Annotated in this window: 52 protein-coding genes and 2 pseudogenes; 19 read left to right on the forward strand and 35 right to left on the reverse strand. The window is 71.0% G+C overall.

Annotated elements, in window-relative coordinates:
- Together ACZ4WH_RS15145 and ACZ4WH_RS15150 are read right to left on the reverse strand one after the other, a co-directional pair.
- Positions 1-759 (reverse strand): annotated as a pseudogene (locus tag ACZ4WH_RS15145) (stealth family protein); the annotation flags it as partial.
- 12 nt (positions 760-771) lie between these two features.
- Positions 772-2,466, reverse strand: a complete 1,695-nt coding sequence (locus tag ACZ4WH_RS15150) for a stealth family protein (protein WP_468180388.1) — start codon at positions 2,464-2,466, stop codon at positions 772-774.
- A 192-nt stretch (positions 2,467-2,658) separates the two neighbouring features.
- Here ACZ4WH_RS15150 and ACZ4WH_RS15155 point away from each other — a divergent pair, with 192 nt between their 5' ends.
- A complete protein-coding gene (locus tag ACZ4WH_RS15155; protein WP_468180390.1) occupies positions 2,659-3,420 on the forward strand; it encodes a phosphoglyceromutase in 762 nt (253 codons plus the stop codon).
- 103 nt (positions 3,421-3,523) lie between these two features.
- Here the strand turns inward: ACZ4WH_RS15155 and ACZ4WH_RS15160 are convergent, their stop codons facing one another.
- The 3 genes from ACZ4WH_RS15160 to ACZ4WH_RS15170 form a co-directional block, all read right to left on the reverse strand.
- Complete coding sequence (locus tag ACZ4WH_RS15160; protein ID WP_468180392.1) at positions 3,524-3,799, reverse strand: ribosomal protein L7/L12; 276 nt, start codon at positions 3,797-3,799, stop codon at positions 3,524-3,526.
- A gap of 405 nt (positions 3,800-4,204) precedes the next feature.
- Positions 4,205-4,963: a DUF6928 family protein gene (locus tag ACZ4WH_RS15165; protein WP_468180394.1), complete on the reverse strand. Its 759-nt coding sequence runs from the start codon at positions 4,961-4,963 to the stop codon at positions 4,205-4,207.
- Between the two features lie 404 nt (positions 4,964-5,367).
- Positions 5,368-5,568, reverse strand: coding sequence for a hypothetical protein (locus ACZ4WH_RS15170; RefSeq protein WP_468180396.1), 201 nt, complete (start codon positions 5,566-5,568; stop codon positions 5,368-5,370).
- 255 nt (positions 5,569-5,823) lie between these two features.
- On the opposite strand from ACZ4WH_RS15170, the gene ACZ4WH_RS15175 reads away from it, so the two are divergent.
- Both ACZ4WH_RS15175 and ACZ4WH_RS15180 read left to right on the forward strand, forming a co-directional pair.
- Complete coding sequence (locus tag ACZ4WH_RS15175; protein WP_468180398.1) at positions 5,824-6,144, forward strand: GYD domain-containing protein; 321 nt, start codon at positions 5,824-5,826, stop codon at positions 6,142-6,144.
- A 503-nt stretch (positions 6,145-6,647) separates the two neighbouring features.
- Positions 6,648-6,860 (forward strand): GIY-YIG nuclease family protein, encoded by a 213-nt coding sequence (locus tag ACZ4WH_RS15180; protein ID WP_468180400.1) that lies wholly within the window; start codon positions 6,648-6,650, stop codon positions 6,858-6,860.
- A 42-nt stretch (positions 6,861-6,902) separates the two neighbouring features.
- Here the strand turns inward: ACZ4WH_RS15180 and ACZ4WH_RS15185 are convergent, their stop codons facing one another.
- A complete protein-coding gene (locus ACZ4WH_RS15185) occupies positions 6,903-7,259 on the reverse strand; it encodes a hypothetical protein (RefSeq protein WP_468180401.1) in 357 nt (118 codons plus the stop codon).
- 355 nt (positions 7,260-7,614) lie between these two features.
- Positions 7,615-7,806: a hypothetical protein gene (locus ACZ4WH_RS15190; protein ID WP_468180403.1), complete on the reverse strand. Its 192-nt coding sequence runs from the start codon at positions 7,804-7,806 to the stop codon at positions 7,615-7,617.
- 306 nt (positions 7,807-8,112) lie between these two features.
- On the opposite strand from ACZ4WH_RS15190, the gene ACZ4WH_RS15195 reads away from it, so the two are divergent.
- Together ACZ4WH_RS15195 and ACZ4WH_RS15200 are read left to right on the forward strand one after the other, a co-directional pair.
- Positions 8,113-8,991 (forward strand): SCO4651 family lipoprotein, encoded by an 879-nt coding sequence (locus tag ACZ4WH_RS15195; RefSeq protein WP_468180405.1) that lies wholly within the window; start codon positions 8,113-8,115, stop codon positions 8,989-8,991.
- A gap of 62 nt (positions 8,992-9,053) precedes the next feature.
- Complete coding sequence (locus tag ACZ4WH_RS15200; RefSeq protein WP_468180407.1) at positions 9,054-9,518, forward strand: hypothetical protein; 465 nt, start codon at positions 9,054-9,056, stop codon at positions 9,516-9,518.
- 87 nt (positions 9,519-9,605) lie between these two features.
- Here the strand turns inward: ACZ4WH_RS15200 and ACZ4WH_RS15205 are convergent, their stop codons facing one another.
- The 4 genes from ACZ4WH_RS15205 to ACZ4WH_RS15220 form a co-directional block, all read right to left on the reverse strand.
- Complete coding sequence (locus tag ACZ4WH_RS15205; protein WP_468180409.1) at positions 9,606-10,295, reverse strand: YdcF family protein; 690 nt, start codon at positions 10,293-10,295, stop codon at positions 9,606-9,608.
- Positions 10,292-11,335: a helix-turn-helix domain-containing protein gene (locus ACZ4WH_RS15210; protein ID WP_468180411.1), complete on the reverse strand. Its 1,044-nt coding sequence runs from the start codon at positions 11,333-11,335 to the stop codon at positions 10,292-10,294. Before ACZ4WH_RS15210 ends, ACZ4WH_RS15205 begins: the two co-directional genes overlap by 4 nt.
- Before the next feature lie 219 nt (positions 11,336-11,554).
- The gene (locus ACZ4WH_RS15215; RefSeq protein WP_468180413.1) at positions 11,555-11,965 is read right to left on the reverse strand and encodes a hypothetical protein; all 411 of its coding nucleotides are present in this window, start codon (positions 11,963-11,965) and stop codon (positions 11,555-11,557) included.
- An 83-nt stretch (positions 11,966-12,048) separates the two neighbouring features.
- On the reverse strand, positions 12,049-12,432 hold the full coding sequence (locus tag ACZ4WH_RS15220; protein ID WP_468180414.1) for a hypothetical protein: 384 nt from the start codon (positions 12,430-12,432) through the stop codon (positions 12,049-12,051).
- 252 nt (positions 12,433-12,684) lie between these two features.
- On the opposite strand from ACZ4WH_RS15220, the gene ACZ4WH_RS15225 reads away from it, so the two are divergent.
- Complete coding sequence (locus tag ACZ4WH_RS15225) at positions 12,685-13,158, forward strand: carboxymuconolactone decarboxylase family protein (protein ID WP_468180416.1); 474 nt, start codon at positions 12,685-12,687, stop codon at positions 13,156-13,158.
- Positions 13,159-13,217: 59 nt separating this feature from the next.
- On the opposite strand, the gene ACZ4WH_RS15230 is transcribed toward ACZ4WH_RS15225, so the two are convergent.
- On the reverse strand, positions 13,218-13,694 hold the full coding sequence (locus tag ACZ4WH_RS15230; protein WP_468180418.1) for a DUF2000 family protein: 477 nt from the start codon (positions 13,692-13,694) through the stop codon (positions 13,218-13,220).
- On the opposite strand from ACZ4WH_RS15230, the gene ACZ4WH_RS15235 reads away from it, so the two are divergent.
- Entirely contained in the window at positions 13,693-14,490 is a 798-nt protein-coding gene (locus tag ACZ4WH_RS15235; protein WP_468180419.1) for a helix-turn-helix domain-containing protein, read from the forward strand. The genes ACZ4WH_RS15230 and ACZ4WH_RS15235 overlap by 2 nt on opposite strands.
- Here the strand turns inward: ACZ4WH_RS15235 and ACZ4WH_RS15240 are convergent.
- From ACZ4WH_RS15240 to mshA, 3 genes are all read right to left on the reverse strand, one after another.
- Complete coding sequence (locus ACZ4WH_RS15240; RefSeq protein ID WP_468180422.1) at positions 14,469-16,154, reverse strand: glycosyl hydrolase family 28-related protein; 1,686 nt, start codon at positions 16,152-16,154, stop codon at positions 14,469-14,471. The two genes, ACZ4WH_RS15235 and ACZ4WH_RS15240, sit on opposite strands and share 22 nt — an antisense overlap.
- Positions 16,155-16,277: 123 nt before the next feature.
- Complete coding sequence (locus ACZ4WH_RS15245) at positions 16,278-16,778, reverse strand: type III secretion system chaperone family protein (RefSeq protein ID WP_468180424.1); 501 nt, start codon at positions 16,776-16,778, stop codon at positions 16,278-16,280.
- Positions 16,771-18,153: a D-inositol-3-phosphate glycosyltransferase gene (gene mshA, locus ACZ4WH_RS15250; RefSeq protein WP_468180425.1), complete on the reverse strand. Its 1,383-nt coding sequence runs from the start codon at positions 18,151-18,153 to the stop codon at positions 16,771-16,773. The genes ACZ4WH_RS15245 and mshA overlap by 8 nt, the downstream gene beginning before the upstream one ends.
- 209 nt (positions 18,154-18,362) lie before the next feature.
- Between mshA and ACZ4WH_RS15255 the strand changes: the two genes are divergently transcribed.
- The 3 genes from ACZ4WH_RS15255 (at position 18,363) to ACZ4WH_RS15265 (ending at position 22,068) form a co-directional block, all read left to right on the forward strand.
- A complete protein-coding gene (locus ACZ4WH_RS15255) occupies positions 18,363-19,175 on the forward strand; it encodes a class I SAM-dependent methyltransferase (protein ID WP_468180427.1) in 813 nt (270 codons plus the stop codon).
- 212 nt (positions 19,176-19,387) lie between these two features.
- On the forward strand, positions 19,388-20,473 hold the full coding sequence (locus ACZ4WH_RS15260; RefSeq protein ID WP_468180428.1) for a C40 family peptidase: 1,086 nt from the start codon (positions 19,388-19,390) through the stop codon (positions 20,471-20,473).
- Between the two features lie 293 nt (positions 20,474-20,766).
- Positions 20,767-22,068: a PP2C family protein-serine/threonine phosphatase gene (locus ACZ4WH_RS15265; protein WP_468180430.1), complete on the forward strand. Its 1,302-nt coding sequence runs from the start codon at positions 20,767-20,769 to the stop codon at positions 22,066-22,068.
- A 21-nt stretch (positions 22,069-22,089) separates the two neighbouring features.
- Here the strand turns inward: ACZ4WH_RS15265 and ACZ4WH_RS15270 are convergent, their stop codons facing one another.
- The 3 genes from ACZ4WH_RS15270 to ACZ4WH_RS15280 form a co-directional block, all read right to left on the reverse strand.
- A complete protein-coding gene (locus ACZ4WH_RS15270; protein ID WP_468180432.1) occupies positions 22,090-22,437 on the reverse strand; it encodes a DUF2516 family protein in 348 nt (115 codons plus the stop codon).
- A 112-nt stretch (positions 22,438-22,549) separates the two neighbouring features.
- The gene (locus ACZ4WH_RS15275) at positions 22,550-23,149 is read right to left on the reverse strand and encodes a hypothetical protein (RefSeq protein WP_468180434.1); all 600 of its coding nucleotides are present in this window, start codon (positions 23,147-23,149) and stop codon (positions 22,550-22,552) included.
- Between the two features lie 81 nt (positions 23,150-23,230).
- Entirely contained in the window at positions 23,231-23,719 is a 489-nt protein-coding gene (locus tag ACZ4WH_RS15280) for a helix-turn-helix domain-containing protein (protein ID WP_468180435.1), read from the reverse strand.
- A 132-nt stretch (positions 23,720-23,851) separates the two neighbouring features.
- Between ACZ4WH_RS15280 and ACZ4WH_RS15285 the strand changes: the two genes are divergently transcribed.
- Positions 23,852-26,221 carry an ATP-binding cassette domain-containing protein gene (locus ACZ4WH_RS15285; protein WP_468180437.1) on the forward strand — a complete coding sequence of 790 codons (2,370 nt, stop codon included), beginning with the start codon at positions 23,852-23,854 and terminating at the stop codon, positions 26,219-26,221.
- 15 nt (positions 26,222-26,236) lie between these two features.
- Here the strand turns inward: ACZ4WH_RS15285 and ACZ4WH_RS15290 are convergent, their stop codons facing one another.
- From ACZ4WH_RS15290 to ACZ4WH_RS15315, 6 genes are all read right to left on the reverse strand, one after another.
- Positions 26,237-26,710 carry an HAD domain-containing protein gene (locus ACZ4WH_RS15290; protein ID WP_468180439.1) on the reverse strand — a complete coding sequence of 158 codons (474 nt, stop codon included), beginning with the start codon at positions 26,708-26,710 and terminating at the stop codon, positions 26,237-26,239.
- Positions 26,711-26,762: 52 nt separating this feature from the next.
- A complete protein-coding gene (locus ACZ4WH_RS15295; protein ID WP_468180441.1) occupies positions 26,763-28,793 on the reverse strand; it encodes a HelD family protein in 2,031 nt (676 codons plus the stop codon).
- A gap of 50 nt (positions 28,794-28,843) precedes the next feature.
- Positions 28,844-29,458, reverse strand: coding sequence for a TetR family transcriptional regulator (locus tag ACZ4WH_RS15300; protein WP_468180443.1), 615 nt, complete (start codon positions 29,456-29,458; stop codon positions 28,844-28,846).
- A gap of 24 nt (positions 29,459-29,482) precedes the next feature.
- The gene (locus ACZ4WH_RS15305; RefSeq protein WP_468180445.1) at positions 29,483-31,660 is read right to left on the reverse strand and encodes a phosphotransferase; all 2,178 of its coding nucleotides are present in this window, start codon (positions 31,658-31,660) and stop codon (positions 29,483-29,485) included.
- A 193-nt stretch (positions 31,661-31,853) separates the two neighbouring features.
- Entirely contained in the window at positions 31,854-32,579 is a 726-nt protein-coding gene (locus tag ACZ4WH_RS15310) for an HAD family hydrolase (RefSeq protein WP_468180447.1), read from the reverse strand.
- A complete protein-coding gene (locus tag ACZ4WH_RS15315; protein WP_468180448.1) occupies positions 32,579-33,457 on the reverse strand; it encodes a winged helix-turn-helix domain-containing protein in 879 nt (292 codons plus the stop codon). The genes ACZ4WH_RS15310 and ACZ4WH_RS15315 overlap by 1 nt, the downstream gene beginning before the upstream one ends.
- Positions 33,458-33,587: 130 nt before the next feature.
- On the opposite strand from ACZ4WH_RS15315, the gene ACZ4WH_RS15320 reads away from it, so the two are divergent.
- Positions 33,588-33,776 carry a hypothetical protein gene (locus ACZ4WH_RS15320; RefSeq protein WP_468180449.1) on the forward strand — a complete coding sequence of 63 codons (189 nt, stop codon included), beginning with the start codon at positions 33,588-33,590 and terminating at the stop codon, positions 33,774-33,776.
- Positions 33,777-33,800: 24 nt separating this feature from the next.
- Here ACZ4WH_RS15320 and ACZ4WH_RS15325 read toward each other — a convergent pair whose 3' ends face one another.
- Together ACZ4WH_RS15325 and ACZ4WH_RS15330 are read right to left on the reverse strand one after the other, a co-directional pair.
- A complete protein-coding gene (locus ACZ4WH_RS15325; RefSeq protein WP_468180451.1) occupies positions 33,801-34,715 on the reverse strand; it encodes a winged helix-turn-helix domain-containing protein in 915 nt (304 codons plus the stop codon).
- A 369-nt stretch (positions 34,716-35,084) separates the two neighbouring features.
- Positions 35,085-35,687, reverse strand: coding sequence for an RsiG family protein (locus tag ACZ4WH_RS15330; protein WP_468180453.1), 603 nt, complete (start codon positions 35,685-35,687; stop codon positions 35,085-35,087).
- A gap of 160 nt (positions 35,688-35,847) precedes the next feature.
- Between ACZ4WH_RS15330 and dtd the strand changes: the two genes are divergently transcribed.
- Entirely contained in the window at positions 35,848-36,273 is a 426-nt protein-coding gene (gene dtd, locus ACZ4WH_RS15335) for a D-aminoacyl-tRNA deacylase (RefSeq protein WP_468180455.1), read from the forward strand.
- Here the strand turns inward: dtd and ACZ4WH_RS15340 are convergent.
- From ACZ4WH_RS15340 to ACZ4WH_RS15350, 3 genes are read right to left on the reverse strand one after another with little or no spacing between them, the layout of a single operon-like run.
- Positions 36,270-36,473: a DUF397 domain-containing protein gene (locus ACZ4WH_RS15340; RefSeq protein ID WP_468180457.1), complete on the reverse strand. Its 204-nt coding sequence runs from the start codon at positions 36,471-36,473 to the stop codon at positions 36,270-36,272. The two genes, dtd and ACZ4WH_RS15340, sit on opposite strands and share 4 nt — an antisense overlap.
- Positions 36,474-36,489: 16 nt before the next feature.
- Complete coding sequence (locus tag ACZ4WH_RS15345; RefSeq protein ID WP_468180459.1) at positions 36,490-36,693, reverse strand: DUF397 domain-containing protein; 204 nt, start codon at positions 36,691-36,693, stop codon at positions 36,490-36,492.
- The gene (locus ACZ4WH_RS15350; protein ID WP_468180484.1) at positions 36,675-37,517 is read right to left on the reverse strand and encodes a helix-turn-helix domain-containing protein; all 843 of its coding nucleotides are present in this window, start codon (positions 37,515-37,517) and stop codon (positions 36,675-36,677) included. Before ACZ4WH_RS15350 ends, ACZ4WH_RS15345 begins: the two co-directional genes overlap by 19 nt.
- Positions 37,518-37,685: 168 nt before the next feature.
- On the opposite strand from ACZ4WH_RS15350, the gene ACZ4WH_RS15355 reads away from it, so the two are divergent.
- Together ACZ4WH_RS15355 and ACZ4WH_RS15360 are read left to right on the forward strand one after the other, a co-directional pair.
- Positions 37,686-38,087, forward strand: coding sequence for a hypothetical protein (locus ACZ4WH_RS15355; RefSeq protein ID WP_468180461.1), 402 nt, complete (start codon positions 37,686-37,688; stop codon positions 38,085-38,087).
- Entirely contained in the window at positions 38,084-38,398 is a 315-nt protein-coding gene (locus ACZ4WH_RS15360) for a hypothetical protein (protein WP_468180463.1), read from the forward strand. Before ACZ4WH_RS15355 ends, ACZ4WH_RS15360 begins: the two co-directional genes overlap by 4 nt.
- Before the next feature lie 119 nt (positions 38,399-38,517).
- Here ACZ4WH_RS15360 and ACZ4WH_RS15365 read toward each other — a convergent pair whose 3' ends face one another.
- From ACZ4WH_RS15365 to ACZ4WH_RS15380, 4 genes are all read right to left on the reverse strand, one after another.
- On the reverse strand, positions 38,518-38,805 hold the full coding sequence (locus ACZ4WH_RS15365) for a DUF1416 domain-containing protein (protein ID WP_468180465.1): 288 nt from the start codon (positions 38,803-38,805) through the stop codon (positions 38,518-38,520).
- A gap of 46 nt (positions 38,806-38,851) precedes the next feature.
- Complete coding sequence (locus ACZ4WH_RS15370; protein WP_468180467.1) at positions 38,852-39,697, reverse strand: sulfurtransferase; 846 nt, start codon at positions 39,695-39,697, stop codon at positions 38,852-38,854.
- A gap of 123 nt (positions 39,698-39,820) precedes the next feature.
- A complete protein-coding gene (locus tag ACZ4WH_RS15375) occupies positions 39,821-39,901 on the reverse strand; it encodes an Ms5788A family Cys-rich leader peptide (protein WP_350751515.1) in 81 nt (26 codons plus the stop codon).
- Positions 39,902-40,124: 223 nt separating this feature from the next.
- A complete protein-coding gene (locus tag ACZ4WH_RS15380) occupies positions 40,125-40,862 on the reverse strand; it encodes an LmeA family phospholipid-binding protein (protein WP_468180468.1) in 738 nt (245 codons plus the stop codon).
- A gap of 131 nt (positions 40,863-40,993) precedes the next feature.
- Here ACZ4WH_RS15380 and ACZ4WH_RS15385 point away from each other — a divergent pair, with 131 nt between their 5' ends.
- Positions 40,994-41,257, forward strand: coding sequence for a DUF3099 domain-containing protein (locus tag ACZ4WH_RS15385; protein WP_468180470.1), 264 nt, complete (start codon positions 40,994-40,996; stop codon positions 41,255-41,257).
- A 37-nt stretch (positions 41,258-41,294) separates the two neighbouring features.
- Here the strand turns inward: ACZ4WH_RS15385 and ACZ4WH_RS15390 are convergent, their stop codons facing one another.
- The gene (locus ACZ4WH_RS15390; protein ID WP_030653600.1) at positions 41,295-41,657 is read right to left on the reverse strand and encodes a DsrE family protein; all 363 of its coding nucleotides are present in this window, start codon (positions 41,655-41,657) and stop codon (positions 41,295-41,297) included.
- 235 nt (positions 41,658-41,892) lie between these two features.
- Between ACZ4WH_RS15390 and ACZ4WH_RS15395 the strand changes: the two genes are divergently transcribed.
- From ACZ4WH_RS15395 to ygfZ, 3 genes are read left to right on the forward strand one after another with little or no spacing between them, the layout of a single operon-like run.
- Complete coding sequence (locus ACZ4WH_RS15395; RefSeq protein ID WP_030653611.1) at positions 41,893-42,468, forward strand: heme-binding beta-barrel domain-containing protein; 576 nt, start codon at positions 41,893-41,895, stop codon at positions 42,466-42,468.
- A gap of 16 nt (positions 42,469-42,484) precedes the next feature.
- Positions 42,485-42,922 (forward strand): Fur family transcriptional regulator, encoded by a 438-nt coding sequence (locus ACZ4WH_RS15400; RefSeq protein WP_468180471.1) that lies wholly within the window; start codon positions 42,485-42,487, stop codon positions 42,920-42,922.
- A gap of 9 nt (positions 42,923-42,931) precedes the next feature.
- Positions 42,932-43,897, forward strand: a complete 966-nt coding sequence (gene ygfZ, locus ACZ4WH_RS15405) for a CAF17-like 4Fe-4S cluster assembly/insertion protein YgfZ (protein ID WP_468180472.1) — start codon at positions 42,932-42,934, stop codon at positions 43,895-43,897.
- Between the two features lie 214 nt (positions 43,898-44,111).
- Here ygfZ and ACZ4WH_RS15410 read toward each other — a convergent pair.
- Positions 44,112-44,682: pseudogene (locus tag ACZ4WH_RS15410) on the reverse strand (hypothetical protein); the annotation flags it as partial.

Raw genomic sequence — 44,682 nt, forward strand, 5'->3', positions numbered from 1 at the left:
CCGGCCCGGGATCGCCGTCAGAGGCTCCCCCGCCACCCCGGCCGGTTCCCAAGCCGGCGCCGGCAGCACCTCCGAGACGGCGTTGCGGCGGGGGGCGACCAGGGCGGGGCCGAAGTCGTCCTGGAGCCTCGTGCCGGGCACCGTCAGATGCGCGGGGTCCTCGCCCAGCTCGCGCCCGTACCGCCAGAACTCGATGTCGCAGCCCGCCTCCAGCCCGCCGAGCACCTGCCCGCCGGGCCCCAGCCGGATCACGCCGGTCCGCAGTACGGGGGCACCGCGCAGCGCCCGCGGCAGCCTGCCGTCGGCCCACAGCACCGCGCTCGTCACCGCGCCGTCCGCGCCCACCGCACCGACGTACCCGGCGCTGCCGGCGAAGTGCTGCCGGGCCCGGGCGAGGACCGCGCCACGGTACGACTCCTCCACCCCGACCACCGGCCGCGGCACCCCGGGCCCCGGCTCGGCCGGGACCAGGAAGTACGGGACGCCGGCCGCCTCCAGCAGGGCGCCCACCTGCTCCAGGTCGGCGGCGGCGGCATTCGCGGCGGTGTACGCGGCGACCGTACGCCCGTACAGCCGTACCGGTCCGCAGGCGACCCGGCGCAGTCCCGGGACGGCGGCGCGCAGCCGGCGGCGGGCCGGGGCGGCGCGCAGCGCCCAGAGCCGGGCCGCGAGCCACAGCCGCAGACGCAGCAGGAGGTCCCGGACGACCCGCAGTCCGGGCGGCGGCGACGCGGGGCGGTGACGGATGCCGATGGCCATGGCCGCGACCCGTCAGCTCTGCTTCTCGAAGGGGCTCGGGAAGGGGAAGTAGTTCTCCAGGAACTCGTGCATCCGCACGCTGACCTGCTCCCGCTCCTCCGGCGGCACGTCGACGTCGTTGAGGCAGAAGAAGTCGAAGCGGCGGTTGCGCCGCAGGTCGGCCAGGCGCCGCTCGGCGTCCGGCCGGCTGATGTTGACGTACCGGAAGCTGAACTTGCCGGGGACGCCGTGGCCGGTCATCAGCGCGTACTGGTAGAGCAGCGGCGCCGTCATGGCGATGTCCTGCGGCGAGCGGAACCGGGACGCGGTGGTACGCCGGACGTCCTCCTGGAACAGCTCCTCCAGCGCCTGCAACGTGCCGCGCTGCTGCGGCAGCGGGGTGTGCATGAAGTTGTTCGTGGTCATCCGCCCGAACTTCTCCAGCAGCAGCCGCCGTACGTTCTTGCTGGCCGAGTTGGTGGCGGTCTCCTCGGCGTGCGGCTTGCCGACGCCGATCTTGAGCGGCGACACCGGGATCTTCATCAGACCGCTGCCGAAGAAGAAGTGCTCCGGGGTGACCCGGCGGCCGACGAAGACGTCGTCGTTGAAGTAGAGGTAGTGCTCGGACAGGCCGGGTATGTGGTGCAGCCGGGTCTCGATCGCGTGCGAGTTGAAGACGGGCAGCACGTCGGCCGGGAAGATGTCGCGGTGGTCGACGACCGTGATCCCGGGGGCGCTGTCGTCCAGCCAGTGCGGCTTCTGGCCGTCGGTCACGATGTAGATGTGCCGGACGAAGTCGGCGTACATCGCGAGCGAGCGCAGCGAGTACTTCAGCTCGTCGTGGCTGGTGTAGCGGGAGGCGTTGGTCTCCTTGTCCAGGATCTCGGCGATGCCGTTCTCCTGGTACCGGGCCCGCTTGGCCCGCATCGCCGGCTCCTCGCCGTCCACCCAGGTGTAGACGACGTCGACGGGGAAGGTCACCTGGTTCACGGTGGGCAGGGTGAGCGGGGCGAAGCTGGGCAGCTGCCGCTCGCCGACCCGCACGGTGACCGGCTTCTGCTCGCTCACCGGCAGCACATCCGTCACCCCGTTGTTACGGGGCGTGATGAGCGACTCGGCGAAGACGTCTTCGGACGCCTGCGGCTGCACCTTGGCCAGTCGCCGGGGCCCGTCGGGGGAGGCGAGCAGCTCCGCGCCGTCCTCCCAGAACTCGACGTCACAGGCCAGCTCCGGCCCGGCGAGCAGCTGGCCGGCGGGGCCGAGGTGGTTCTCGCCGACGCGCAGTACGGGGGCCGTACGCAGTGCGGCGGGCAGGACGCCGTCCAGGAACAGGGCCGGGTGCTTGAGCTGGCCGCCGGGCAGCGGCCGGCCGATGAACACGGCCGTACCCGCGTTCCGCGCCTCCAGGGCGGCGAGGAACCTCGCACGGTCCACGGCGTTCACGCCGACCGTGTAACGGGCCCGGGAGGACACCAGGAAATAGGCGATGCCCTCCTGCTCCAGCGCGCCGACCACAAGATCAAGATTGGCCGCGGCGGCCTCGACGGCGCTGAACCGGTCCACGACCCGGCCGTAGAACTGCTGGCCCCGCACCACGACCGGACGCAGCACCGGATCCGTGACCGCCGCCTTGCGGCGCCGCCGCATGGTGCGCAGCTGCCAGACCCGCTCGGCGGCCTTCCGCTCGACCCGCGGTCGTATCCGCCGCGCAAAGGAACGCACGGTCACGTTCTGTGCTCCTCTTCCTGACCTGTCAACCTTCCTGGCGTTAACCAGACACAGGAATGTGGCGAATGGTTGTACGAGAATTAACCCGGACTTAGCGCGCCCGAGACCGAGCCCACACCCCGCTCACGGACCGGCGTGCTACGGCCCCCGCGGCCGGCGCGGCCCCCATCCCCCTTAGGTAGGCTCAAGGCCATGGCCGACGCACCGTACAAGCTGATCCTCCTCCGCCACGGCGAGAGCGAGTGGAACGCGAAGAACCTGTTCACCGGCTGGGTGGACGTCAACCTGAACGAGAAGGGCGAGAAGGAGGCAGTCCGCGGTGGCGAGCTTCTGAAGGACGCCGATCTCCTGCCCGACGTGGTCCACACGTCCCTCCAGAAGCGCGCGATCCGCACGGCCCAGCTGGCGCTGGAGGCCGCGGACCGCCACTGGATCCCCGTCCACCGCTCGTGGCGCCTGAACGAGCGCCACTACGGCGCCCTCCAGGGCAAGGACAAGGCGGCGACGCTGGCCGAGTTCGGCGAGGAGCAGTTCATGCTCTGGCGCCGCTCGTACGACACCCCGCCCCCGCCGCTCTCCGACGACTCGGAGTTCTCCCAGGCCCACGACGCGCGCTACGCGACGATCCCGCCGGAGCTGCGCCCGCGCACGGAGTGCCTCAAGGACGTCGTCATCCGGATGCTCCCGTACTGGTACGACGCCATCGTCCCCGACCTGCTGACCGGCCGCACGGTCCTGATCGCCGCCCACGGCAACAGCCTGCGCGCCCTGGTCAAGCACCTGGACGGCATCTCCGACGCGGACATCGCGGGCCTGAACATCCCGACGGGCATCCCCCTCGCCTACGACCTGGACACCGACTTCAAGCCGGTCACCCCCGGCGGCAAGTACCTGGACCCCGACGCGGCGGCGGCGGCGATCGAGGCGGTCAAGAACCAGGGCAAGAAGAAGTAAGCAGAGCCGAAGAAGTCCCCTGCCTGCGGTTTCTCCGCTGGGAGGGGGCTTTTCTCTCGCCCTGGGCCGTTTCTGGGCCGTCAGCCGGTTGATCGGGCCGTGCTCAGTGCTTCAGGAAGTCCGGCTCCGACTGTTCTCTCGCCTCTGCCTGGGCTCCCACATCGCGGAGGGCCGAGACGGCTGCCGCCGCGTCTTCCTGGGGCACGCCGGCGAGAATGACGGCGGGAACCCGCGTCGCCAGAACCTTGCTACGCCAGAGGCTCAGCCCCGTCAGCCGACGCACGATCGGGACGACGTCCACCACGCGGACACCAGGATCGGTGAGCACCACGTCATGAGGCACGTCGTCGCACATCAGCAAGAGGTACTCGTCTGCCATTGCTCTCCCCGCCCTTCCCCGGTCCGGAGCGTACGAGCCCTCAACCGTCATGTCGCTTCGTTTCGGTGGCGGCGAAGACAGCGGCTACGGCCTTGCGGGTTCGCTCTTGGGGGTACGCCGGGTTACCGGGTTCCATGCCCGTACTCGGGGCGAGAGGTCGCTGATGTTCGTGTACCAGACCGCCTCGTAGCCCAGCAGGCGCACGACACGTTCCGCCGTTCTTCGAGCGTGGGTGCGGTCACGGCGTCTTGAGCCCGGGAATACCAGGTCATCGGCCGCCAGGTACGTCAAGAGTTCCTGGGCGCGCTCGCTGTCGATCTGCGAGAGCGCGTCCTACGGGGTCAGCACCGCCCAGCCCTAGGCAGCGCCCCCACCCAAGTTGCTTCGGGACGAAGGAGTCCCGAGCTAGAGGCCGTCGCGCTCGATGAGTGAGCCGTCAGGGCCAAGAGAGAAGAAGCGCGGTGGGCCCATGGCTTCCATGGCCCTTTGCAACGCCGCTTCCCGCTCCGCGGAATCAGGGCCGTGCGGGTCCCGGACCCGGAAGCCGTGCAGTCGGATGCTGTCCGGTTCGATGTCGTCCGGGTCGGGGCGGCCCTCCAGTACGAAGCCGCAGAGCGCGCGCAGTGCGTCTTCGCCCAGTTCCAGGGGGTGGAACGGCAGTGGGTACGGCTCTTCGTCCTCGTCCGGCCAAGGCATGACGTCGGCCGGGCGGTGTCCGGCCCAGTACGGCAGCTCGAAGGAGAGTGGTTCGCCGATGTTCTCGATGATGCCGCTGTCCGGGGACAGGCTCAGAGAGCGGACGAGTCGGCCGTCCTCCCACACGGCGAACGCGAGCCAGTCCACGACGCTGTGCATGGCGTGCAGCACAAGCCGCCGGCCGATGCTCGCCGCCACGAGGTGTTCCGGGAGCTGGGAAGGAAAGTCGATCATCACCCTCTGGTCGCCGATGACCTCGAGGCCGGGCCAGCTCGCCGCGTACGCCGTCCCCTCCGGGGGGTATACGCCGTCCCAGAGAGTCGAGCCCTCGCTCTCCTCTGTCTCCCAGCCCGGGTAGAGCAGCCGCATCATGCTGGCCGTGCGTGCGAGGTCCGCTGGGCCCGCTTCTCGCAGCAGCCCCGGTACGTCGCCGTCGGCGTACACCAGAAAGCCCGTCTTGGCTCCCAAAGCCCCTCCCCAGGGTGTGGCCCTCGTTGGCGGGTGCACAGTAGCCGCCCCCACTGACAACGCGAGATGACGAAGCCCGAGGGGCCCCGGCTGGGCCGTCTCCGGGCCGTCCGAGGCCGCTCGGCAGTGGCCAAGGACGACAAACGACGACCACCAGGCGCACGAGTCCATAGCCGGTGAGCAGGCAAAACGCAGGTCATCAAGATCCCCGGCAAGACCCAGCCCGTGTGATCTTGCGGGCGGAGAGCCTGCCCGAGAGCCTTCCGGGTTCGCTCCCGGCTGCGTGCTGCCGGGCCGACTCGGACCTGGCGTGCCCGACGGCTCGGCACAGTCCCTGCGACTCTCCCGGCTACGCTCGCGCGGGAGCGCCCCGCGGCGCGTGGCTGCGGGGCGCCTTGCGGGGTCTAGTCGATCCTCTCCCCGTCGTGCGTGCCGCCCTTGCAGAGGTTGTCCGTCAGATCGGCCGTTCCGCCGCCCTGCCTGCACTCAGAAGGGGTGACGTAGGACGGGGCACCCTGTGCGATGGCGGTGGCGGCGCCTGTGAGGCCGAGTCCGGCGAGGGCTGTCGTGGCGATGACGGCGGCGAGGATTCGTCGAATGCGCATGTGGTTCCCCTCTCACGCATGCCTCGGTTGGGGCACTAATCAGCTTGATCTTCACCCATGTGGGTGGCACGTCATGTTGGGCCATTCGGGTGACAGTGCTGTCGGGTGCGGGGTCGGTGACGCGAAATGCGGCGCAACAGCCGGAAGGCCAGGGGAACAGCTTCCGAGTGAATCAAGCCGTTCGCTGAGTGGCATGGACGTGGCAGCGGGTAGGCCCTCGTGCTGTCGGACAAGAAGCGGTCAGGGAGCAGCCCTATGCCGAAGTTCCTCATCCAGGCCACCTACACGCCCGAGGGCACGAAGGGGCTGCTCAAGGAAGGCGCCAGCGGTCGCCGCGACGCCGTCGACCGGGTCGTCACCGACCTCGGCGGGACGGTCGAGGCCATGTACTTCGCCTTCGGGGAGGACGACCTCGTGTGCATCATCGACCTCCCCGACCCGGTGTCGATGGCCGCCGTCAGCCTCACCGTCAAGGCCAGCGGCGCCCTCCAGACCCGGGCCACTCCCCTGCTCACGCTGGAAGAGATCGACGAGGCCGCCCGCCGACAGGTCGCCTTCCGCGCTCCAGGCGCGTAATCGGGAAATGGCCTGGCGGGAGGTCGTGCGCTGAGGGCGCAGGGAGACATGCCTCCCCGCCCTCAAGGGCACTCGGTCAGTGAGCGTGGAGGTACTGAGATGAGTGCCGGAGAGAAGGCCAAAGCAAAGGCCGAACAGGTTGTAGGAAGGGCCGTGCGAACGCTGGCTCACGCAGTGCACAAGGATGGTCTCGCAGTGAAGGGCACCGCCCTCGAAGCGCGGGGCAAAATGCGAGGCGCGAAAGAGGGGGCCAAGGGCGCCTTCAAGCGCTGAGAATGCCACCACCTCCGAGGGTGGCCTGACGGCGGTGGCGGGCCCCGGCGGCTCAGGCCCCTTGCCTGCGGTTTCTCGCGGCAGGGGGCTTGTTTCTGCCTCTTGCTCTTGCCTGTCAGGACGCGCTCTGGCGCAGGAAGTTGGTGATCAGCCGTAGCGCACCTGGAGGATTCGTGGACGCTACCGCTCTTGTCAGTCCCGATCGGTTGTGGTCGGCGCAGCAGGTCCTGGTGCGTCCGAGTCCTGCCCCGGCGGCGGCAGGGGTGTACGGGTGGCATTTCGAGCAGTCGCCCCGTCCGGACCTGGACGCCGGGCAGCTGCTCTACGTCGGGATCGCCCCGCGGTCCATGGCGAACCAGCCCAGCACACAGAACCTGCGCAAACGGGTGCGCAACCACTACCGGGGGCAGCCCGCACAGCGCCGAACCGGGTACGTCCAGTAGAAGCCGGCACGGCCAACCCCTGCCCCACAACTCAGGCAGCGCTCACGCCTCCGCCTCCACGGCCCGCGTCACTGCTTCCCTCATCCCGCGCCACCCCCGAGGCCGCTGCGGTGCCAACCGCGCGACCACGCGGCCCAGCCAGTCGGGATCACCCAGGAAGTGGGCGTGCCCCGCGTCGATGACCTGCGTCGTCAGCAGCTGAAGGAAGACGAGGTGGGCGCCGGGATAGTGGCGGGGGTGCCGGTCGAAGCGGGCGATCCAGTTCTCGTAGGGGTGGCGCAGGGTCATGTGCAGGTAGCCGCTGCCGTGCCCTCGCCAGGGGCCGGGCAGGCCACCGAGGAGTCCCCCGAAGCCGTTCGACCCCCTGCCCGGGTATTTGCTGCCCATGGTGAGGTTCATGCCCAGCATGATTCGGGACCACGGGATCAGCTGTCCTTCCGAGTCGGGCTCGTGCTGGTACAGCCCGTCCCTTCGGAATTCCACCCAGTGGCCCTTGCGGATGTCCCCTACCACCCAACGGCCGTTGAACAGTTCCAACGGTCCCAAGGTTCCGCTCGTTCCCATCATCCGCTCATTGGATCAGGCGTCCCACGAACCGGGTCGTTGTCTCCACTCAGTACGAGTTGCAGGTTCCTCCACTGGTTCAAGGCCCACGCACGGTACGGCCGGCGAGAGCGGGTCGCTTCTTGCTGCTGTGGGCGAATAGTTGGCGATCGTGACCAAGCCGCGCCAAAGCCTCTTCGAAGCAGAAGCTTCAGATCTCATCTAGCTCGGTGCTCGGGTCACGGATGAGCCTTTGCCGCAGGTGCAGGAGCAGCTCGGCCTCGGTGGTGCGGCCGTTTCGCCTGTGTGCCCTGGCCAGTTGCAGCAGCGCCGTGCGCACGGTTGGCGCGTTGACCGAGAGCCCCTCCCCCAGATCGATCGACGGAACGCCCGCGTAAGTCACGGGCGTTCCGGGTGGCGGCATAGAGCTTCGGCTGCGGCCCATCACAGTGTCAGCGATCGAACTGTTCTCAGTCCACTCTCCAGAGAGGTGGCCCACGCTCCGAGCGGTTGCCCATGGGGGTCGCCGATGCCGGTCGAGGGCATCAGTTCGTAGGCTCCTCGAATCACTGGCTACTGGGCCGCTGCGGGAGCCAAACGGTGAAGCCGAGCTGGGAGTCAGCCTGCTTGATGCCGTAATCACAGGACGCAACCCCGGGATACGCTCCCAGCCTTGGTAAGGGTCGGAGACCTGACTTCGGGGGGAATCATGGAGGGTTCAGCGCGTAGTTCCGTACCGCGCAGAGCCTTGAGCGCCGCGTTCGCCGCCGTGCTGCTCGCCGGGGGAACCGTTGCCTGTGGCGAGGGATCTGTGAGTGATTCCGCGAATGAGCACCAGCCCGCGGTGACGCCGCCGCTGGCCGTGGTGAAGGCGGCGACGAACTCGGAGGACATCGCATCGCTCCACTACCGGATCACCGGGACCGTGCCGGAGAAGGGCCGTTTGCAGGCCGAGGCATCCATGAGCGTGGAACCGCCGGCCATGAGTATGCGGATGACCACGGCCGGCCAGGGGAAAGGCAGCCGGCTGGAGATCCGGTTCGTCGACGAGGTGATGTACGTCGGCGGGAGCGCGGTCGCCTCCCGGAAGGCGGACGGCAGGAGCTGGGGCAGAGCCGACCCGGCCGTCTGGGGCCGTGGGGCGGTGGACAACAACTCCCACGGCGTGCTGCCGCGCCAGCTGGAGGGGAACCCAGCCGTGCAGTCCACGATCCTCACCGGCTCCGAGGACGTGCGGAAGGTCGGGACAGAGGCGATCGACGGCACCCGGACCACTCACTACAGCGGAACGGTCACAGGTAGCGGCATACGCGCCGCCCGTGACGCCGCCGCGGACAAGGCTGGTCGGGAGCGCCAGATCGAGAGCCTTGACCAGTTCATGGCCCTGCGCATCGACCACACGCTCACCATGGACCTGTGGACCGACGACGACAACCACACCAAGCAGTTCCGCCTGCGGGGCCGCACCGGCGGGGAGCCGTTCGACTTGACCGTCATCTTCCTCGACGTCAACCAGCCGGTGACCGTCGAGGCGCCACCGTCCGAAGACACCGCCGACATCGCCGCGCTGGTGGGCGGGGCTCAGTGAGGCTGAGCGCCACCTGGGGAGACCCCCTGCGCGCCTCGCCCAATGCGTGATCAGCTTGGAGTGTGGAGACCATCATCGCCAGCGGCATAGCCGTCCTGGGGACGCTGCTCGGTTCGGGGATCACCCTGGCGTTCCAACAGCGCACCGCCGACAGGAGCCACCAGTTCACCCGCCGGGAGAAGCTCCGGCAGGAACGACTCGAAGCCTACTCCGCCTATGCCGGCGCGTTGGTCAACTACCGCCGCTGTCTGGTCCACCTCTGGTTCTGCGAGCACGAACAGCCGCCGCCGGAGGACCCGGACATGGTGCGGATCCGCGCCTACGACCTACGCTCCAACGCCCAAGAGGCGCTGTTCCGGGTACAGATGCTCACCGATGACGAGACGTTGAGCCGGACTGCGGAGGACGTGCTCACAGACGTGACGGCGCTGCCCAGGACAGACCACAGAAACGAACTCGATGACGCCAGGGTACGGACCCGTGACGACATCAGCCGACTTGTCAGAGCAGCCAAGCGACACCTCTGAGGCACTCGCACACGCGCCGGTTCGCGAGCCGACCGGGCCAGGCCGGCCACGCTCCGGTTCTCCCGACCAACGACGACCGCCGGGAGCTCAGGTGCTGATGAGGCGGCTGTCGAAGCCGGCTCGCAACAGACGCCCGTAGGCGTCGTTGACGTCCTCCGGTACTTCCTGCTCGATCGCGAAGCCGAGGGCCGGGTACTCGATCACCCGTTGCAGGTCGCCGACGAGCATGTCGATCACAAGCTTCTCGTCACCGATGGACTTGATGTAGTCGTCCAGCTCCAGCGGCTCGGAGGCACATACGACGTCGACCTCGGGCCACAGCTTGCGGCAGGTCGCGTACGAGCGGCGCTCCATGTACGGCTTGGAGATCAGAAGCAGTGACTCGACCGCCACGCCGGCCTCGGACAGCAGCTCGCGGGAGAAGGTGATGTTCTGACCGGTGTTCGCGGCCTTTGGCTCGACCAGGATCGCCTTGTCCGGCACGCCCAGGCTGAACGCGTGTTCGCGGTAGTGGACGGCCTCACCGTGTGGGAAGCGGGCGCGGGTGGTGGGGCTGTTTCCGCCGCTGAACACGACGACCGGGAAGAGACCGGCGTGGTACAGCTCGGCGGCCGTGGTGGCGACGCCCAGATCGTGACTGCCGAGCCCGATCGCCACCGAACAGGGGCGCCGCTCATGCCCCAGCCGGTGGTAGTTCCAGATCAGCGCCGCGTCGCGGAACTGCTCGTCGCTGATCTGACGTTGCTCGTGATCCGGCACCGGCACTCCCTGGATCATCCTTGCTGACTGTTTCGGATGCCTTCGATGCTGCGCAGCTGGTGGCTCAGACCGTACTGGCGGGCCACCTGTGCCGCCTGATCGAGGACGGACAGCCCATCATTCCGGGTCGCCGCATCGGACAGAAGGATGTGCTCGTAGGCGGTGTCCAGCCGCACCCGCTGCATCGGGGCGTCGACCGTCCCGGTGGTGCGCGCGATGTCGATGCACTGCAAAGCCTGTGCCAGGTCACCGGCACCCCGGTGGGCCAGGGCCAGCTTCTGGTGGGCGACCGACCAGTCCTCCGGCTCACCGAGGTCCTCGAAGGCCTGGGTGGCGGCCGTCATGACCTGAGTGGCGTACTCGTTGTTTCCGTCCTTGCTCAGGGCCGTACCCACCCAGAGCCGTGCCCTGGCCCGGTCGCGGGGACTCAGGCGCTCGTCGGCGGCAAGGAGCTGGTACTGGCGGGCGGAGGCCTCCAGCTGGCCCGACATCTCTTGTACGACGGCGAGGGAGAGCTCGATCTGGGCTACTCGGCGTGGGATGTCCAGCTCGGTGAACATGTCGCGGGCGGTCAGGTAGGAGCGCCGGGCGGAGAGCGGGCCGAGGACGGCGCCTTGGTCTCGTCGCAGGTCGCCCAGTACGGCGAGAGAACGGCCGTACAAGTACAAGGCTTTGTCGTCCAACTGGGGCGCATCGAGGCGTGCCAGCCAGCGGTTCAACAGCGTGGTGGCAAAGGGGAAGTCCTGTCGGCTGACACAGACGACCGCTCGCTCGATGTCCTCCGTCCAGGTCTCGTAGTCCGCGGGGCGAGTGTCCTTCCGCGCGGGAAACAGCACTGCTTCGAACCTGGCTCGTGCGGCGAAGTCCGCCCGGGCAAGCGCGGTATCGAGAATGGCCTGCGTGTCGGGCCGTAGCCGGATGCCCGCGCCGAGACTCTCCCACTTGGCAACTGAACGCAGAGCGACACCGAGATGCTCGGCGAAAGCGCGCATGCTCATGCGTAGGGCGGCACGCAGAGCACTTGCTTCCCGTCCCGTCCATTGGTGCACGCTGACCATGGACGACCTCCCTCCGTCACGTATCGAACCACTCTCCGTGACGACACAGGGTGGAAAGTGCAACGGGAGTACAACAGCAGGTCGTTTCGACCGCCGGCACGCGGCTCTCATGCTCAGGGGCCGCTCCGTCGGCCGATGGTGCATGAACGCAGGTGAACGGGTTCGCCAGCGCAGAGGCGCAGCATGTCCGCCACGGAGCACAGCCCCCTCCGTCCCTGGTCAGACCGGGATCCAGGCAGGCCAGCGCGGTGGGACGTTGGACGCCGGGCAGAGACCCGAGTCGCCGGGGTAGCCGTCCAGCGTGCCTCGGGCCGCGAAGAACCACCAGGCCAGGCACACCGTCGTGACGATCACCAGCACGGTCGGCAGTGCGGCGCGGATCGCCCTCGGCGCGGCAAGCGCCAGGCGGCGGCCGACGGCCCGCGCCAGAAGCGCCACCACCGCGCCCACTCCCAGGACCACAGGGAGCAAGACGTTGAGTTCGAGGCGTCCGCCGGCGTCATATCCCGCATCGCAGTACGCGCGCGCCCAGACGGTCAGCGACCAGGCGGCGCAGCCCATCGCGGCCCCGAACAGGGCGGAGGCCGCCCAGGGGAGGCAGGAGGCGGATCTCGGGCTGGGTGTGTCCACGACATGGCATGACGGCGGACGCACCCGGCGCGGTTCCCCGGCGCCGGGTGCGTCTTCCACTGCGCGTCTCAGATCAAGGCAGGTCAGGACAGGTGCGGTACGCAGCCGAACCAGTTCACCGCGTGCTTGTCCTTCGTGTAGCCCATGCATCGCAGCGTCTTGTCGTGCAGGGTGCTGGTCCCGTCGATGTCCTCGTCCAGGTAGTCCGTCTTGTGGCGGGGCTGGACGAGGGTGTCGATGTCGATGACGTACCAGCGGTGTTTCTGGTCCGGGATGTCGCAGCCGTGGGCGGTGACGTTGCGGCTCGGGCCTTCGCTCCATATCGGCCGTTCGGCGCGGTCGCAGTGTGCCCTTTGCGATGCGGCGGCGGTGCCGGCGCCGGTCCCGAGCAGGGCCGTGGCGCCCATGGCCACCGCCGCGGCGACGCCAAGCAGGCGGTGCGGGGTGTGGTGCGTCGAGTGGTTCATCAAATGGGTCTCCCTGGCAGGCGCAACGACGGACGGTGGACGATCCGTCGCCTCCCTGTGATCGTCACATCGGTTCCGGCGCCCGTCCTGGCGGGGACCACGCCCGTCCCACGTCCCGGTGACGGGCGTGGTGCCAATGCAGCAGCGGGAGCGGGAGCGGTGGTGACGCGGGTCACTTTTTGCCGCGTCACATCTCCGGGCTCCCCTCCGTCAATGAGGTGCAAGCAGCCGCATCCCACTCAGGAGCACACCATGGACGCTCGGCTCAACCTCTTCGCCAGCCCCGTCGCCGGCAAGGTGTTCAAGCACTTCAACGCCGCCGGCAAGGCGCTCACGGAGTCCACGCTGCCCGCTGCCACGCAGGAGCTGGTGAAGCTCCGCGCCAGCCAGATCAACGGGTGCGGGTTCTGCACCGACATGCACACCAAGGAGGCCCTGGAGGCCGGGGAGACCCAGACCCGGCTGAACCTGGTCGCGGTCTGGCGTGAGGCGACCGTGTTCACCGACGCGGAGCGGGCCGCGCTGGAGCTGGTGGAGCAGGGCACCCGGATCGCCGACGCGGCCGGCGGGGTTCCGGACGAGGTCTGGGCGAACGCCGCCAAGCACTACGACGAGGAGCAGCTCGCCGCCCTGGTGGCCCTCATCGCCGTGATCAACGCCTACAACCGCGTCAACGTCATCGTCCAGCAGCCCGCCGGCGACTACGTCCCCGGCATGTTCGGCTGAGACGAACACCCCCTCACGGGTGCACCCCCTCAAGGGTGCCCCCCTCACGGGTGCCCCCCTCACGGGTGCATGCGCGCGCCCTTCAGGACCTTGTCCACTCCGTTCTTCGGGCCGTACACCGCCAGGCCCACCAGGTCCAGGTCGGCGGTCGGGACGGCGCGGACGGCCGCGCGGTTGTCGCGGTCGTTGCCCGTGGTGAACAGGTCCGCTGTGAACACCGCGCACGGCAGGGCACGGGTCAGTGCCCTGCCGTGCGCCGCCTTCAGGGTCTCCTTGGTGCCCTCGAAGACCAGCACCGGCTGGCGGAACATCGGCAGGTACGACACGCCGTCCGCGTCCTCGTACGGGTCGCCGACCACCTCGGGAAGCGTCGGTCCCAGGCCGCTGACCAGGAACGCGGTCACGTTCAGGCGCTGCCAGGGTTCCAGGTCCTCGCGCAGCAGCACGGCGATCTTCGTGTCGAAACGGATGGGCTCAGTGTTCATGGACTGAGACTCGCGGCCGGGTCCTGGCCGCGTCTTGTACGTTTTTTGCATGGCCGTCGGGCAGGAAGTGAGCGCGTGGCGTCCCCGGGTGCCGGGCGTCACCGAGGTCTTCCACGCCCACTTCACCGAGTACGCCTATCCGATGCACGTCCACGACGCCTGGACGCTGCTCATCGTGGACGACGGGGCCGTACGGTACGACCTCGACCGGCATGAGCACGGCACCCCGCTCGACACCGTGTCGCTGCTGCCGCCGCACGTGCCGCACAACGGGTCGCCGGCCACGCCGGGGGGTTTCCGCAAGCGGGTCGTCTATCTGGACAGCAGCCGGCTCGGCGAGGAGTTCATCGGGCCCGCCGTGGACTCCCCCGACCTCCGGGACCCCGTGCTCCGGCTGCGCGTCGGACAGTTGCACTCCGCCCTCGCCCGGCCCGGCGACGAGCTGGAGGCGGAGAGCAGGCTGACCCTCGTCGCGGAGCAGCTGCGCCGCCGGCTGCGGCGGCGGCCCACGGGCGAGCGACGGCAGGAGAGTCCCGTACTGGCCCGTCGGTTGCGGGAGTTGCTGGACTCGCGGGTCGTCGACGGTGTCTCGCTGGAGGAGGCCGGACGGTTGCTGCACGCCCATCCGGCGCATCTCATCCGGGCGTTCAGCGGCGCGTACGGCATCGCCCCGCACCAGTACCTGATGTCGCGGCGGGTCGGGCGGGCCCGGCGGCTCCTGCTGGACGGGGTGCCGCCGGGCGAGGTGGCCCCGGTCGCCGGGTTCTACGACCAGGCCCATCTCACCCGGCACTTCAAGAAGCTGGTCGGGGTCACTCCGGGGCGTTATCGGAGCAGGGCGCGCTGAGCCTCGTACAGGTTGCGCGGGCGTACCGCGTCCGTGGTGCCGTACAGCTCCAGGCGGGAGTGCAGGTCTCCGGTGAAGTCGGGGACGTCGGTCTGGTCGAATTCGCGGACCTCGTTGATGCCGACGGTCGCCGAGTACGGGGCAAGGCCGTCGATCTTCATCAGGCCCGCCCGGCCGTTGGTGACCCGGATGTTCCAGTGGGTGAACCGGGCGCCGAAGAGCGGGCCGGCGCTGGCGTCCCCGCCGTGGCGGCCGTTGTTGTTCACGGTGATGTCGGTGCGGACATTGGCGAAGGGCAGGCCGCGGTGGCTGTCGAAGGTGCCCATCCGCATGTCGCCGCGCGACCAGACGTTGTGGGAGGAGAGTCCTTCGACGTTGATGCCGTGCAGTTGCGTGTTCGCGGGCGCGGGGACCGTGCGCTCCTCGATCGTGAAGTCCTCGATCAGGTTGTCGTGGGAGCCCTCGCGGCAGAAGTACGGGTGGTGCGAGCCCCGGCCGGCGACCCGGGTACGGCGCAGGGTGCAGGCTGAGGCGGCGACCAGGCCGAAGCCGTTGTCGACGTGGCGGACCGTCACGTCGTCCACCCAGCAGTCGTAGGCGCACTGGAGGACGACGCCGTTGTAGCCCTTGTCGAGGAGGTGGGGCGACTGCGGGGTCTCCACCGCTTCGAGGGTCAGGCCTTCGACGCCTGATCCGGTCAGCTCGGTGACGTGCGTGGTCAGGCGTGGGTCCCACTCGGGACGGATGTCCAGGGGCAGGGGGCGTTCCAGGGTGACGCGGTCGCCGTGGACGCGGCGGACGCGGACGGGCCATTCGTAGGGGACGTACGACGTCAGCTTGGTCTTGTCGTCCCAGACGTACGCCGCCGGGCCGGGGCCGTCGCCCGCCATGTGCTGGAGGAGGGTGTGGGCGGGGTCGTCGGCGAGGCGGAGCAGGACGAGCCGGCCGGGGTGGAGGTGGGAGGCGTCGGCGACCGTGACCGTCCACGAGCCGCGCTTCGCCGGTGCGACGGTGGTGAGGGTCGTCCACTCGTCCCGCCTGTTGCCGGTCCAGCCCTCGAAGGGCCAGGCCCGGTCCCTGATGGCGGCGGTCAGGGATGCCCAACGGGCTTTCGGTGCCAGCCAGATGAGGCCGCCCGCCCAGGACCAGGAGGACTTGTCGCCGCCGTAGCGGGAGCCGTAGACGCCGATCAGCTCGGTGAGGTTCTTCGTCGCGTACAGGGTCGTACGGCCGCTGCCGGCGCCGCGCAGGACGACGTTCGAGTCACCGAGGCGGATGACGTCGTCGATGCGGTAGGTGCCGGGCGGGATGGTGACCGTGCCACCGCCGGCCCTTCCGGCGGCGGCGATGGCACGGTTGATCGCGGGGGCGCAGTCCGTGGTGCCGTCGGGCACGGCGCCGTACGCGGTGACGTCGGCGACGACCCGGGGGCGGGCGAAGCGGCTCGCTCCGGCCCGGTAGCCCGCCCGGCCGATGTACGGGATCTGCGGGTGGGTGAGCGGGGTCCGGCTGAACTCCCGCCAGAGAGTCGGCGGTTCGGCCGCCCCTGCGGCACCGGTCGCCCGTGCGGCGTCAGTCGCCCGTGCGGTGCCGGTCGCGGCGCCCAGGGCCACAGCGGTGGCGCCGGCGAGCAGGGTCCGTCTGGTGAGGTGCGCGTTGCTCATGTCCACCCGCCCCTTCAAATTCCCGTATTCATGCATATGAACGATGTTCAGGAATGCGTTGGCGGTGAGCATGCCACTACGCCCCGCGAGCGGGAAAGGGGTCGTACGGAAGAAAAGCGAGTGTCAGTCCGCCGGGCGTTCGATCAGGTGCATGAACGCTTCCAGGTTCCGCGTGGACTCGCCGCGCGCCACCCGCCAGGCGTACTCCTTGCGGATCGAGGAGGCGAACCCCAGCTCCAGCAGGGTGTTGAAGGCGCCGTCGGCCGCCTCCAGGACCTGGCCGAGGAGCCGGTCGACCCCGTCCGGGGTGACGGCGGCGAGGGGCAGCCGGGCGGTGACGTAGACGTCGCCGAGGTGGTCCACGGCGTAACTGACGCCGTACAGCTTGAGGTTGCGTTCCAGCAGCCAGCGGTGGACGCCCGCCTCGTTCTCGTCGGGGTGGCGGATGACGAAGGCGTTGAGGGAGACGGAGTGGCGGCCGACGAGGAAGGACACCGTGGTGGACAGCTTCCGGGTACCGGGCAGCTTGACCACGTAGTTCCCGGGCTCGGGGCTCTCCCACTCCAGTTCCGCGTCCCGAAGGACGCTCTCCAGGACCTGTCCGGCCTTCTCGACATCACCCATGGTGGGAGCGTACGCGACGGCGGTGGGACTGGGTCGCGGCCGTGTAGACGTCGGCGGTGGCGGCGGCGGCCGCGTCCCAGCCGAAGGACTGGGCGTGCCGGGCCGCGGCCCGGCCCATGCGCGCCGAGAGGGCCGGCTCATCGGCGAACCGGCGCAGCACGCGCGCGTAGTCGGCCGGATCGTGGCCCTGGACCAGGAAGCCGGTCTCGCCGTCCCGCACGGCCACCGGCAGACCGCCGACCGAGGCCGCGAGCACCGGCGTCCCGGACGCCTGTGCCTCGATGGCGACCAAGCCGAAGGACTCGCTGTACGACGGCATGACCAGGACGGACGCGGCCCGGAACCAGTCCGCCAGCTGCTCCTGGCAGACCGGCGGGCGGAACCGTACGACGTCCGCGATGCCCAGCCGGGCCGCGAGCTTCTGAAGCCCCTCCGGCTTGGCGAGCCCGCTGCCGCTGGGGCCGCCGACGACCGGGACGAGGATGCGGGAGCGCAGCTCCGGACGCTCGTCCAGCAGGACGGCGACGGCACGCAGCAGGATGTCCGGCGCCTTCAGCGGCTGTATGCGGCCCGCGAAGAGGGGGATCAAGGCGTCCTGCGGGAGACCGAGACGAGCCCGGGCGGCGGCCCGGGCGCCGTCCGCGCCGGCGGGCGAGCCGTCCTTCGGCGAGCTGTCCTTCGGGACGGGGCGGAAGCGGTCCAGGTTCACGCCGGGGTGTACGACGGCGACCTTCGCGGGGTCGGCCGCGTAGTGCTGGACCAGTTCGCCGGCCTCCTCGGCGGTGTTGGCGATCAGCCGGTCGGCGGCGGCCACGATCTGGGTCTCGCCGATGACCCGGGCGGCGGGTTCGGGGGTGTCGCCGTCGGCCAGGTTGGCGTTCTTGACCTTGGCCATGGTGTGCATGGCGTGCACCAGGGGCACGCCCCAGCGCTGGGCGGCGAGCCAGCCGACGTGGCCGGAGAGCCAGTAGTGGGAGTGGACGAGGTCGTAGTAGCCGGGGCGGTGGCCGGCCCAGGCCTGCATCACGCCGTGCGTGAAGGCGCACAGCTGGGCCGGGAGGTCCTCCTTGGCCAGGCCCTCGTAGGGGCCCGCGTCGACGTGCCGGACGAGGACGCCGGGGGCCAGCTCGACGGCGGGGGGCAGGCCGCCGGTCGTGGCCCGGGTGAAGATCTCGACCTCGATGTTGATCGCGGCCAGCCGCTGGGCCAGCTCCACGATGTAGACGTTCATGCCGCCGGCGTCTCCGGTGCCGGGCTGGTGGAGCGGGGAGGTGTGCACGGAGAGCATGGCGACCCGGCGGGGCCTGCGGTACAGCCGGAGCCGCGTGCCGGCCGACGGGGAGCGTCGCCCGAGCCTGCTGACGTACTGGCTCACCTGGCGTTCCTCCTTGCTGCGGGCATGCCTGACGAGGGCCCACCTCGCCCTCCAAGGTGGTCCAACAGTGGACGGGTGCCCGGCCATTTCCCGAACAGGCGGCTTTGCCGAATCATTACCCGAAGTCGATCAACGGTTCGAATGCGGTCGGCGTCCGCGGCGGGCGGACGACCGCAAGCCCCCGGCGGCGCACGCTTACCCTCGTATCCATGGCAGCCCGCACACTCACTCGGCCCGTAGGAACGGTGACGCGCGGGACGACCAACCCCAACCGGCTGCGCCGCATGGACCGCTGGATCGCGGCCACGCACGGCGCCGAGCTGCGCCGCGCGAGCGACCCGGTGGCGATCGACCTGGGATACGGCGCCGCCCCCTGGACCGCCGTGGAGCTGCTGACCCGGCTCCGCGCGGCGGCGCCCCGCGCGCGTGTCGTCGGCATCGAGATCGAACCGGAACGGGTGGCGGCGGCCCGGCCGTACGAGCGGGAGGGCCTGACCTTCCGGCACGGCGGCTTCGAGGTCCCGGTGCACGGGCGCCCGGTGCTGATCCGGGCCGCCAACGTGCTGCGCCAGTACGACGAGGACGAGGTCGCGGCGGTGTGGGAGCGGCTGCGCGCGCGGCTCGCCCCGGCGGCCGGCGGCTCGTGCGGCGGGCTGCTGGTCGAGGGGACGTGCGACGAGATCGGGCGCCGGCACGTGTGGGTGGCGCTCGGCCCGGAGGGTCCGCGCACGGTCACCTTCGCCACCCGGCTCGGCTCCCTGGACCGCCCCTCCGACCTCGCCGAGCGCCTGCCGAAGGCGCTGATCCACCGCAATGTCCCGGGCGAGCCGGTGCACGCCTTCCTCCGGGACTTCGACCGCGCCTGGGCCGCCGCCGCGCCCTACGCCTCCTACGGCGCCCGGCAGCGCTGGCTGCGCGCGGTGCGGGAGCTGACCGCCGACTGGCCCGTCACCGACTCCCCGGTCCGCTGGCGGCAAGGCGAAGTGACGGTCGCCTGGGCGGCGTTGGCGCCCCGAGCCTGACACCGGTACGGCATCACCCGTTCGGGGCGCCGGGCACCGGAGACGGAACGATCCTCGTGCGTCGTTCGTCACACCGGCGAGGAGATCGTCTTATCCGGTGCTGAGCGGGGGAATTCCGGTTTCCGACGGCCTCTGTCGCTTTGCGCGCGGCCGTGGCACGATCCCTCAGAGCCCGTAAGTTACTGACGGTAAATCAGTTTGGGGGAAGAGGTATGGGATCGGGCAAGCGCGGCCTGCTCACGGCTGCCCTGACGGTGATCTGCGCGGTGACCGTCCTGTCGGCGCCCGGCACGGCGTTCGCGGCCACCGAGCCCACTCGCACCCCGCCGGCGACCCCTACCCCGACGGCGACTCCCGTGCCGAGCAAGGATCTTGAAGAGGTCCGCGAGAAGCTCGACAGGCTCTACCACGACGCGGCCGTGGCCACCGACGCCTACAACGCGGCCGAGGAGAAGGCGAAGAAGCAGTCCGCCGAGATCGTGGCGCTGGCGAAGAAGATCGTCGAGGGCCGGCGGAAGCTGGCGAAGCTCAAGGACCAGGCGGGCGCCGCCGCCCGCGACCAGTACCGCACCGGCGGCCTGTCCGACACCGCCCGGTTCCTGCTCAGCGACGACCCGGGCCGGTTCCTGGACGGCGCCGGCCGGGTGCTCCAGGGCCAGCAGGCGGCGAAGAAGCTGATGACGGAAAAGGCCCGCACCCAGCAGGAGTTGCAGCAGTACGCCGACGACGCCTCCGCCCGCTGGAAGAAGCTGGAGGCGAACCGCAAGGCCAAGGACGCCGCCAAGAAGAAGATCGAGAAGCAGATCGACGCGGCCGAGAAGCTCGAGTCCCGGCTGGAGAAGAAGGAGAAGGAGCGGCTCGCCCAGCTGGAGCGGGAGGCCGCGGCCAGGGCGCAGACCGCCTGGCTGGACACCGGAGTCCTCAAGGACGTCCACGGAAAGGCCTCCGCGCGGGGCGAGAAGGCCGTGAAGTACGCCACCCAGCAGCTCGGCAAGCCGTATGTCTGGGGCGCCGAGGGGCCGGACTCCTTCGACTGCTCGGGCCTGACCTCCCAGGCCTGGGCGGCGGCCGGCCACCCGGTCCCGCGCACCTCGCAGGAGCAGTGGAAGCAGCTGGAGCGCGTCGACGTGCGGGACATGCGGCCCGGCGACCTCATCATCTACTTCGACGACGCCAGCCATGTCGGGATGTACATCGGCGACGGCGCGATCATCCACGCCCCGCGCCCCGGGCGGACGGTGACGATCACGGGCGCGGGCTCGATGCCGATCCTGGGGGTCGTACGACCGGACGCGTGACCGGCCGCCCGCGCGGTCCGGCGCGGGCCATGTGCCCGGTGACATACGTCATGTGACCCACCGCACGCCCAATCTCCGCCCAAACCGCCCCAGGACGTGAGCTTCGTCATCCCCTCCGGGCCGCCACCGTGTCCAACTGCGGTACGGAACGCGGCATATGACAGTGGCGGGCCCCGGAGCGACGCGGCTCACACCATTCCATCGGGGCGGTGACAGCCGCTATGGTCCCGGTCGGTGGGTCGAGACCCCTCGACGCCGCCGTGCCCTCGGGGGGAGGGAAGGAACCCAGGACAATGCCCGTACCCGTACCGCGGCAGAGAGCGATCCCGGCCGTGGAGAGTGGTCAGGCGCAGGCCGCACGCGCAGTCGGCGGCCCCCTCAAGGAAGAGGCCCACCGCGACGCCACGGCCGTGCACGGCACCGGCGCCACTCTCACCCTGCTGCTGATCGAGGACGATCCGGCCGGCTCGCCGATCGTGCCCGACCTGCTGGACTCGGCAGGCAAGCCGATCCGCGTCCGCACCGCCCGCAACCTCACCGAGGCCGAGCGGCTGCTCACCGACGACGTCCACTGCATCCTGCTGGACCTGGCGCTCCCGGCGCCGGGCGGCAGCGACACCGACGACGAGCTGGCCGTGCTCAGGCACGTCCTCCAGCTCGCGCCCCGGCACGCCGTGCTCGCGCTGACCGCCTCCGGCGACGCCGAGCGCGGCGCCGAGGCCGTGCGCGTCGGCGCCCAGGACTACCTCTTCCGGGACGAGCTGGACGGCCGGCTGCTCAGCCGCGCCATCCGGTACGCGGTGGAGCGGAAGCGATCCGACACCGCCGAGCGACGGCTCGCCGAGGGCAAGCTGCGCGCCCAGGAGAACCGCCGGCTGGAGCGCGGGCTGCTGCCCACGCCGCTGCTGGAGGGCTCCGCGCTGCGCTTCGCCGCCCGCTACCGCCCCGGCCGGTCCCGGGCACTGCTCGGCGGTGACTTCTACGACGCCGTCCGCACCCCCGACGGCACCGTGCACGCCATGATCGGCGACGTCTGCGGGCACGGCCCGGACGAGGCCGCGCTCGGCGTGGAGCTGCGCATCGCCTGGCGGGCGCTGACCCTGGCCGGGCTGTGCGGGGACGAGCTGCTGAACACCCTCCAGCAGGTGCTGGAGCACGAGCGTGCCGACGAGGAGATCTTCGCGACGCTGTGCACGGTGGACATCGCGCCCGACGGCCGCCGGGCCGGCCTGTGCCTGGCCGGCCATCCGGCCCCGCTGATCGCCCGGCCCGGCCGGCCGGCGCGGCTGCTCCCCTACGAGAACAACGGCCCCGCCCTGGGGCTGCTGCCCGGCGCCCGCTGGCCGCGGATGCAGGTCGAGCTGGGGGCCGAGTGGAGCCTGATGCTCTACACCGACGGGCTGATCGAGGGCCGGGTCGGCGAGGGCGGGGAGCGGCTCGGCCAGGACGGTATGGTGCGGATGATCCGCCGGCAGCTGTCCGAGGGGCTGCGGGGCGAGGAGTTGCTCCGGGCCGCGGTGAGCGAGGTCCGGGACCTCAACGGAGGTGAGCTGACCGACGACGTCGCGGTGGTTCTGCTGGACCGGAGCCTGTGAGCCGCTGCCGGAGGCGCTCTGTCAGCGACCCCCGTTGTACGGGCCGTACGGGCCGTCGCTGCTGCTTCCGCCCCGGCGGCGGCCCCAGCCGCGTCCGCCGCCCGTCTGCTGGAGGGCGGGGCGGACGTCGACGATGTAGACGATGCTCGCCACCGCGCCGGCGATGGGGAGGATGGACAGGAGCGAGAACAGGTAGCTGACGACGAGGGCGATGCCGAGGATGATCAGCCAGAAGACCTTGTTCTGCTTGTCCGCCGCGCGGAAGGCGTCCTCACGCCGGAACGCGGCGTCGAACAGCCCGAACGCGGCCAGGGCCATCAGAACGATCTTCAAGATCCCCATGAAACCCGCGAAGCCCAACATCAGCATGCTGCCCACCGCCCGTTGATGATTCCCGATCCCTGCTACGCCGCCACCGTACCCATAGAACGGGCCGGACACCCCAAAGGTGCCCGGCCCGGACCCGTCTCGTCGGCCGTGGTCACTTGGCCGGCGGGGTGACCTTCTTCGTGGTGGTGGTCTTGCGAGGGGCCGGGGCCTTCTTCGCCGCGGGCTTCCTGTCCTCGGCGGGCTCGGCCTTCGCCGCGGCCGGCTTCGGCTGGTCGTCCTTGACCTCGACCGGCTCGGGCTTGCCCTCGACCGCGATCGCCAGGTCCTCGATCTCCTCGGCGGCCTCGCCGCGCCAGGTCTTCACGGCCTGCTCGCCGTGCTCGGCGACCCGCTCGTAGGTCTCGCGGGCCTTGACGGCGTACTCGGCGGCGACGCCGACGCTGCGCAGGGCGAGGTCCTGGGCGGACTCGCCGAGCTTCTTCAGGTCGACGTCGAGGGTCCCGATGAACTCGTTGACCTTGGTCTGAAGGGTCTCCTGCGCCTCCTTGGCGCGGGCGGCGGCCTTCTCCTGCACGGCCTTCGGGTCGGTGTTGCGCACGGCCTCGATGCGCGCCGGGGCCTCGGCGCGCAGCTGCTCGACCAGGGCCGGCACCTTCTTGGCCTGCTGAAGCGCCAGGTCGGCGGTGCCGGCGGCGAAGTAGAACGGGGTCGGGTCGCTGAGGGTCTTGCGCAGGTCGTCGGTGATGGCCATGGTGAGGGTCCTCCCGGATCGGATTCGCGTTCGGCTGGGTTGGTGTGGTCCGCGGCGGGCGTCCGGAGCCCTGGTCCGGCGTTATCCGGCCGTCCGCCGCTGGCCGGCGTCCGTGTCACTGCCGGCGGCATCGCCCGCGCCGGCCGTACGGCTGCCGCCGCCGGTCCCCTGGTCCACGGAGCCGTCCCCGGGCCCGTCCTCCTCGGCGCGCTCGCCGGTCCCGAATCCGTTCTCCTTGCGGAAGGACTCGTAGATCTGGAGCAGCACCTGCTTCTGCCGCTCGTTGAGCGTGGGGTCGGCGAGGATGACGGCGCGCGTCTCGACCTCGTCCCGGTCCCGTTCGGCGTCGAGGATGCCGGCGCGGACGTACAGGGTCTCGGCGGAGATGCGCAGGGCCTTGGCGACCTGCTGGAGCACCTCCGCGCTGGGCTTGCGCAGCCCGCGCTCGATCTGGCTCAGGTACGGATTGGACACCCCGGCGGCGTCGGCGAGCTGCCGCAGCGACAGCTGGGCGTTCCGCCGCTGTTCGCGCAGGTACTCACCGAGGTTGCCGACGTTCAGCGATGCCATGCCTCCACCTTGCCCCACCTCCGCTAACAATTGCAAGCACCCGCTTGCAAGAGTGTGTCGCGCCACGGCCGTCGAGGAAGGCGTCAGGAATGGAGAAGCGCCCTCCGCCGGGGCGCCGCTACGGTGGCCGCCATGGACGACGCCATCGCACCGCACGCCGCCGACAGTCATGACCTGATCCGTGTGCACGGGGCACGCGAGAACAATCTCAAGGACGTCACCGTCGAGATCCCCAAGCGCCGGCTCACGGTGTTCACGGGGGTCTCCGGCTCGGGCAAGAGCTCGCTGGTGTTCGACACCATCGCCGCGGAGTCGCAGCGGCTGATCAACGAGACGTACAGCGCGTTCGTCCAGGGCTTCATGCCCACGCTGGCGCGGCCCGACGTCGACGTGCTCGACGGGCTGACCACCGCGATCATCGTCGACCAGCAGCGGATGGGCGCCGACCCGCGCTCCACCGTCGGCACCGCGACCGACGCCCACGCGATGCTGCGCATCCTGTTCAGCCGGCTCGGCACGCCGCACATCGGCTCACCGAAGGCGTTCTCCTTCAACGTCGCCTCGATCAGCGGTGCGGGCGCGGTCACCCTGGAGCGCGGCGGCAAGACGGTGAAGGAGCGCCGGGAGTTCAGCATCACCGGCGGCATGTGCCCGCGCTGCGAGGGCCGGGGCACGGTCACGGACATCGACCTGTCCCAGCTCTACGACGAGGACAAGTCGCTCAGCGAGGGCGCGCTCACCATCCCCGGCTACAAGCCCGGCGGCTGGAACTACCGCCTCTACACCGAGTCGGGCTTCTTCGACCCGGACAAGCCGATCCGCACGTTCACCCAGCAGCAGCTCGACGACTTCCTGTACCGCGAGCCGACCCGGATGAAGATCGCGGGCATCAACATGACCTACGAGGGTCTCGTGCCGCGCATCCAGAAGTCGATGCTCGCCAAGGACCGGGAGGCGATGCAGCCGCACATCCGGGAGTTCGTGGACCGCGCGGTCACCTTCACGACCTGTCCCGACTGCGACGGCACCCGGCTCAGCGAGGCGGCCCGCTCCTCGAAGATCAGGGGGATCAGCATCGCCGACGCCTGCGCGATGCAGATCAGCGATCTGGCCGGGTGGGTGCGCGGGCTGGACGAGCCGTCCGTGGCGCCGCTGCTCACCGCGCTGGGCGACACCCTCGACTCGTTCGTGGAGATCGGCCTCGGCTATCTCTCCCTGGACCGGCCCGCGGGCACGCTCTCGGGCGGCGAGGCGCAGCGGACGAAGATGATCCGCCATCTCGGCTCCTCGCTGACCGACGTCACGTACGTCTTCGACGAGCCGACCGTCGGCCTGCACCCCCATGACATCCGGCGGATGAACGACCTGCTGCTGCGGCTGCGGGACAAGGGCAACACGGTGCTCGTGGTGGAGCACAAGCCGGAGGTCATCGCGATCGCCGACCACGTGGTGGACCTCGGCCCGGGCGCCGGTACGGCGGGCGGCACCGTCTGCTTCGAGGGCACCGTCGCCGGGCTGCGGGCGAGCGGCACGCTCACCGGGCGGCATCTGGACGACCGGGCGGCACTGAAGAAGACGGTGCGGAAGCCGACCGGGGCCCTTCAGATCCGTGGCGCCACGACCCACAACCTCCGGAACGTGGACGTCGACATCCCGCTCGGCGTGCTCGTCGTCGTCACCGGGGTCGCCGGCTCCGGCAAGAGTTCGCTGGTGCACGGCTCGATCCCGGCCGGCGAGGGGGTGGTGTCGGTAGACCAGGCGCCGATCCGTGGCTCACGGCGGAGCAACCCGGCGACGTACACCGGGCTGCTGGAGCCCATCCGCAAGGCGTTCGCCAAGGCCAACGGGGTGAAGCCGGCGCTGTTCAGCGCGAACTCCGAGGGCGCCTGCCCCTCCTGCAACGGCGCCGGTGTCGTCTACACCGACCTGGCGATGATGGCCGGGGTGGCCACCACCTGCGAGGAGTGCGAGGGCAAGCGGTTCGACGCCTCGGTGCTGAACTACCACCTGGGCGGGCGGGACATCAGCGAGGTGCTGGCGATGCCGGTGACCGAGGCCGAGGAGTTCTTCGGCAGCGGCGAGGCCCGCACCCCGGCCGCCCACCGCATCCTGCGGAACATGGCCGACGTGGGCCTGGGTTACCTCACCCTCGGCCAGCCGCTCACCACCCTCTCCGGCGGCGAGCGGCAGCGGCTGAAGCTGGCCACGCACATGGCGGACAAGGGCGGGGTCTACGTCCTGGACGAGCCGACGACCGGGCTTCATCTCGCCGACGTGGAGCAGCTTCTGGGCCTGCTCGACCGGCTGGTGGACGCCGGCAAGTCGGTGATCGTCATCGAGCACCACCAGGCGGTCATGGCGCACGCCGACTGGATCATCGACCTGGGCCCGGGCGCCGGTCACGACGGCGGCCGGATCGTCTTCGAGGGCACACCGGCGGATCTGGTCGCGGCCCGCTCCACGGTCACCGGCGAACATCTGGCGGAGTACGCGGGCGCGTGAGGCGCACACGCCCCTTCAGTGTGCTTCCAGCCACTCCTCCAGCACGGTGAAGTCGGCCTCCGTCAGGCCGTACCGCTGGTCGACGCGGTGCGGCAGGGCCGGGGCCGGGTGATGGACGGCGATCCAGGCGCGGTCGGCCTCGGTGATCTCGTCGTCCACCCAGACGAAGGGCCGCCCCGCCGCCCAGCGGACCAGCGGCCGGGTCTTCCAGTGCAGCGGGCCCGGCCGCTCGTCCGTGTCGGGCCACCGCACGACCGGCAGCGGGGGCAGGCCCAGCCAGGGCGCGAGGCAGTCGTTGGCGTCGTCCATCCAGGTCGTGGCCCACACCAGTGCGCAGCCCAGCGCCGTCAGCCGGGGTCCCAGCGCGGGGTCGACACGGGGCAGCAGCGGGTGGCCGGCGGGCACCGGCGGGCCGTCGTGGAGCGGGTAGGCGCGGTCCGCCGCACCGAAGGGGACGAGCGGACCGTCCACGTCGAGGAAGAGCAGCATCACCGTTCAGGTTCGCCCCCGAAGCCCCGGTCGTCCAGGGTCTCGGCCCCGGTCAGAACGGCAGCGGCCGGCTGTGTACGACGTCCAGCCGGGACACCGCCCGGGTCAGCACCACGTACAGCCGGTGGGCGCCCCGTTCCTCCGCCTCGGCGACGGCCGCCGGTTCCACGGCGACGACGTGGTCGTACTCCAGGCCCTTGACCACGCTCGCGGGGACGACGGTCAGCCGGGCGCCGAGCGTGTCGGGGCCGGCCGGGTCGAGACCGGCCCGGTCGAGCGCCGCCCGCACCCGGTCGGTGTCCTCGTCGGCCGTGACCACGCCGACCGAGCCCTCCCGGGCGAGGGCGTCGCGCACGGCGGTCACGGTGGTGCCGAGCAGGTCCTCGGTGGGCCGCAGGTTCAGCTCCCCGTCCGTGCGCAGCGAGGTGGCGGGGGGTACGGCGACGTCGAGGCGGGCGAGCAGCCGGTTGGCGAGCGCCAGGACGGCCGCCGGCACCCGGAACCCGGTGGTCAGCGGGACCACGGCCGCGTCCGGCCGGCCCAGGTGGCGCAGTTGGACGGACCAGTCGCGGGCGGCCCACGGGGTGGTGCCCTGGGCGAGGTCACCGAGGACGGTCAGCGAGCCGAACACGGCCCGGCGGGCGATGGCCCGGCACTCCATCGGCGACAGGTCCTGCGCCTCGTCCACGACGAGGTGGCCGTAGCCCTCGGGGTGTTCGACGAGCCCGGCGAGTTCGTCGAGCAGGACCAGGTCGGCGGCCGACCAGCGGGCCGACTTGTACGAGCGCGGCGGGCGGGGCCACAGCAGTGCCGCCTGTTCGTCCGGGTCCAGCAGGCCGTCGGCAGCGCGGGCCAACGCCTCGCCGTCGGTGAGGAGTTCGGCGAGGATCTCCTCGGGGCGGACCTTCGGCCACACGGCGTCGAGCTGCTCGGTCAGCGGCCGGCAGCGCTCGACGCGGCGCACCCAGGAGGCGGGCAGCACCCCGGAGCGCCGTTCGACCCGGTCGCGCAGCCGCCGTACCACCCGTGTGCGCACCCGCTCCCGTCCGACGGCGTACGGCGGCTCCTCGGCGCGCACCTCCGCGACCAGGTCGGCGAGTTCGGCGGCGGGGACGCGCCAGCGGTGGGAGCCGTCGGGTACGACGAGGTCGGCGACGCCGTCGGTGGTGACGCGCGCGTACAGCGCCCGGCGCAGCACCTCGGCCATGCGCGGGTCGTGTTTGACCACGGCGGTCCGCACCGGGTCGGTGCCGGTGACCGGGTGGCGGGCGATCTCGTCCAGCAGGGTCGACTGACGGACGCCGGTCTCGCCGAGGGAGGGCAGCACCTCGGCGATGTAGGTGAGGAAGGTGCGGTTGGGGCCGAGGATCAGCAGGCCGGAGCGCTGGAGCCGCTTGGGGTGGGTGTAGAGCAGGTACGCGGCGCGGTGCAGGCCGACGGCGGTCTTGCCGGTGCCGGGGGCGCCCTGCACGCACACGGAGTCGGTGAGCGCGGCGCGGACGAGGTCGTCCTGCTCGGGCTGGATGGTCGCGGCGATGTCCCGCATGGGCCCGACGCGCGGCCGCTCGATCTCGCGGGTCACGATGTCGCTGGTCCGGCTCTCGCCCCGGCCAAGGCGCTCGTCCTCCAGGCCGGTGAGGTCGGCGGAGTCGCCCCGGCTGCCGGGCGCCCAGCCGAACCGGCGCCGGACCGCCACGCCCTGCGGGTCGCGGGCGCTCGCCTGGTAGAAGGCGCGGGAGACGGGGGCCCGCCAGTCGACCACGAGCGGCGGCGCGGCCGGGTCCTCGGTGATCCGCACCCGGCCGACGTGGTAGCTCTGCCCGCCGTGTGCGGGGTCGCTGTCGGCGAAGTCGAGCCGGCCGAAGAAGAGCGGGCCCGGCGGGAGTTCGCGCATGGCCTTGGCCTGGCTGCGCAGCCGGTAGCCGAGGACTTCGGCGTCGGCTCCGGAGGCGGAGACGTCCTCGCCGATGACGACCTGTTCGGCGGCTCCCTCGACCATCGCGGCGAGGGCCGTACGGCAGGTGTCGTGGTAGGCGCGCTCGGTGTGCAGGGTGTCCTTGAGGGCGGAGTCGAGTGACGTCATGCCGCCAGCGTACGGCAGAAATGTAACTGAGTTAAGTTTGTAACCGAGTCTCACGAAGCTCGCCGAAGCTCCGGCAGCCCCTCCGCCAGCCGCCGGAACGCCCGCTCCGCCGCCGTCACCGCGTCCGGCGCCACCTCCTCCACCGGCTCGCCCGCCGCGATCCGCCGCCAGTTGTCCAGGGCGAGGACGCGCTGCACGGCGATGATCTGAGCGGCGGCCAGCCGCGCCTCCAGATCGCCCCCGAGCGCCTCCGCGAGGGCCGCCTCCGACCGCTCCTGATGGGCGTACGCCCGCGCCACCAGGGACGGAGTGCCGTAGAGCAGACGGTGGAAGGCGAGCACGTTCGGGTGGTCGTTCAGCCCGGTGACCGGGTCGCGCCGCTCCAGGCCGGCGAGGAAGTGCCGGCGCAGCGCGTCGACCGGGTCGGCCGCCCCGCCGGCCACCCGCGCGGCCTCCGTCTCGTGGTCCGCGATCCGGTGCAGGACCAGGTCCTCCTTGGCCGGGAAGTACCGGAAGAGGGTCGGCTTGGAGATCCCGGCCGCCGCGGCGATCTCCGCCACGGACACCGCGTCGAAGCCCCGCTCCAGGAACAGCCGTACGGCGATGTCCGACACGTCCTGGTACATCCGCTGCCTCTTGCGCTCGCGCAGGCCCATCTCACCCATGGGGGGAGCCTACGCAGCCCCGCCCTACGCGGGCGGCCAGGCCAGGTGCGGGCTGCCGCGCCGCCGGGCCGACAGGCCGAGGGACGCGGTGGCCGCGGCCAGGGTCATGGCGTACGACTCCACCGCCCGGCGCACGTTGGGCGCGTCGAGGGCGGACCCGGTGACCAGGCGGTCGAGATCGACGTAGGCCGAGCGGACGATCTCGATCCAGCGGTACACCCGCCAGTCACGCTGCCAGTCCCGGGTGAAGCGCGGGGCCAGCCGGGCCTCCCAGCGGCGGAACAGGCGGTCCCGGATCTCCGGGCGGGTCGGGGTGAGGTGCATGTGCCGGACCAGGTCGTACAGCGGGTCCCCGACCAGCGCCATCTCCCAGTCGATGAGGGTGAGCGGCGGCCCGTCGTCGCGACGCACCAGGTTCCACGGGTTGAGGTCGCCGTGCAGCAGCGCGGAGTCGCGGTGCGTGACCCGGTGCCGGGCCAGGATCTCGCGCAGCCGGGGCGCGTCCGGCAGGCCGAGGAAGCGGGCCAGCTGCTGGGACCCCTTCGGCAGGCCGGCGACCAGCGCCACCAGCTGGTCGCTGAGCCAGTCGTAGAAGCCGGGCGGCCCGTCGGCCGGGTCGAGCGCGGCGTGGTCGACCCGGGTGAGCGCGGCCAGCTGCTCGACCAGGCAGTCCGCCTCGTGCGGCCGGAGCCCGTGGACCGGGTGCTCGGGGCGGCGGCCGAGGTCGGCGGCTCCCTCGTAGGTGTGGACGGCGAAGCGGTCCCCGCGGTAGCGCAGGCCGGGGTCGGTCGCGTGGCTCTCCCCGAGGGCGAGCACCCGGGGCGCGGCCACCGGCACCCCGGACCGCTCGATCGCCCGGAGCACGGCGTGCTCGCTGAGGAAGCCGGTCTCGCGGCGCAGGACGACGGTCGCCTCGCGGCGGACGACGACCGGGAACGGCGTGCCGGGCACCCGGAGCACCGTGTTCAGGTGCGCGGCCCCCTTGAACACCCGGCCGGCCGGGGCGGCGCCCTCCAGGAACAGCGCGTCGGCGACGGCGGAGCGCGGGAAGTCGGGGTGTTCGGGGACGCGCCGGTCCGGGGTCCAGCCGATGGCCCGCCGGCGCGGCCGGCCCGACGCCCCGCGCCGGAACAGGACCCGCTCGATCTCGTCCGTCTCGGGCACCCGGCCCAGCCGCAGCGGCTCGGCGGCTGCGCGCAGGGCGTCGTGGACGGTGGCCGTGGCCTGCGTCAGACGCTTCGCGCCGAAGGACTCCTCCAGCGAGCGCGCGGCCCGGATGACATCGGCGTAGAGGGACTGGGCCTGCTCGAAGGCGAGGTAGTGCCGCAGGTCCCGGTACAGGCCGGCGGTCGCGGCGGGCCGGACCCGGTGGACGGCCTCGGCCCAGGCGTCGACGACCTCGCGCCGCTGGTGCTCGGGGTAGCGCATCCGCACCAGATGGACGGCGAGGTCGTGCAACGGGTCGCCGTACCCGGCCAGTTCCCAGTCCACGCAGTGCACCGGCTGCTCGGTAGCGGCGGACGGCAGGATCAGGTTGCCGCGGTGCAGGTCGCCGTGGAGCAGCCCGTACGGCCGCCGGGTCATCGCCGGGACCCGGTCGGCGAACCGGGCCAGGGCGTCCTCGGGCACACCGAGGGCGGTGAACAGGCCGCCGTACCGGTGCCGATTGGGCCGGCGGATCTGCTGGTCGGCGAGGTGCGCGAGGGTGCGCAGGAAGCCCTGGGAGTCGGTGTGGTTGCGCGGCCAGTGGGCCGGGAGGGGTGGCAGGGCGCCGCCGCGCACCTGGACGATGGCCGCGAGCAGTTCCGCCAGGTCTTTCAACAGCGGCCCGTCGACGGGCTTGCCCGGGCCGCAGACGTCGGCCAGGACGGCTCCGTCCACAAAGCTGTGGACGGCGTAGCCGGGTCCGTCGGCCAGGCACTCCGGCACCCGGGGCAGCACCCTGTGCACCGCCCGCAGGATCTCCGGCTCGCCGGGCCAGGTCCGGATCACGACCGGCACCGCGTCCGGGCGCGGCACCCGCACGATCACCAGGGTGCCCGGCTCCCGGCCCAGCAACCCGGCCAGCGGCTCGGTCAACGCGACGACGTGGTTGTGGTGGTGGAACCCGCCGCTCGCCCCGCCCGCGGCGACGGCGCGGGCCACGAACTCCCGGACGACGGCATCCGTCCGGGCGGCACGGGGAACAGGCGGTGCGCCCACTGGCCGCTCCGGGGTCGATCGCGCGAAAGGGATGGGTCGAAAGGCCAGTCGAGCAGCCGCGCGGGTGGTCCGCCACTCGTCTGTGCCGGGCGGGCGCCCGGGGGCCGGCTCGTTGCCGCTCCCCACGCACGGAGACACGCACGCGTCACAGAGAGGCGCGTGGGTCCGAGCGGTGACTCGGACGAGCCGAATGCTAGCCGACCCGGCGCCCGCTCCGGAGCATCCTGAGCAGCGGCTCCAGCGACCGTACGACGAATCCGGCGCCCGCCGCACGCAGGCGTTTCTCCTTGCCCTCGGTGCGCGCGTAACCCAGGAACGGCACCCCGGCCTCCCGGGCCGCCGCCAGGTCCGCGTGCGAGTCGCCGATCATCAGGGCGGCGCCGGGGGCGGCGCCCATCGCGTTCAGGGCGCGGTTGAGGCAGTGCGGGTGCGGCTTGAGGTGGTGCAGGTCCTCGGTGCGGCCGTACAGGTGAGGGGCGAAGCAGCCGGCGGTGCCCCGGGATTCGAGGTAGGTGCGGGCGGCGCGGGGCGAGTTGTTGGTGGTGACGGCGAGGCGGGCGCCGACCGCCGTCCAGGTGCGGATCAGCGGGTCGGCGTAGGCGGTCGGCAGCGCGGAGGCGGCGGCCCGCACCTCCTCCTGGGTGAGCCGTTCCTCCAGGCCGGCGACGAGGTCGCTGCCCGGCCGCCGGCGGCCCACGGCCCGCAGGACGACCTGCGGGTCCAGCGTCTCCCGTTCGGTCTCGGTGAGCAGCCCGTGCAGGCCCTGCCGCTCCAGCCAGTCCACCAGGTCGGCGGCCACCCGCTCGGCCCGGTGCCGGGCGAAGAGCCGGCAGATCGGTCCGTCGAAGTCCCACAGCACGAAACGGGCCGATGTGATCAGTTCCCGAAGCTTCTCGTTCTCGCTCGCATCAGAAGTCACTAGGAGAGTGTCAGGTCCGTCGTGATGGTTTCCCAGAGGGCGTCGAACCACTTCTGCGACTGCTCCACGAACGCCGCGTCCCGCTGCCCGGCCCGCTTCTCGAAGGAGAAGAGCAGGGATTCGGAGCCGAGGGTGTCGTACATCTCCAGCGTCCCGCTCTCGGTGGGCTCCGCGCGGCGCGTGACCATGTAGTACGCGTACAGCGCCTCCGCGCCGTTGAGCAGGTACAGCTTCGCCGGCGGGGTGAACGGCAGCGCCCGGAAGGTGACGTCGACGTCGATGTCGTGGGTGCCGCGCAGGGCCAGGAGGTTGTACTGGAGGACCTGCCCCTGGGCGTTGCGCATCGCCAGCCACCGCTGGTGGACGGCGTCGTCGTCGCTGCCGGCGTCGACCGAGACCGGGAAGGCGAGGTTGATGTCCCGGGACGGCAGCAGGATGCGGACGTCGATCCGCTCCGGCCGCAGCCGGCCGTCGTGGATCAGGCGCAGCGGCTCGCCGAGGGCGGGGATCAGGCTCTGCGCGGTCAGGCAGACGGCGTCGATGCGCACGTGCGGCGCGGCGAAGGCCTCGGTCAGCCGGGGGGCGAGGGCGACCATGGTCGGCTGCGGCTCCTCGCGCGCGGGGGCCGGATCGGCGACCCGGGGCGGGCTGCCCTTGCTGACGTTGCTGAGCAGGCCGTCCTCCTGGAGCACGCGCAGGGCCTGGCGTACGGCACCTCGCTCCACGCCGAACTCCTCGGCCAGCTCGGCCTGGGTGGGCAGCCGCTCGCCGACGCGGATCACGCCGGTCCGGATGCGTTCGCGCAGGGTGTCGGCGATCTGCTGGGGCGTGAACCGTCCGCTGCCGTTCACTGCCACGTTCTCCTGGGTCACGACCAAACGCTACAACCCTGATCCATCTACGGGGAGTTGTTGGAAAGTTGTTTGTGGATGGGGGCCAAGTGGGGACAACTTAATCAGAGTTGGCTGCCAACTTGGTCAAGTTGGCAGACCGAAAGGGGGAACGTCCATGCCTGTCCTCGCGCTCGTCTCCGCCCTCTTCGTCGTCGGCTTCGAGCAGCTCGTCCAGTGGCGGTTCGGGGCCGCCGGCCTCGTCGGCCTGCTGCTGCTCACCGTCGGCATCAAGGCCAAGAGCCCGGCCGTCAGCTCCGCCGGCGCGGTCCTGCTGGCGGTGCTCCTGGCCGGCCCCGCGCTGTAGCACCGGCCGGGCCGGCCCGCCGCCCTAGGGCGTCAGCACCAGCTCCGAACTGATCGTCTCCCACAGCGCCTCGAACCACAGGCGGGACTGCTCCACGAACGCCGCGTCCCGCTGCCCGGCCCGCCGCTCGAAGGCGAACAGCATGGACCGGGTGCCGTCGGCGTCGTACAGCTCCACGTGCTCGTGCTCGATCTCCCGCTCCCGGCGCTTCAGCGTGTAGTACGCGAACAGCGCCTCGGAGTCGCCCAGCAGGTACAGCTTCACCGGCGGGGTGAACGGCAGCGCCCGGAAGGAGACCTGGACGTCGATGCCGTGCGTGGTGCACAGCGCCAGCAGGTTCTGCCGCAGCACCAGGCCCTGGGCGTTGCGCTGGGCCAGCCAGCGCCGGTGCAGCAGCCCGCCGTCGTCGGCGTCCACCGGTGTCGGGAAGGCCAGGTCGATGTCACGGCTGGGCAGCAGCAGCCGTACGTCGATCTTGGCCGGTTTCAGCCGTCCCGCGTGGATCTGTCGCAGCGGCTCGCCGATCGCCAGCGTGAGCGAGACCGAGGTCAGACACAGGGCGTCGATCCGCACCTGCGGGGCGGCGAAGGCGGCGGCGATGCGCGGGGCGAGGCCGACCATGGTCGGCTGCGGAGGTGCGGCGGGGCCCGCCGGGGGACGCGCCGGCCCCGGTACCGCCGCCACGGTGGCCGGGCTGCCCTTGGAAACGTTGGTGAGCAGCCGCTCCGACTCGAGGATGCGCAAGGCCTGCCGCACCGCGCCGCGTTCGACCCCGAACTCGTCGGCCAGCTTGGCCTGCGTGGGCATGCGCTCGCCCGGCCGCAGCACACCGGACCTGATCCGGCTGCGGAGTTCGTCGGCGATCTCGCGGTGGGACGAGCGGTGCCGCTGGGGCTCCGTCCGTCCACTGGCGGAGGCGTGCTCCGGGTCCACGAACAAACCCTACAACTTCCCGCCAACTTGCGGCAGTTCCTCGGCAGCTGGTTATAAGCCGCATTCCAGCGGACATAAGTACAGTGAAGTTGGCAACCAACTTGCAGGACATGGTCGAACTTCCCAGTGGTTGGCCGATCGGGTTCCCTTCCGGAGGGGAGCCGGGAGCCCGGACAGGGGACGGCCACCGGAGCGCACAGTCACAACTGAACAGCGACATCTGAATACCGACATCGCACAGCCACAACTGAACAGCTCGCTACGGGTGACCAGCACGTGAAAGGGAACCACAGCAGACAGGGCGCCGACCTCGACGAGGCGGCGCCCTTTCGTCTGCGACCTGCGGCCGACGACCTACGGCCGACGACCTGCCGGTCACATCAGCAGATCATCCACCTGCGCCTCGCCCACCCGGTACCGGCGGGCGATCTCCCCGCTGCAATCGTCGGTCGTACGCTGCAACCGCTGGCGGCGCCGGGAGACCTCCTGCTCGTAGCGGACCAACCGCCCCATGGCGGCGCTCAGTTCCAGATCCGTACGCGCCGTCAGATCGGACAGCTCGACCTCGGCGAGCATCTCGGCGGCCAGCTGCCCGTACTCCTCGTTGTGCGGAGTGCCGAGCGTGACATGCCGGGCCGAGGAGCGCTGCCGGGCCGGGGCGTCCTTCAGGATCTCCGGGAGCCGGTCGACCACGGAGCCGTCCGCCGGCGCCGGCACGGACGCCCGGCCGCGTCGGCCCAGCTCCGCTCGCAGGATGTCGATCCGCCCCTGGAGCAGCCGCCGCACATAACTGAGGTCCGCCTCGTCGCGCTGCGCGTCGCGGCGCAGGGCGCGCAGCTCCGGCAGGCTCAGCCGGGCCAGGTCGTGCTCGGGAGGCTCGGTGGGCAGCGCCGGGCCCGTGGTGCCGTCGGCGCGCTGGGCGGGCGGCCGGTACGTCCCCTGTGTCCCCAGCCACCCGCTGGTACTCGGTGTGCTCATCTGCTTGTGACCGTCCCCTCGACCGGCGTGTGGGAAGCATCGTGCCACCCCAACCGGCCACAATGTGACCGAGTGCCCCCGAACAGCCCCAGATGGGCGGTAAGAGATCCATTCTGGACCCCGTGTGGGCGAGTGCGGGACACCGGGCATGATGGTCCGCATGCGTGCGGTGGTGCAGAGGGTGGACGGCGCGAGCGTCGTCGTGGACGGCGAGACGGTGGGCGCGATCGAGGGCGAGGGGCTGTGCGTCCTCGTCGGGGTGACCCATGAGGACACCAAGGAGAAGGCGGCCCAGCTGGCCCGCAAGCTGTGGACGATCCGGATGCTGCACGACGAGAAGTCGTGCAGCGACATCGCCGCCCCGCTCCTGGTGATCAGCCAGTTCACCCTCTACGGCGACGCCCGCAAGGGCCGCCGCCCCACCTGGAACGCGGCGGCCCCCGGCGACATCGCGGAACCCCTCGTCGACGAGGTGGTGGCCCAGCTGCGCGCCCTGGGCGCGACGGTGGCGACGGGCCGCTTCGGCGCCCAGATGAGGGTGACACTGACGAACGACGGGCCGTTCACGGTGTTGCTGGAGCTCTAGGAGGCGGACACCTTGACTCCGCCCACGAACGCCGCCCAGGCCTCCGGCCCGAAGACGAGGGTTCCGCGGGCGGGGGCTTTGCTGTCGCGGACGGGGACGGCAGAGGGGAGGTTGTCGGCGACTTCGACGCAGTTCCCGCCGTCCGAGTTGCTGTAGCTGCTCTTGCGCCACGTCAGCTTGTTCAGGTCGATGGCTCGCACGGGCACTCCTCCGAGATCAGGCCAGTCGGCGCTTGACCCCGTCCACGAACGCCGCCCAGGCCTCCGGCCCGAAGACGAGGGTTCCGCGGGCGGGGGCCTTGCTGTCGCGGACAGGGAGGGCGGAGGGGACGTTGTCGGCAACTTCTACGCACTCGCCGCCGCTCGTGTTGCTGTAGCTGCTCCTACGCCACGTCACGCTGCTCAGGTCGATGACTCGCACGGCATTTCCTCCAGCGTCCGCAGGATGAACTTGCGCGACTCCGCCGGGGACAGCGCGAGGTCGCGCATCGCATCGTACCTACGCTGAAGCAGCTCAACTGAGACGTTTTCTTCGACCAGTTCGCCACACAGGTCGTTCTCCGTATACGCGACCGTACGGCCGTCAAGCAGCCGCAAGAACATCACGGTGGTGTTCAACAGGCCGTGAAGACCGGCGCTGAACGGCAGTACCTGAATGGTGATGTTGGGGCGCTCGGCAGCCCCCGCCAGGTGCTCCAGCTGCTTCCGCCACGCCCCCATGTCACGCAGCGTCGTGCGCAGTACCGCCTCGGAGAGGATGGCGCGAAAGGGCGGCGGGCTGTCGCCCTCCAGCAACTGGCGCCGTCCGAGGCGCGCTTCGACCTGCTGCTCCAGCTCTGGGCCTTCGATCCAGCCCACCGCAAGCGCCTCGCGCGCGTACCCGGCCGTCTGGAGAAGACCCGGTGGTGCGCTCACACCGTAGTGCCAAAGGCTGATCGCCTCTGCCTCCAACACCATGTACCGCCGGTACTGCTCCTTGAACTGCGTCGGGTCGGCCACCGCCAGCTCCCACAAGGTCACCAGCAACCCCGGTGTCCCGTAGAACTGGTCCAGCGCCTGTACGACCTCGGGACCGCCCAGCGTCTGCCCGCTCTCCATCTTGCTGAACTGGGACGCGTCCCAGCCGACCTCCTTCGCCAAGTCCCGCAGGCTCAGGCCCCGTTCGCTCCTCAGGCGCCGCAACTCCTCGGTGAACCGTGCCCTCGGCTCCTGGCTCCGTCCCGTGATCACCAACCGCTGTGGCATCGCGCTCCTGTTGAATTTGTTGAATTTGGCGGGCCCAGCGTTGAATTTGGCCCGCTCAACAGCCCAGACGCCGTTTCCGTACGCCATGCTCTTAGGCACCGCCCGAACACGCAGCGTAGCTGCAACCTTGCGCTGCGCACACGCGTTCCTGGAAAGGAGCTGGCCGAGATGACGACGAAGTCGGAGTCCTACGAGCCCGGACGCCTTCTCTACGACCCCGCCGCCGACAAGGTCGGCGAGTACCGGGACAGAGCCGGCCCCTATGTGATGCTGCGCCCCGTGGGCGGTGGAGTGGAGTGGCAGGCCGATCCGGAGAGGGTGCGTCCGGCCACGGACCGGGAGCGGCTCGGGGCGGGTGTGCGGGCCGTCAACCAGCGCGCCCGAAGTGTTCCGTCGCTGCCGCCACCCCTGGACGAGGCCAGCCGGCCGCCGCGTCCCGTGCCGGGCTGCGCATCCTGCCTGGAGCTGGCGGAACGGCGGGAGGCGGCGCGGGTGGCGTACGACCGCAGCGCCGAGAGCGACGCGAACGTCCTGCTGCGCGAGCACCAGCGGACGGAGCACCGGGCATGACGGCCGCGGAGGACGCCACGCCGCGGGAGGCGACGACCCCGTGGCCGGGCTACGCGCTGCCGCCGTTCCATCCCGCGTTCCACCCCGGGGCGCGCGGCACACCCGAGGCCCCCGCGCCTCGACCCGCGCCCCACCCCGCCCCTCGGCCCGTGCCAGTCGCTCGCCCCGCGTCTCGGCTGAAGCGCAAGCGCAGGCGGCGTACCCGGCACCGGATGGCCGGCGGTGCGGCCGTGAGCGGCCTGCTCGCCGCCCTCTGCGTGGCCGCGCTGTTCGCGGCGATCGCTCTGGCGGCCGTACGGGCGCGGTGCTGACGGGACGGTTCCCGCAGGGCCCGGGAACAGCCGAAGGGCCGCACCCCCCACTGGCGTCCAACCCAGGGGATGCGGCCCTCAGCCGTCACTGAGCCCGTCACAGGCCGTCAAGCGGTCCCTCAGACCGCGATGGCGACCTCGGCCAGGCCGCCCTTCTGGGCGACGACCGTGCGGTCGGCGGTCGCGCCCGGCACCAGCGCCCGTACCGTCCACGTCCCCTCGGCCGCGTAGAAGCGGAACTGGCCGGTCGCGGAGGTGGGTACCTCCGCGGTGAACTCGCCGGTCGAGTCGAGCAGTCGGACGTATCCGACCACCGGCTCGCCGTCGCGGGTCACGTGGCCCTGGATCGTGGTCTCACCGGGCTTGATCGTCGAGGCGTCCGGGCCGCCGGCCTTCGCTCCACACATGTCTTTCTCCAGAGGGGTCTCGGTCTGACCAGAAGGTCGGTCGGGGTTACTTGGTGGCGCCCAGCTCGATCGGCACGCCGACGAGGGAGCCGTACTCGGTCCAGGAGCCGTCGTAGTTCTTGACGTTCTCCACGCCGAGCAGCTCGTGCAGCACGAACCAGGTCAGGGCCGAGCGCTCACCGATGCGGCAGTAGGCGATCGTGTCCTTGGCGAGGTCCACGTTCTCCTCGGTGTAGAGCTCCTTCAGCTCCTCGTCCGACTTGAAGGTGCCGTCGTCGTTGGCGTTCTTCGACCACGGGATGTTCTTCGCGGTCGGCACGTGGCCCGGGCGCTGCGACTGCTCCTGCGGCAGGTGGGCCGGGGCGAGCAGCTTGCCGGAGAACTCGTCGGGCGAGCGGACGTCGACGAGGTTCTGCGAGCCGATGGCCGCCAGGACGTCGTCGCGGAAGGCGCGGATCGAGGTGTCCTGCGGCTTGGCCTTGTAGTCGGTCTTCGGGCGCTCCGGGACCTCGTCACCGGCGACCAGCTCGCGGGCGTCCAGCTCCCACTTCTTGCGGCCGCCGTCGAGGAGCTTGACGTTCTCGTGGCCGTACAGCTTGAAGTACCAGTAGGCGTACGACGCGAACCAGTTGTTGTTGCCGCCGTAGAGGATCACCGTGTGGTCGTTGGCGATGCCCTTCTCCGACAGGAGCTTCTCGAAGCCCTCCTGGTCGATGAAGTCACGGCGGACCGGGTCCTGGAGGTCCTTGGTCCAGTCGATGCGGACCGCGTTGCGGATGTGGTTCTTCTCGTAGGCGGACGTGTCCTCGTCCACCTCGACGATCGCGATGGTCGGGTCGTCCAGGTGCTCCTGGAGCCAGTCGGCGTCGACCAGGACGTCGCTGCGGCTCATGCTCTTCTCCTCCGGGGCAGTCGCGGCGGGGCGTGCGAGTAGCGAGGGGCGCGCTCGGTGTTCGAGCGGCGCACGGATGCCCTGGCAGCAGGGCGGGTGAGACGCGGGAGCCGGGGCTTCCGCTCAGAAGGGGCGACAGAGCATGGCGGCAACGCGGCACAGGTCCACTGCCCGCCGCTTCGTGAGGTCCGCCTGTCGCTTCATGGGTTCGATCGTAGGGACGTCCGGGCGGGCGTGTCACCGGTGTGTCACATGGCGAGACGGGATCGTCCGAATACCGGGACGGGAGAAGCGCCCGGAGGCCCGACCGGCGGCCTCCGGGCGCTCGCGTCGGTCATCGCATCTGCGCTACGGACGTGATCGTCTCGTCAGTCGGACAGGGTCCCGTGCCCGAGGTCCCCCGGTGGGTCCCCCGGCGTTCGTCTCCCTACCCCGCCAGCCTGACGTCCGAACCCTTCACGCTGATCTCCACGCCCTTCGGCGCGGCCTCCACCTTGTCCAGCTTGATGCCGCCGGGCAGCTGGTCGATGACCTGCTTGAAGTCGGTGATCTCGCGGATGCGGTCCTCGGCGATCGCGGCGGCGCCCAGCTTCGGCAGGGAGTCCGCGTGCACCTGGACCTTGTTGTTCACCACGGCCACCGAGCTGAGCACGGACACCGTCTGCTTGATCCCGAGGGACGAGACGGTCCCCTCCACCGCGACCTTGATCTTCCCGTTGCCGCCGTCCGAGAGGCCGACGACCCGGGCCATGACGCCGGGGGCCACCTCGGTCGGCTCGGACTTGGCCGTCTTCAGCAGCTCGGCGTAGGAGATCGACGCCGTGCCGGTCGCGGTGGCCGCGGTGGCCGAGCTGTAGTCGCCGGAGAACTCGACGCCCTTCATGTCGGCCTTCAGGTCGTCGATCCGGATGGTCTGGCCAGGCTTGCCGGTGGCCGCCTCGTAGTCCGTGATGCCGACCTCGACGTCGTCCAGCGAGCCGCCCGCGACCTGCGTGAGGAAGGGGAAGCCCTTGATGTTCACGTCCGGGGTCGAGGACAGGTTCTCGGTCGCCTTCAGCTTGTCCGCGGCCTCGCCCTCGGCGAAGTGCACGGCGACCCGGTCCACGATCACGAAGAGACCGCCCAGGATCACGACGATGATCAGGAGTATTCGCAGGGCGCGCATGTGGTGGTTCCCCCGGGTCGGCGACGGTGTTCGGAATCCGGTACGGATACGCCACGGTAACCCCGCCGGGCCCGGTCGCAGGGAATTTGTGGATCAGTTGTGACAGGCCCTGCCCGTCCTACCCTGGACGTATGTACGCCCGGCGTCGGCACATCTACTTCGCCATGATGGGGACCTGCATCGGCCTCTTCGTCCTGGCCTGGGGAGTCATACGCATCTGGTCGGTGCCGGCGGCCGTCGGCATGTGCGTGGTCGCCATGGTCATCCCGCCGGTCGCCGCGATGATCGCCAACCGCCGGGGCCCGGACGACCGGTGGTGGGACGACCCCTCCGGCGACCCCAAGTCCGACGAGTGGTGGGACGAACTGGACGGCAAGAAACGCCCGCGCCCCTAGAAACGTCAGCGAGTCCCGGCCGGCCCCGGTGGAGGGCTCAGTAGACGAGCGCCTGCGTCTCGTCCGCCAGCGACTCCTGGACGAAGACCTGCGCGCCCGCGATCCGTACGCCCTCGATGACGTCCTTCTCCGTGATCTCCCGGCGGGCGGCGCACTGCGTGCACAGCGTGACGCGTCCCGCGGCGAGGACCGACTCCAGCAGATCGGGCAGCGGCGCGGCGTGCGGCAGCTCGAACTCGGCGGCCCGGCCCGGCAGCGCGAACCAGGACGACTCCCCGGTCAGCCACAGCGAGACCTCGACCCCGCTGGCCACGGCCACCGCGGCCACCGTGAACGCCTGCGAGCACCGCTCGGGAGCGTCCGCCCCGGCCGTCACCTTGATCACGAGCTTCTTCGCCATGCGGGAAGCGTAGCCCTCGGCGGCGCCGCCCCTCGCAAAGAGCGCCCCGGCCCGGCCGCGTAAGCTGGGCTGCGGCTCTGTCGTCCGCTCACCCCCGCTCAAGGAGCACCCGTGGAGACGTTCTTCGAAATCCTGCTGGTCCTGGTCTGCGTCGGCGTGCTCGCCTTCGCCGGTCTGACCGTGAAGAAGCTGTACCAGGGCCAGCGCTGATCCACACCCACGAAAGCTTCCGCTCATGATCGAGATCCCGTCCGACCTGCACAAGGACCTCGTCCCGCTCGCCTTCCTGCTCGGCAACTGGGCCGGCGCGGGCGTGCATGACTTCCCCGGCGCCGAGAAGTGCAACTTCGGGCAGGAGGTCAGCTTCACCCACGACGGCCGGGACTTCCTGGAGTACCGCTCCCGCACCTGGGTGCTCGACCAGGACGGCAACAAGGTCCGCCCGCTGGAGTCGGAGTCCGGCTTCTGGCGCATCCGCCCCGACCGCAAGGTCGAGGTCACGATGACCCGCGACGACGGCGTGATCGAGATCTGGTACGGCGAGATGGCCGACAAGAAGCCGCAGATCGACCTGGTGACGGACGCCGTCGCCCGCACCGCGGACTCGCGGCCCTACAGCGGCGGCAAGCGGCTCTACGGCTACGTCAAGAGCGACCTGATGTGGGTGGGCGAGAAGCAGACCCCCGAGGTCCCGCTGCGCCCCTACATGTCGGCCCAGCTGAAGAAGGTCGTCACCCCCGAGGACGTCGAGCGCTGGGCGAAGGCCCTCCCCGACGACCTCCCGGACGACGGCATCGCCTTCTTCAAGTAGCTCTAGACTCGTCGGTGTGGTGAGCACCGACTGGAAGAGCGACCTCAGGCAGCGCGGCTACCGGCTGACGCCGCAGCGGCAGCTTGTCCTGGAAGCCGTGGACACCCTTGAGCACGCGACCCCCGACGACATCCTCGTGGAAGTGAGGAAGACGGCGTCGGGGGTCAACATTTCCACCGTCTACCGCACGCTGGAGCTGCTGGAGGAGCTGGGCCTGGTCAGCCACGCCCACCTCGGGCACGGTGCCCCGACCTACCACCTCGCCGACCGCCACCACCACCTGCACCTGGTGTGCCGGGACTGCGAGAACGTCATCGAGGCGGACGTGGACGTGGCCGCGGAGTTCACGGACAAGCTGCGCCGGCAGTTCGGTTTCGACACCGACATGAAGCACTTCGCGATCTTCGGCCGGTGCCAGGACTGTTCCCTGAAGGGTTCAAGTACCACGACGTAGGCTTGCGGTATGAAGAGCCCCCTGCTGTCCCTGCCCGGCGCCGTCCCCGCCGAGGGCGTGGACGAAGGTGTCGCCGCCCACTACGGCGACCTGTTCCGCGAGCAGCGTGCCCTCGCCGACGGCACCGGTTTCGTCGACCTCTCGCACCGCGGTGTCGTCACCGTCAGCGGCGAGGACCGGCTGAGCTGGCTGCACCTGCTGCTCACCCAGCACGTCAGCGAACTGCCCGCCGGAGAGGCCACCGAGGCCCTGGTCCTCTCCGCGCACGGACACATCGAGCACGCGCTGTATCTGGTGGACGACGGGACGACCGTCTGGGCCCATGTGGAACCCGGCACCCAGGACGCGCTGATCGCGTACCTGGAGTCGATGAAGTTCTTCTACCGGGTGGAGGTCGCCGACCGCACCGCGGACATCGCCGTGGTGCATCTGCCCGCCGGTTCGATCGCCGACGTCCCGGACGGGGTCGTCGTGCGCGAGACGCCGTACGGCCGTGACGTGTTCCTGCCCCGTGCCGGCCTGGAGGACTTCGCCGCTGCCCACGGCCCCGCCGCCGGGCTCCTCGCCTACGAGGCGCTGCGCGTCGAGCAGCACCGGCCCCGGCTCGGCTTCGAGACGGACCACCGCACCATCCCGCACGAGCTGGGCTGGATCGGCACGGCCGTGCACCTCCAGAAGGGCTGCTACCGCGGCCAGGAGACGGTCGCCCGGGTGCAGAACCTGGGCAAGCCGCCGCGTCGGCTGGTCTTCCTGCACCTGGACGGCAGCGACGTCCATCTCCCGGTCCCCGGCACGGAGATCCGCGTCGCGGACGAGGGCCCCGAGGGCCGCAAGATCGGTGTCGTGACGACGTCGGTACGGCATCACGAGCTGGGCCCGGTCGCCCTGGCACTGGTGAAACGGAACGTACCGGTCGACGCCCGCCTCCTGGCCGGAGAGACGGCAGCGGCCCAGGAGGTCGTGGTCGAGCCGTAGCCCCACGGGCCGGCGCCGCGCGCCGGTCCCCTCGGTCGCGTGTCCCTGCCGGTGCTCAGACAGCGAGGCCCGCGGTGGCCAGCGTCAGAGCAGCGGTCGCGCCCATGCCCGTGAAGGCGCGTCGGGAGAGAGAAGTCATGTGATCGATCTTTCTCTCGCCCGCGCGCCGGGACATCGGGGATGCCCCCGAGGGAACCCTGGCCCGTCCCCGACCTCAGCCCAGTGCGCGCCCCAGGACCCACACCACCGGTGCCGCCGCCGACAGGGGCAGGGCGACGCCGGCCGTGAAGTGGACGAAGCGGGACGGGTAGTCGTAGGCGGCCACCCGGTGGCCGATCAGGGCGCACGCCCCGGCGGCGGCGCCCAGCAGCGCGCCCTTCGTGCCGAAGTCGGTCATGCCGCCCACGGCGATCCCCGCGCCCGCCGCCGCCAGCAGGGCGGCCGCGACCGACACCGGGGTCGGCAGGGGCAGGGCGCGGGCCAGGACCGCCACGGCGACCGCCGCAGCGCCGACCGAGACCGCGTGCGGGCCGGCGGCCAGGTACCCGGTGGCCAGGACCGCGAGCGCCGCCGAGGCGACCGTCGCCATCAGGCCGTACATCCGCTCGTCCGGCGAGGCGTGCGAGCGCAGCTGGAGGACGAGGGACAGCAGGACCCAGAGGCCGAGCGGGCCGAGGATGGCCACCAGGGCGTGGTCGGGGGGGGGGGGGGGGGGGGCCACCCCGGAGGGTAGGGTGCCCCCGCAAATCAAACCAACGCCCTGCCCGGCGGGAAAACCACCACTC

The organism is Streptomyces sp. NPDC029138 (assembly GCF_055564375.1).

Excerpts from the sequence above, each read along its gene's own strand:
- ACZ4WH_RS15390 (WP_030653600.1), bottom strand. The coding sequence starts at position 41,657 with ATGGCGAAGAAGCTCGTGATCAAGGTGACGGCCGGGGCGGACGCTCCC.
- ACZ4WH_RS15205 (WP_468180409.1), bottom strand. The coding sequence starts at position 10,295 with ATGATCCAGGGAGTGCCGGTGCCGGATCACGAGCAACGTCAGATCAGC.
- ACZ4WH_RS15170 (WP_468180396.1), bottom strand. The coding sequence starts at position 5,568 with ATGCGCATTCGACGAATCCTCGCCGCCGTCATCGCCACGACAGCCCTC.
- ACZ4WH_RS15275 (WP_468180434.1), bottom strand. The coding sequence starts at position 23,149 with ATGGCCATCACCGACGACCTGCGCAAGACCCTCAGCGACCCGACCCCG.
- ACZ4WH_RS15290 (WP_468180439.1), bottom strand. The coding sequence starts at position 26,710 with ATGCTGCTCTTCCTCGACGTGGACGGTCCGCTCGTCCCCTTCGGTGCG.
- ACZ4WH_RS15395 (WP_030653611.1), top strand. The coding sequence starts at position 41,893 with ATGATCGAGATCCCGTCCGACCTGCACAAGGACCTCGTCCCGCTCGCC.
- ACZ4WH_RS15375 (WP_350751515.1), bottom strand. The coding sequence starts at position 39,901 with ATGAAGCGACAGGCGGACCTCACGAAGCGGCGGGCAGTGGACCTGTGC.
- ACZ4WH_RS15295 (WP_468180441.1), bottom strand. The coding sequence starts at position 28,793 with ATGACGTCACTCGACTCCGCCCTCAAGGACACCCTGCACACCGAGCGC.
- dtd (WP_468180455.1), top strand. The coding sequence starts at position 35,848 with ATGCGTGCGGTGGTGCAGAGGGTGGACGGCGCGAGCGTCGTCGTGGAC.
- ACZ4WH_RS15300 (WP_468180443.1), bottom strand. The coding sequence starts at position 29,458 with ATGGGTGAGATGGGCCTGCGCGAGCGCAAGAGGCAGCGGATGTACCAG.
- ACZ4WH_RS15370 (WP_468180467.1), bottom strand. The coding sequence starts at position 39,697 with ATGAGCCGCAGCGACGTCCTGGTCGACGCCGACTGGCTCCAGGAGCAC.
- ACZ4WH_RS15350 (WP_468180484.1), bottom strand. The coding sequence starts at position 37,517 with ATGCCACAGCGGTTGGTGATCACGGGACGGAGCCAGGAGCCGAGGGCA.
- ACZ4WH_RS15230 (WP_468180418.1), bottom strand. The coding sequence starts at position 13,694 with ATGCAAAAAACGTACAAGACGCGGCCAGGACCCGGCCGCGAGTCTCAG.
- ACZ4WH_RS15260 (WP_468180428.1), top strand. The coding sequence starts at position 19,388 with ATGGGATCGGGCAAGCGCGGCCTGCTCACGGCTGCCCTGACGGTGATC.
- ACZ4WH_RS15280 (WP_468180435.1), bottom strand. The coding sequence starts at position 23,719 with ATGGCATCGCTGAACGTCGGCAACCTCGGTGAGTACCTGCGCGAACAG.
- ACZ4WH_RS15360 (WP_468180463.1), top strand. The coding sequence starts at position 38,084 with ATGACGGCCGCGGAGGACGCCACGCCGCGGGAGGCGACGACCCCGTGG.
- ACZ4WH_RS15285 (WP_468180437.1), top strand. The coding sequence starts at position 23,852 with ATGGACGACGCCATCGCACCGCACGCCGCCGACAGTCATGACCTGATC.
- ACZ4WH_RS15245 (WP_468180424.1), bottom strand. The coding sequence starts at position 16,778 with ATGGGTGATGTCGAGAAGGCCGGACAGGTCCTGGAGAGCGTCCTTCGG.
- ACZ4WH_RS15355 (WP_468180461.1), top strand. The coding sequence starts at position 37,686 with ATGACGACGAAGTCGGAGTCCTACGAGCCCGGACGCCTTCTCTACGAC.
- ACZ4WH_RS15235 (WP_468180419.1), top strand. The coding sequence starts at position 13,693 with ATGGCCGTCGGGCAGGAAGTGAGCGCGTGGCGTCCCCGGGTGCCGGGC.
- ACZ4WH_RS15175 (WP_468180398.1), top strand. The coding sequence starts at position 5,824 with ATGCCGAAGTTCCTCATCCAGGCCACCTACACGCCCGAGGGCACGAAG.
- ACZ4WH_RS15255 (WP_468180427.1), top strand. The coding sequence starts at position 18,363 with ATGGCAGCCCGCACACTCACTCGGCCCGTAGGAACGGTGACGCGCGGG.
- ACZ4WH_RS15155 (WP_468180390.1), top strand. The coding sequence starts at position 2,659 with ATGGCCGACGCACCGTACAAGCTGATCCTCCTCCGCCACGGCGAGAGC.
- ACZ4WH_RS15195 (WP_468180405.1), top strand. The coding sequence starts at position 8,113 with ATGGAGGGTTCAGCGCGTAGTTCCGTACCGCGCAGAGCCTTGAGCGCC.
- ACZ4WH_RS15365 (WP_468180465.1), bottom strand. The coding sequence starts at position 38,805 with ATGTGTGGAGCGAAGGCCGGCGGCCCGGACGCCTCGACGATCAAGCCC.
- ACZ4WH_RS15220 (WP_468180414.1), bottom strand. The coding sequence starts at position 12,432 with ATGAACCACTCGACGCACCACACCCCGCACCGCCTGCTTGGCGTCGCC.
- ACZ4WH_RS15330 (WP_468180453.1), bottom strand. The coding sequence starts at position 35,687 with ATGAGCACACCGAGTACCAGCGGGTGGCTGGGGACACAGGGGACGTAC.
- ACZ4WH_RS15380 (WP_468180468.1), bottom strand. The coding sequence starts at position 40,862 with ATGCGCGCCCTGCGAATACTCCTGATCATCGTCGTGATCCTGGGCGGT.
- ACZ4WH_RS15185 (WP_468180401.1), bottom strand. The coding sequence starts at position 7,259 with ATGAACCTCACCATGGGCAGCAAATACCCGGGCAGGGGGTCGAACGGC.
- ACZ4WH_RS15320 (WP_468180449.1), top strand. The coding sequence starts at position 33,588 with ATGCCTGTCCTCGCGCTCGTCTCCGCCCTCTTCGTCGTCGGCTTCGAG.
- ygfZ (WP_468180472.1), top strand. The coding sequence starts at position 42,932 with ATGAAGAGCCCCCTGCTGTCCCTGCCCGGCGCCGTCCCCGCCGAGGGC.
- ACZ4WH_RS15385 (WP_468180470.1), top strand. The coding sequence starts at position 40,994 with ATGTACGCCCGGCGTCGGCACATCTACTTCGCCATGATGGGGACCTGC.
- ACZ4WH_RS15225 (WP_468180416.1), top strand. The coding sequence starts at position 12,685 with ATGGACGCTCGGCTCAACCTCTTCGCCAGCCCCGTCGCCGGCAAGGTG.
- ACZ4WH_RS15240 (WP_468180422.1), bottom strand. The coding sequence starts at position 16,154 with ATGAGCAACGCGCACCTCACCAGACGGACCCTGCTCGCCGGCGCCACC.
- ACZ4WH_RS15270 (WP_468180432.1), bottom strand. The coding sequence starts at position 22,437 with ATGCTGATGTTGGGCTTCGCGGGTTTCATGGGGATCTTGAAGATCGTT.
- ACZ4WH_RS15265 (WP_468180430.1), top strand. The coding sequence starts at position 20,767 with ATGCCCGTACCCGTACCGCGGCAGAGAGCGATCCCGGCCGTGGAGAGT.
- ACZ4WH_RS15160 (WP_468180392.1), bottom strand. The coding sequence starts at position 3,799 with ATGGCAGACGAGTACCTCTTGCTGATGTGCGACGACGTGCCTCATGAC.
- ACZ4WH_RS15210 (WP_468180411.1), bottom strand. The coding sequence starts at position 11,335 with ATGGTCAGCGTGCACCAATGGACGGGACGGGAAGCAAGTGCTCTGCGT.